The sequence below is a fragment of the Paenibacillus sp. J23TS9 genome, assembly GCF_018403225.1.
GTDB lineage: Bacteria > Bacillota > Bacilli > Paenibacillales > Paenibacillaceae > Paenibacillus_AQ.
Window position 1 is genome coordinate 173,014 of the sequence record NZ_BOSG01000005.1, and the last position, 57,344, is coordinate 230,357.

The 57,344-nt window shown below is 48.3% G+C and carries 56 protein-coding genes and 2 riboswitches (1 of these 58 running past the window's edge); of the genes, 40 read left to right on the plus strand and 16 right to left on the minus strand.

Annotated elements, in window-relative coordinates; all coding sequences use genetic code 11:
* From KJS65_RS24740 to KJS65_RS24755, 4 genes are all read left to right on the plus strand, one after another.
* On the plus strand, nt 1-1,075 hold the 3' portion of the coding sequence (locus KJS65_RS24740) for a peptidoglycan D,D-transpeptidase FtsI family protein (protein ID WP_374706217.1). The gene continues 1,004 nt to the left of window position 1, outside the view; the window shows 1,075 of its 2,079 coding nt (coding positions 1,005-2,079); its start codon lies beyond the left edge, outside the window; the stop codon is at nt 1,073-1,075.
* Nucleotides 1,076-1,300: 225 nt separating this feature from the next.
* Nucleotides 1,301-2,041 (plus strand): Cof-type HAD-IIB family hydrolase, encoded by a 741-nt coding sequence (locus KJS65_RS24745; protein ID WP_213652498.1) that lies wholly within the window; start codon nt 1,301-1,303, stop codon nt 2,039-2,041.
* A 56-nt stretch (nt 2,042-2,097) separates the two neighbouring features.
* The gene (locus tag KJS65_RS24750) at nt 2,098-2,583 is read left to right on the plus strand and encodes a DUF456 domain-containing protein (RefSeq protein ID WP_213652499.1); all 486 of its coding nucleotides are present in this window, start codon (nt 2,098-2,100) and stop codon (nt 2,581-2,583) included.
* A gap of 51 nt (nt 2,584-2,634) precedes the next feature.
* Nucleotides 2,635-4,275, plus strand: coding sequence for a putative polysaccharide biosynthesis protein (locus KJS65_RS24755; RefSeq protein WP_213652500.1), 1,641 nt, complete (start codon nt 2,635-2,637; stop codon nt 4,273-4,275).
* Nucleotides 4,276-4,304: 29 nt separating this feature from the next.
* On the opposite strand, the gene KJS65_RS24760 is transcribed toward KJS65_RS24755, so the two are convergent.
* Nucleotides 4,305-5,714 carry a DUF2515 family protein gene (locus KJS65_RS24760; protein ID WP_213652501.1) on the minus strand — a complete coding sequence of 470 codons (1,410 nt, stop codon included), beginning with the start codon at nt 5,712-5,714 and terminating at the stop codon, nt 4,305-4,307.
* Between the two features lie 130 nt (nt 5,715-5,844).
* Here KJS65_RS24760 and KJS65_RS24765 point away from each other — a divergent pair, with 130 nt between their 5' ends.
* The 7 genes from KJS65_RS24765 to KJS65_RS24795 all read left to right on the plus strand — a co-directional run bounded on the left by KJS65_RS24765 (nt 5,845) and on the right by KJS65_RS24795 (nt 12,456).
* A complete protein-coding gene (locus tag KJS65_RS24765) occupies nt 5,845-6,192 on the plus strand; it encodes a thioredoxin family protein (protein WP_213652502.1) in 348 nt (115 codons plus the stop codon).
* Between the two features lie 198 nt (nt 6,193-6,390).
* Complete coding sequence (locus KJS65_RS24770; protein WP_213652503.1) at nt 6,391-7,344, plus strand: COX15/CtaA family protein; 954 nt, start codon at nt 6,391-6,393, stop codon at nt 7,342-7,344.
* A gap of 337 nt (nt 7,345-7,681) precedes the next feature.
* Nucleotides 7,682-8,401 carry a Cthe_2314 family HEPN domain-containing protein gene (locus KJS65_RS24775; protein WP_213652504.1) on the plus strand — a complete coding sequence of 240 codons (720 nt, stop codon included), beginning with the start codon at nt 7,682-7,684 and terminating at the stop codon, nt 8,399-8,401.
* 89 nt (nt 8,402-8,490) lie between these two features.
* Nucleotides 8,491-8,627: riboswitch (SAM riboswitch) on the plus strand.
* Between the two features lie 144 nt (nt 8,628-8,771).
* Nucleotides 8,772-9,782, plus strand: coding sequence for a methionine ABC transporter ATP-binding protein (locus KJS65_RS24780; RefSeq protein ID WP_213652505.1), 1,011 nt, complete (start codon nt 8,772-8,774; stop codon nt 9,780-9,782).
* Nucleotides 9,782-10,450, plus strand: a complete 669-nt coding sequence (locus KJS65_RS24785; RefSeq protein ID WP_213652506.1) for a methionine ABC transporter permease — start codon at nt 9,782-9,784, stop codon at nt 10,448-10,450. The genes KJS65_RS24780 and KJS65_RS24785 overlap by 1 nt, the downstream gene beginning before the upstream one ends.
* A 144-nt stretch (nt 10,451-10,594) precedes the next feature.
* Complete coding sequence (locus tag KJS65_RS24790; RefSeq protein WP_213652507.1) at nt 10,595-11,434, plus strand: MetQ/NlpA family ABC transporter substrate-binding protein; 840 nt, start codon at nt 10,595-10,597, stop codon at nt 11,432-11,434.
* A 236-nt stretch (nt 11,435-11,670) separates the two neighbouring features.
* The gene (locus KJS65_RS24795; RefSeq protein WP_213652709.1) at nt 11,671-12,456 is read left to right on the plus strand and encodes an SDR family oxidoreductase; all 786 of its coding nucleotides are present in this window, start codon (nt 11,671-11,673) and stop codon (nt 12,454-12,456) included.
* Nucleotides 12,457-12,530: 74 nt separating this feature from the next.
* Here the strand turns inward: KJS65_RS24795 and KJS65_RS24800 are convergent, their stop codons facing one another.
* Nucleotides 12,531-12,776: a NifU family protein gene (locus tag KJS65_RS24800; RefSeq protein ID WP_094599257.1), complete on the minus strand. Its 246-nt coding sequence runs from the start codon at nt 12,774-12,776 to the stop codon at nt 12,531-12,533.
* Between the two features lie 136 nt (nt 12,777-12,912).
* On the opposite strand from KJS65_RS24800, the gene KJS65_RS24805 reads away from it, so the two are divergent.
* Complete coding sequence (locus KJS65_RS24805; RefSeq protein WP_136608451.1) at nt 12,913-13,197, plus strand: YuzB family protein; 285 nt, start codon at nt 12,913-12,915, stop codon at nt 13,195-13,197.
* Here KJS65_RS24805 and KJS65_RS24810 read toward each other — a convergent pair.
* Together KJS65_RS24810 and mqnE are read right to left on the minus strand one after the other, a co-directional pair.
* On the minus strand, nt 13,194-14,255 hold the full coding sequence (locus KJS65_RS24810; protein ID WP_213652508.1) for an NAD(P)/FAD-dependent oxidoreductase: 1,062 nt from the start codon (nt 14,253-14,255) through the stop codon (nt 13,194-13,196). The genes KJS65_RS24805 and KJS65_RS24810 overlap by 4 nt on opposite strands.
* Nucleotides 14,256-14,370: 115 nt before the next feature.
* Nucleotides 14,371-15,477, minus strand: a complete 1,107-nt coding sequence (gene mqnE / locus KJS65_RS24815; RefSeq protein WP_136608449.1) for an aminofutalosine synthase MqnE — start codon at nt 15,475-15,477, stop codon at nt 14,371-14,373.
* A 425-nt stretch (nt 15,478-15,902) separates the two neighbouring features.
* Here mqnE and KJS65_RS24820 point away from each other — a divergent pair, with 425 nt between their 5' ends.
* On the plus strand, nt 15,903-16,262 hold the full coding sequence (locus tag KJS65_RS24820; protein WP_136608448.1) for a HesB/IscA family protein: 360 nt from the start codon (nt 15,903-15,905) through the stop codon (nt 16,260-16,262).
* 86 nt (nt 16,263-16,348) lie between these two features.
* Here KJS65_RS24820 and KJS65_RS24825 read toward each other — a convergent pair whose 3' ends face one another.
* Nucleotides 16,349-16,561, minus strand: a complete 213-nt coding sequence (locus KJS65_RS24825) for a hypothetical protein (RefSeq protein WP_213652509.1) — start codon at nt 16,559-16,561, stop codon at nt 16,349-16,351.
* A 212-nt stretch (nt 16,562-16,773) separates the two neighbouring features.
* Here KJS65_RS24825 and KJS65_RS24830 point away from each other — a divergent pair, with 212 nt between their 5' ends.
* Both KJS65_RS24830 and sda read left to right on the plus strand, forming a co-directional pair.
* On the plus strand, nt 16,774-17,436 hold the full coding sequence (locus KJS65_RS24830) for a YheC/YheD family protein (RefSeq protein WP_213652510.1): 663 nt from the start codon (nt 16,774-16,776) through the stop codon (nt 17,434-17,436).
* A 288-nt stretch (nt 17,437-17,724) separates the two neighbouring features.
* Nucleotides 17,725-17,868, plus strand: a complete 144-nt coding sequence (gene sda / locus KJS65_RS24835) for a sporulation histidine kinase inhibitor Sda (protein WP_136608445.1) — start codon at nt 17,725-17,727, stop codon at nt 17,866-17,868.
* Nucleotides 17,869-18,074: 206 nt separating this feature from the next.
* On the opposite strand, the gene KJS65_RS24840 is transcribed toward sda, so the two are convergent.
* Complete coding sequence (locus tag KJS65_RS24840) at nt 18,075-19,076, minus strand: NAD(P)/FAD-dependent oxidoreductase (RefSeq protein WP_213652511.1); 1,002 nt, start codon at nt 19,074-19,076, stop codon at nt 18,075-18,077.
* Nucleotides 19,077-19,547: 471 nt separating this feature from the next.
* Here KJS65_RS24840 and KJS65_RS24845 point away from each other — a divergent pair, with 471 nt between their 5' ends.
* Entirely contained in the window at nt 19,548-20,741 is a 1,194-nt protein-coding gene (locus KJS65_RS24845) for an NAD(P)/FAD-dependent oxidoreductase (protein ID WP_213652710.1), read from the plus strand.
* 1 nt (nt 20,742) lies between these two features.
* A complete protein-coding gene (locus tag KJS65_RS24850) occupies nt 20,743-20,994 on the plus strand; it encodes a hypothetical protein (RefSeq protein WP_136608442.1) in 252 nt (83 codons plus the stop codon).
* A gap of 71 nt (nt 20,995-21,065) precedes the next feature.
* Here KJS65_RS24850 and hemQ read toward each other — a convergent pair whose 3' ends face one another.
* Nucleotides 21,066-21,815, minus strand: coding sequence for a hydrogen peroxide-dependent heme synthase (gene hemQ / locus KJS65_RS24855; RefSeq protein ID WP_136608441.1), 750 nt, complete (start codon nt 21,813-21,815; stop codon nt 21,066-21,068).
* 359 nt (nt 21,816-22,174) lie between these two features.
* Here hemQ and KJS65_RS24860 point away from each other — a divergent pair, with 359 nt between their 5' ends.
* The 4 genes from KJS65_RS24860 to dnaI all read left to right on the plus strand — a co-directional run bounded on the left by KJS65_RS24860 (nt 22,175) and on the right by dnaI (nt 26,814).
* Complete coding sequence (locus KJS65_RS24860) at nt 22,175-22,471, plus strand: YuiB family protein (RefSeq protein ID WP_136608440.1); 297 nt, start codon at nt 22,175-22,177, stop codon at nt 22,469-22,471.
* A gap of 102 nt (nt 22,472-22,573) precedes the next feature.
* On the plus strand, nt 22,574-24,217 hold the full coding sequence (locus KJS65_RS24865; RefSeq protein WP_213652512.1) for an alpha/beta hydrolase family protein: 1,644 nt from the start codon (nt 22,574-22,576) through the stop codon (nt 24,215-24,217).
* A 79-nt stretch (nt 24,218-24,296) separates the two neighbouring features.
* Complete coding sequence (locus KJS65_RS24870; protein WP_213652513.1) at nt 24,297-25,817, plus strand: replication initiation and membrane attachment family protein; 1,521 nt, start codon at nt 24,297-24,299, stop codon at nt 25,815-25,817.
* A gap of 40 nt (nt 25,818-25,857) precedes the next feature.
* Nucleotides 25,858-26,814, plus strand: coding sequence for a primosomal protein DnaI (dnaI, locus tag KJS65_RS24875; protein WP_213652514.1), 957 nt, complete (start codon nt 25,858-25,860; stop codon nt 26,812-26,814).
* A 93-nt stretch (nt 26,815-26,907) separates the two neighbouring features.
* On the opposite strand, the gene KJS65_RS24880 is transcribed toward dnaI, so the two are convergent.
* A complete protein-coding gene (locus tag KJS65_RS24880) occupies nt 26,908-27,066 on the minus strand; it encodes a YqzM family protein (protein ID WP_127605276.1) in 159 nt (52 codons plus the stop codon).
* 349 nt (nt 27,067-27,415) lie between these two features.
* Here KJS65_RS24880 and trxA point away from each other — a divergent pair, with 349 nt between their 5' ends.
* Nucleotides 27,416-27,733: a thioredoxin gene (trxA, locus tag KJS65_RS24885; RefSeq protein WP_136608436.1), complete on the plus strand. Its 318-nt coding sequence runs from the start codon at nt 27,416-27,418 to the stop codon at nt 27,731-27,733.
* Between the two features lie 153 nt (nt 27,734-27,886).
* Nucleotides 27,887-29,779 (plus strand): excinuclease ABC subunit UvrC, encoded by a 1,893-nt coding sequence (gene uvrC / locus KJS65_RS24890; protein WP_280531357.1) that lies wholly within the window; start codon nt 27,887-27,889, stop codon nt 29,777-29,779.
* On the opposite strand, the gene KJS65_RS24895 is transcribed toward uvrC, so the two are convergent.
* Nucleotides 29,748-31,442 carry a CPBP family intramembrane glutamic endopeptidase gene (locus tag KJS65_RS24895; RefSeq protein WP_213652515.1) on the minus strand — a complete coding sequence of 565 codons (1,695 nt, stop codon included), beginning with the start codon at nt 31,440-31,442 and terminating at the stop codon, nt 29,748-29,750. The two genes, uvrC and KJS65_RS24895, sit on opposite strands and share 32 nt — an antisense overlap.
* A gap of 262 nt (nt 31,443-31,704) precedes the next feature.
* Nucleotides 31,705-31,843: riboswitch (cyclic di-AMP (ydaO/yuaA leader) on the plus strand.
* 63 nt (nt 31,844-31,906) lie between these two features.
* On the opposite strand from KJS65_RS24895, the gene KJS65_RS24900 reads away from it, so the two are divergent.
* Genes KJS65_RS24900 through KJS65_RS24910 form a run of 3 tightly spaced genes read left to right on the plus strand, consistent with a single transcriptional unit; the run spans nt 31,907 to nt 35,239 of the window.
* Entirely contained in the window at nt 31,907-33,250 is a 1,344-nt protein-coding gene (locus tag KJS65_RS24900) for a TrkH family potassium uptake protein (protein WP_136608433.1), read from the plus strand.
* Between the two features lie 51 nt (nt 33,251-33,301).
* Complete coding sequence (locus tag KJS65_RS24905; protein WP_136608432.1) at nt 33,302-33,970, plus strand: potassium channel family protein; 669 nt, start codon at nt 33,302-33,304, stop codon at nt 33,968-33,970.
* Nucleotides 33,971-33,988: 18 nt separating this feature from the next.
* On the plus strand, nt 33,989-35,239 hold the full coding sequence (locus KJS65_RS24910) for a cation:proton antiporter (RefSeq protein WP_213652516.1): 1,251 nt from the start codon (nt 33,989-33,991) through the stop codon (nt 35,237-35,239).
* A gap of 109 nt (nt 35,240-35,348) precedes the next feature.
* Here KJS65_RS24910 and KJS65_RS24915 read toward each other — a convergent pair whose 3' ends face one another.
* A complete protein-coding gene (locus KJS65_RS24915; RefSeq protein ID WP_213652517.1) occupies nt 35,349-36,272 on the minus strand; it encodes a LysR family transcriptional regulator in 924 nt (307 codons plus the stop codon).
* Nucleotides 36,273-36,507: 235 nt separating this feature from the next.
* Here KJS65_RS24915 and KJS65_RS24920 point away from each other — a divergent pair, with 235 nt between their 5' ends.
* The 4 genes from KJS65_RS24920 to KJS65_RS24935 all read left to right on the plus strand — a co-directional run bounded on the left by KJS65_RS24920 (nt 36,508) and on the right by KJS65_RS24935 (nt 40,637).
* Complete coding sequence (locus tag KJS65_RS24920; protein ID WP_213652518.1) at nt 36,508-37,176, plus strand: succinate dehydrogenase cytochrome b558 subunit; 669 nt, start codon at nt 36,508-36,510, stop codon at nt 37,174-37,176.
* 15 nt (nt 37,177-37,191) lie between these two features.
* Nucleotides 37,192-38,937, plus strand: coding sequence for a succinate dehydrogenase flavoprotein subunit (gene sdhA / locus KJS65_RS24925; protein WP_136608428.1), 1,746 nt, complete (start codon nt 37,192-37,194; stop codon nt 38,935-38,937).
* A gap of 15 nt (nt 38,938-38,952) precedes the next feature.
* Nucleotides 38,953-39,717 (plus strand): succinate dehydrogenase iron-sulfur subunit, encoded by a 765-nt coding sequence (gene sdhB, locus KJS65_RS24930; protein ID WP_213652519.1) that lies wholly within the window; start codon nt 38,953-38,955, stop codon nt 39,715-39,717.
* A 278-nt stretch (nt 39,718-39,995) separates the two neighbouring features.
* On the plus strand, nt 39,996-40,637 hold the full coding sequence (locus tag KJS65_RS24935) for an ion channel (RefSeq protein WP_213652520.1): 642 nt from the start codon (nt 39,996-39,998) through the stop codon (nt 40,635-40,637).
* Nucleotides 40,638-40,662: 25 nt separating this feature from the next.
* Here KJS65_RS24935 and KJS65_RS24940 read toward each other — a convergent pair whose 3' ends face one another.
* A complete protein-coding gene (locus KJS65_RS24940; protein WP_213652521.1) occupies nt 40,663-42,042 on the minus strand; it encodes an aldehyde dehydrogenase in 1,380 nt (459 codons plus the stop codon).
* 62 nt (nt 42,043-42,104) lie between these two features.
* Here KJS65_RS24940 and KJS65_RS24945 point away from each other — a divergent pair, with 62 nt between their 5' ends.
* The 3 genes from KJS65_RS24945 to KJS65_RS24955 are packed head-to-tail and all read left to right on the plus strand — an operon-like array spanning nt 42,105 to nt 44,607.
* Nucleotides 42,105-42,971, plus strand: coding sequence for a metallophosphoesterase (locus KJS65_RS24945; RefSeq protein WP_213652522.1), 867 nt, complete (start codon nt 42,105-42,107; stop codon nt 42,969-42,971).
* Nucleotides 42,972-43,027: 56 nt separating this feature from the next.
* Nucleotides 43,028-43,618, plus strand: coding sequence for a GNAT family N-acetyltransferase (locus KJS65_RS24950; protein ID WP_213652523.1), 591 nt, complete (start codon nt 43,028-43,030; stop codon nt 43,616-43,618).
* A 20-nt stretch (nt 43,619-43,638) separates the two neighbouring features.
* A complete protein-coding gene (locus tag KJS65_RS24955; protein ID WP_213652524.1) occupies nt 43,639-44,607 on the plus strand; it encodes a DMT family transporter in 969 nt (322 codons plus the stop codon).
* A gap of 154 nt (nt 44,608-44,761) precedes the next feature.
* Here KJS65_RS24955 and KJS65_RS24960 read toward each other — a convergent pair whose 3' ends face one another.
* Nucleotides 44,762-45,571, minus strand: a complete 810-nt coding sequence (locus tag KJS65_RS24960) for a histidinol-phosphatase (RefSeq protein ID WP_213652525.1) — start codon at nt 45,569-45,571, stop codon at nt 44,762-44,764.
* A gap of 40 nt (nt 45,572-45,611) precedes the next feature.
* Complete coding sequence (locus KJS65_RS24965; protein ID WP_213652526.1) at nt 45,612-46,514, minus strand: LysR family transcriptional regulator; 903 nt, start codon at nt 46,512-46,514, stop codon at nt 45,612-45,614.
* 396 nt (nt 46,515-46,910) lie between these two features.
* Here KJS65_RS24965 and KJS65_RS24970 point away from each other — a divergent pair, with 396 nt between their 5' ends.
* The 5 genes from KJS65_RS24970 (at nt 46,911) to KJS65_RS24990 (ending at nt 51,869) form a co-directional block, all read left to right on the plus strand.
* Nucleotides 46,911-47,369 carry a chemotaxis protein CheX gene (locus KJS65_RS24970; RefSeq protein WP_213652527.1) on the plus strand — a complete coding sequence of 153 codons (459 nt, stop codon included), beginning with the start codon at nt 46,911-46,913 and terminating at the stop codon, nt 47,367-47,369.
* A gap of 171 nt (nt 47,370-47,540) precedes the next feature.
* Nucleotides 47,541-48,314, plus strand: coding sequence for an SDR family NAD(P)-dependent oxidoreductase (locus KJS65_RS24975; RefSeq protein ID WP_213652528.1), 774 nt, complete (start codon nt 47,541-47,543; stop codon nt 48,312-48,314).
* Nucleotides 48,315-48,449: 135 nt separating this feature from the next.
* Nucleotides 48,450-49,862 carry a DEAD/DEAH box helicase gene (locus tag KJS65_RS24980; protein ID WP_213652529.1) on the plus strand — a complete coding sequence of 471 codons (1,413 nt, stop codon included), beginning with the start codon at nt 48,450-48,452 and terminating at the stop codon, nt 49,860-49,862.
* Between the two features lie 37 nt (nt 49,863-49,899).
* Nucleotides 49,900-50,646: an ABC transporter ATP-binding protein gene (locus KJS65_RS24985; protein WP_213652530.1), complete on the plus strand. Its 747-nt coding sequence runs from the start codon at nt 49,900-49,902 to the stop codon at nt 50,644-50,646.
* Between the two features lie 2 nt (nt 50,647-50,648).
* Nucleotides 50,649-51,869 (plus strand): ABC transporter permease, encoded by a 1,221-nt coding sequence (locus KJS65_RS24990; RefSeq protein ID WP_213652531.1) that lies wholly within the window; start codon nt 50,649-50,651, stop codon nt 51,867-51,869.
* A gap of 113 nt (nt 51,870-51,982) precedes the next feature.
* Here the strand turns inward: KJS65_RS24990 and KJS65_RS29980 are convergent, their stop codons facing one another.
* From KJS65_RS29980 to KJS65_RS25000, 3 genes are all read right to left on the minus strand, one after another.
* Nucleotides 51,983-52,105 carry a YjcZ family sporulation protein gene (locus tag KJS65_RS29980; RefSeq protein ID WP_211147087.1) on the minus strand — a complete coding sequence of 41 codons (123 nt, stop codon included), beginning with the start codon at nt 52,103-52,105 and terminating at the stop codon, nt 51,983-51,985.
* Between the two features lie 118 nt (nt 52,106-52,223).
* Complete coding sequence (locus KJS65_RS24995) at nt 52,224-53,525, minus strand: aminotransferase class I/II-fold pyridoxal phosphate-dependent enzyme (RefSeq protein WP_213652532.1); 1,302 nt, start codon at nt 53,523-53,525, stop codon at nt 52,224-52,226.
* A 151-nt stretch (nt 53,526-53,676) separates the two neighbouring features.
* A complete protein-coding gene (locus tag KJS65_RS25000; RefSeq protein WP_213652533.1) occupies nt 53,677-54,336 on the minus strand; it encodes a pyridoxamine 5'-phosphate oxidase family protein in 660 nt (219 codons plus the stop codon).
* A gap of 211 nt (nt 54,337-54,547) precedes the next feature.
* Here KJS65_RS25000 and pdxR point away from each other — a divergent pair, with 211 nt between their 5' ends.
* Together pdxR and KJS65_RS25010 are read left to right on the plus strand one after the other, a co-directional pair.
* Entirely contained in the window at nt 54,548-55,999 is a 1,452-nt protein-coding gene (gene pdxR / locus KJS65_RS25005) for a MocR-like pyridoxine biosynthesis transcription factor PdxR (protein ID WP_213652534.1), read from the plus strand.
* Between the two features lie 100 nt (nt 56,000-56,099).
* A complete protein-coding gene (locus KJS65_RS25010) occupies nt 56,100-56,885 on the plus strand; it encodes an AraC family transcriptional regulator (RefSeq protein WP_213652535.1) in 786 nt (261 codons plus the stop codon).
* Nucleotides 56,886-57,344: the final 459 nt, after the last annotated feature.

Sequence of the window (57,344 nt, forward strand, 5' to 3'; positions counted from 1 at the left end):
TATCGTAGCCATGGCCAGCATGCCGGATTACGATACGAATGTATGGCAGACTGGCAGCGTAACACCGGATAACTGGAAAAAGATACAGAACATTTATATGAATGGAACCATCCGGTCGTTTAATCCGGGCAAAAAGGGTGACCATCCGGAGTCTGTTGTCCTGCTTGGTTCGACCCAAAAGCCGCTCAGCGTGCTGCTTGGTTTGAAGGAAGGTTTGATTACAACCAATACCTATTATCAGGATAAAGGCGCAGCTTATTTTGGTAAGGAAGGACATCAGACGCGTGTCCAAAACTCAGGAGGTCACGTATACGGAGGTATGGATCCGGCACGGGCGATCGAGAAATCCTCCAATGCGTTTATGGTCGATATGATCGGTAAAAGGCTTTACGATAAGTATAAAGACAAAAGCATCGGTGTTTGGGACGAATACATGACCCAGTTCGGGCTTGGCGTCCTGACAGGCAGCGGTCTTCCGGGTGAGTATAAGGGGCGCAAGGAGTACACGAACATTAAGCAGGCAGGCAGTACGCAATCTGCAATGGCCTATGCTTCTTTCGGCCAGCAGGGGAAATATACGACGCTTCAGCTGGCGCAATATACAGCGATGCTTGCTAATGAGGGTAAGCGGCTGAAACCGCAGCTGGTCACCAAGATTACCGATGAGAAGGGTAACATCGTTAAAACCTTTAAGCCGGAAGTCCTCAATACCGCGGATTTCCCCAAATCCTATTGGAATGAAATCCGGCGCGGAATGAAGAGTGAAGTATCAGCATTCGGAGATTTTCCTTATGCCTTTGCTCGGAAGACTGGTACATCGACGCAGCAGGTCGGTCATCAGCTCGTGGATAACGGCGTATTTATCGCCTACGCACCTCGGGATAATCCGGTGCTGGCTGTCGCCGTTATGATTCCGGAAGGCGGCTTTGGCTCGCAAAGTGCCGCGCCGATTGCCCGGAAAATATTTGATGCGTATGACAAAGTCTATGGACTGGACGGAGTTCCAAAAGGCAACCAGGACAATAACGCGAATGGAACCGATACGACGAATAATCAAACAACCAGCAATCATTAAAATTTACACTCTATCATATACAGATGAAATCAGGGGCAGGCTTCGGGGAGACACGAACCTGCTCCTGATCTTTTTTATTCGCAGGGATAGCAGGTCCTGTTCCTGTCCCGGAACGGATGGATGGTCATCGACTGAAAAACCCTTTTGTGGCTGTCCCCGGCTTTATGGTAAAATGTTCGTATGTGTGCATGAAACGTGAAAAAGAGAACGTACAGGGGGTACAGCATGAATAACCAATATAAACTGCTAGCACTGGATATGGATGGCACCCTGCTGACGAGTGAGCATATCATCTCGCCAGTAACATCGGAGTGGATACAGAAAGCCAAAGAAAAGGGAGTCCATGTATGTCTTTCGACCGGAAGAAGCTTTGGGAGTGCGCTGCCGTACGGTGAAGAATTGGGGCTGTTAACGCCGATGATCACCGTGAATGGCAGCGAGGTATGGAGAGCTCCGCATGATCTGCATCTGCGTTCTTTGATGGATACGAAGCTTATTTCTGCCATGCATGATATCGCTGTGGCGGAAGACTGCTGGTACTGGGCTTATTCTGTAGAGCGGGTGTATAACAAGGATGAGTGGGTAGACGATATTGAGGGAAAGGAATGGCTCAAATTCGGGTTTCATACGGAAGATGATGATGCACGCCATCGCATCCTGATGAAATTACAGGATATGGGCGGACTTGAAATTACGAATTCCTCCCCTCATAATCTCGAAGTGAACCCGCAAGGGATAAACAAGGCTGCCGGAATTCGCGAGGTATGCGGCTTGCTTGGACTAGATATGAGCGAAGTGATTGCGGTTGGGGACAGCATGAACGATCTGGCAGCGATTCAGGCAGCAGGGCTGGGCGTTGCCATGGGGAATGCACAGCAGGTTGTCCGAGATTCTGCAGATTTCGTTACGACAAGCAATGACGAAGATGGTATTGCGAAAGTCATTGAAAAATTTATTTTTATGTAGCATGAGCTGAAGAAAGTATCATCAGTCTCTATTTCTATCAAGAAGGGATCGAAGCTATGGCTATACTCGGATGGATTCTGATCATTGCCCTGTTTGCCGTTGGACTGGCCGGAGCAATATTTCCCGTGCTGCCGGGTGCGGTGGCGATATTTATTGCCTTTTTCGTCTATGGCTGGTTCTTTACATTTGGGCATTTCAATGTGTGGTTCTGGATCATTCAAGCGCTCATCATCATTGTGCTGTTTGTGGCGGATTATGCGGTAAGTGCCTGGGGAACGAAGAAGTTTGGAGGCTCCCGGCTGTCCGTTATTTTAAGCACCATCGGCGTTATTATCGGGCCTTTTGTGATTCCGGCTTTCGGCCTTATTATCGGTCCGTTTCTAGGGGCCTTTGTTGGTGAACTGATTGTCGGTTCCTCTGTGTCAAAATCCGTAAAAGTCGGCTTTGGTACATTGGTGGGACTGTTCAGCAGCATGGTGATGAAAATTATTTTGCAAATTGTAATGATTGTTGTGTTCTTTATTTGGATCGCTGTTTTTTAAAGTCATATGCTCCATGGGTTGTGCTCGCTGGGGGAAAGAAGGGAATAGGGTTTGGCTAAAAAAGAATCGTTTATCAAAGGTACACTTATTCTGGCTGCTGCAGCATTGGTGGCAAGGGTATTGGGGCTGGTACAGAGAGTGCCCCTGGATCACTTGTTTGATGATGTCGGCAAGGCTTCATTTTCCATTGCGAACAACGTGTATCTGATGCTGCTTACGGTAGCCACTGCCGGCATTCCGAGCACGCTCAGTAAAATGGTATCGGAACGTTATGCATTGAAGAGGCCGGGCGAGGCGCGTCAGGTATATCGTGCGGCGCTGCTGTTTGCCGTATTTGCCGGTGTTATTATTACCGTTTTACTGTACGTATTGGCGCCGTATTATGCTACATACGTATCCAAAGTACCTGAAGCGGCATTGGCGATCCGTGCTTTGGCACCTGCATTGCTCCTTTTTCCTGCAATCGCCATGATGCGTGGCTATTTTCAGGGAAGAAACAATATGGCTGCCGGCGGTATTTCGCAAATTGTCGAGCAGTTTGCGCGTGTAGGCACAGCTATTATTTTGGCATATATACTGCTGAAATCAGGTTATAGCGGAAGCTGGGTCGCAGCGGGCGCATCCTTTGGGGGCGTGCTCGGAAGCATCGGGGCATTTGCGATTATGCTGTACTATACGGTGAAAATCCGTAAGCAGGATAAGGCGGAGATGCTTCGTGAAGGCACTGTGAACCAGCTGCCGCTGATGAGAATTTATAAGGACATTTTCACACTGTCCATTCCGATTGTACTTTCATCCTTAACCGTTCCTGCGGTTAACTTTATCGACTCGTCTATCGTGAACCCGCTTCTGATCGGTCAGATCGGGGCGGCGAAGGCAACGGAGCTTCTCGGGATTCTCGGACAGCGGGCTCAAAGTATTGCCGGTATTCCGCCGATACTGGCCATTGCGCTCAGTACCTCGTTGATACCGGTTATATCGGCAGCATTTGCGCGTAAGGATCAGGAGCATTTGCAGCAGCAGATGACGCTGGCGCTCCGCATCTCTGTACTGACCGGGATGCCAATCGTAATCGCGCTGTGTACAGCGGCATATTCGATTAACGGACTTCTGTTCAGCAGTCTTGACGGTAGCTGGCTTATCATGCTGCTCACATTCGGAACGATCTTCCAGATCACGATGATGACAACAAACTCCATTCTTTTGGGGGTAAACAAGGCGAAGATTTCCATGGTGAATGTCATGGTTGGTATTGTGGTCAAGCTGGCGGGAAGCTACTTGCTTGCCCCATGGTTTGGCATCTATGGCATTATTGCCGCTACCGGACTCTGTTTCCTGGTCATCACGCTGCTCAATCTGCGAATGCTGAAGGTCATCGTGCCTTTTTCGATTCTTGGCAAACGCTGGACAGGCTTCTTGCTGACGGTGATCTTGACTGCCGCCGCAGGTTACGGACTGAACGAGGCAGGCATTCAGATGACGCATATCATGCCAGATCGTCTCGCTTTCTTCATCACCTGCATCATTGTCGGTGGTGCAGTCGTCATTCTCTATCTTGTGCTGATGATTATGCTCGGCGTGCTGCGTCAGCATGAGCTGGTGAGCTATCCCCGCAAGCTGCAAAAGCTGCTGCGGCCACTGATGCGCCTGCAGCCATCCCGCTTCAAGACTGGGGATTCGCAGGGCCAATAAAAATGATGTTCTGATGTTGCAGATCCTCATCAGGGTGCCTCATCAGAACATGTTGTTACCGCTCTTTCCGCATCATGGGTCAGAGCGGTTTTTTGAACGGCAAAACGGTGGGCATGCGTCATCTCGATGAAAACGGGCCTTTTTGGCCGGGTCACCTGATCAATGGCCGTTTTAGTCTTAAACCAGTCATAACGGGTAATGGGCTCGTAAGGCATGTCATGCCAGACTTCGTTTAATGGCGGGCTGTAAAACCGTTTTCCCCTCGGAAGCCATTCCGATTTGAGCAGCTCAGTGCTCTCCAGTGGAGAGTTCAGGGCTGCTTTTTTGTCGCTGGTGAACAGCTTGGGCCAATATTCCTGCCGGGAGCCCTGATGCGGGGTCTCCGCAGCAAAAGTCTGGACCCCAGTCAGCACCTCCTTGTACCCGAAGAGCATGGCATATAAAGCCTTTCCGAAGGCAATCCGTTCCTCCAGATTTGAGAAACGCTCCAGAATCAGGCCGACCATGCCGCGGCTGCTGTTGGGTCCGGCTTCACCTTTTTCAGGTCTTTCTTCCGCTTCTTCATATAGGGAAACAGCAGCATTCTGAACAACTCCGTCGGCAGCCGGATCTGAATGGTGTACGAGCATCGGAAAAATAATCTGATTCATTTGAAACCTGCTATGAAGTGTAAATACAGCGCTGCGCAGAATGTTTTTTTGAAAATAGCTGTTTTGAATGACTCTGCCCTCGATATAGTTCTGCTCGTTAATAATAAGACCGACGGCGAGGAGCGCGCTGTCGCGTTCGATCCAGAAACGTTCCCAGAACGGACGCATAAAAGCGGAGACGCGAAACTCGGGCAGAAGATGAAACAGGCTTCTTCCAAGCTTCCGGCTGTGTGTGTAGAGAAGCAGCTGCGGGTAGGCATCCAGAAAAATCAGGGCGTTGCTGCGCTCTAGCATCTGATACATATCCTCGCGAAGCTGGTCTGTGACCACATCCGACAGCAAACCGCCCTTGAGATCAGTCATATTCCAGCCCGCGTTACGGGACACCATATGGGCGAGGAACGACCAATGCAGCTCGGGAAATTCCCGGTAGCAGTCATAGTACGCTTCAGTTCGTGTAATATTGCTGCGATTGGCATCGAGAACAGACTCACGGATGCTCTGCACGATATCCCGGTCCTCTGGCGAGAGCGGAGCCGCAGCTTCTTCTTTGCCGAATGCACTATCACGTATACGGTTCCGGTCGCTAAGCAATTTGTCGAGTTGGTCGCGAATGCTATGGGCGGCTGTTTCCTTCCAGCCGAACGGCCTGCGTTCCTTGATCAGAAGCTGCGATGCTTTCCAGCAGGCATATTTTCCTTTGAGCGCTTCTGCAGCTGTCTGAGGCAGCGTTTTTGCGAGCCGGATAAACCCCTGGAATGTAGAATGTCCTTCCGCCTTCTCCGCCATGGACGGATCTTCCTTTCCGGTGTGAAATGATCTTAGTCACAGTATGGCTCAAAAATTTGACTTCCACTCTTTATTTTGATTCACTAAAGTAAGAATTGGACAAGAAATGTTCAGAAAGGACTGATCATAGATGCAAAAAATTACTTCTAAAGCCGAATTTCAAGTTGCGATTCAATCTCCACGATTAACCGTCGCTATTTTCAAAGCCGATTGGTGCGGAGATTGTAAATTCATGGATCCATTCATGCCGGATGTCGAAACGAAATTCGCCAACGACATGACGCTTGTGGAAGTGGATGTGGACAAAGTTGAAGATGTCAGTCAAGAACTGAACATCCTTGGTATTCCGAGCTTTGTGGCTTTCTCCGACGGACGTGAGCTTGTGCGCCTTGTCAATAAGCTGCGCAAATCACGGGAGGAAATTGAAGGCTTCCTGCAGCAGGCATTGGACGTGTACAGAACGATTCATAAATATTAAAAAGATGCACCGCGCTTGCCTCGGCAAGCGCGGTGTCATTGTCTTATTATGCAAACAGAATGCGTTTTCTTTGGATTTTGTCACAAAGTGGGTATATTCCATGATAACTTATCAGGTATAATAGATGAGATTGGTAAATATACGGAGCGCTTCAGTACAGATGGAGCGTTTTTAATTTGAGCTGCAGGTGAGAGAATCTTGAATACCAAACAATTGAAATGGCTCAGCTACCTGACCTTTTTTGTTATGTTTTTTGCGACTTTCGGCGGGACTGTCGTAACCAAAACGGACTCAGGTCTAGGCTGCGGCCATGAGTGGCCTTTGTGCCGGGGGCAATTTGTTCCCGCGCATACCATTGCTTCGTTAATTGAATATTCCCATCGTTTGGTCAGCGGTCTGGCAGGGTTAACTTCTGTAGCCGTTGTCGTGGCCTTCTGGCTATTCGCTAAAAACCGCAAGGATTTGCGAACGTACTCCGTTCTGACACTCATCTTTGTACTAGTACAAGCCCTTATGGGGGCAATGGCTGTTGTGTATGACCAATCCTCTGCGGTGCTTGCGCTGCATTTCGGTTTCTCCTTGATTGCTTTTGCCAGCTCTCTGATGCTGGCGCTTGGAGCCCGGAAAATGGATAAGGATAAGCACTCAACCTTCAGGGAGGAGCGTTCTCCGGTCAGTCTGGCTTTCCGGAACTATGTCTGGATAGTCACGATCTATTCGTATATGGTGGTGTATGTCGGGGCTTATGTAAGCCATACGAGCTCGGCGGGAGGCTGTTCAGGCTGGCCGCTATGCAACGGCAAGCTGGTACCGGAACTGACGGGCAGCGTAGCTATCGCATTCGTACACAGGCTGGCCGCACTGCTTTTGTTTATCGCGATCATTGTGTTGGCGTACTTTGCTTACAAACTGCATAAAGGCAGCCGTGAGCTTTGGAGCCTCGGAACTTCGGCGGCTGTTTTGTGCCTGCTGCAGGTATTCAGCGGCGCTGGAATTGTCTTTACACTGAGCAAGCCTGAATTGTATATCTTCGCGGCTCTGCTTCATAATTTGCTGATTTCTTCGTTGTTCGGCGTATTATGCTACTTGAGCGTACGCGTATGGCAGCTTGGAAGAGAGTCTGTTGAACCATTAGAAGCATCCATCAAGTAGTTTTAACGGAATAAGCAACATCGACAAAGTCCACGAAGCGTATTCGGGGACTTTGTTTGCAGCTTCAGGCATTTAGGACAACTCGAATGAATGGAGTTTACTTAAGGACATGCTATGAGCAGGCATATACTTGCAGCGCAGCCGCTGTTGCAAAAGAACCTATAGACTACAAGTTCTTATGAAACGTTATGGAAATTGTTTTAGAGAAGTTTAATCCGGAACCCGAGTTGTTTATATTGTAATATGACGAAATAAAGATATGTCGGGCCTACATAATCATCTGATATTTACAGATGAAATAGTTTTTGCGCAAATATAATGCAGGGAGAGAATGTCTATGCTGCGAACAATGCTTGGAGAAATGCCCCGTCAAAATAACGGGCTGCTTGAGGAAGCGATTGAAACGATGTTTCAAACGATCCAGCTGCTGCAAAGGGAGATGGAGAAAAACGATGATCCCAGTCATGATTTCCGCAAGCTGGAGATTTGGACGCGCGGCTTGGTCTCTTCACTGGATGAACTTGAACAAAGCTATTACGCAGCTTGCTATTTCCGCAAGTCGGTTAAAGCAGGATTCGTTGATGACATGAACATTCAAGAACAAAGTGAGTACGCCAGATACGTCTATTTTTATAAAAATGGTTTTATCCGCGTCTTTTCTATTCTGGATAAGCTTGGTACGGTTCTGAATGATATGTTTGATCTGCATACGTCAAAAGTAAAAGCGCATTATTCTTATTTTACGGTACTGAGACAGTTTGATTATCTCAAAAGTCATCAAAAGCTGGCCGAAGCACTCATCGGAATCAAAAATGACTACCGGAGCTCCCTGAATGTGCTGCGCAAGCGGCGCAATGCGGAGATCCACTATATGAATGCAGAAATGCAGGATGATTTGTGGCAGCGGCATCAGGGTTTGCATGATAAGGTTGAGCTGGAAGATCTGGATAAGCATCTGGATGATCTGAAACAAGGACTTGATATGATATGCAAATCTCTGATTGCCGCTTATAAGTATGCAAATGAGCTCTGGGCCAAAAAGGGCATGCAGGTATAAAGACGTTCAACAATTTTCCTTTTGACAAAGAAAGAAAAAGTTATTATACTGAAAATCATGAAAATGTAACTTTTAATTGCATACGTTTTTTCTTATCGAGAGAGGCGGAGGGACAGGCCCGATGAAGCCCGGCAACCGATTTGAGATGCGGCAACAGCCAATTCTGAAATGACATGGTGCTAATTCCTACAACTGCAGGTAGATCCTGCGGATTGGCAGATGAGAAAGGAAGCGACTTCGTATACGAAGAGCCCTTTTTGATTCCGTCAAGAGGGCTTTTTATTTTGTCTGTTACCGTCTTGGGACGATTGAAAGCGATAGATGCTATACAGGGTCTTGTTCAAAAGGCTCAGGGAAGGAGAGCTTCGGATTGATAGAGTTGAAACAGGTAACAAAGAAATACGGCAAAGGCGCGAAAACGACTGAAGCTTTATCCAGCCTTGATCTGTCCGTTCGAAAAGGGGAAATTTTCGGTGTCATCGGTCATTCCGGTGCCGGTAAAAGCACACTGATCCGCTGTATGAATCTGCTTGAACGGCCGACTTCTGGCGAGGTTTGGGTGGATGGAGTGGATTTGACGAAGCTCAGCAAGCAGCAGCTGCAAAGCAAGCGCAGAGGAATCGGAATGATCTTCCAGCATTTTAACCTGTTGAGCTCAGCGACTGTGTACGAAAATATTGCTTTTCCGCTTCGGCTGGCTCATATGGATAAGGAAAAGCTTGCAGCAAAGGTGAATGATCTGCTGCAGCTCGTCGGGCTGGAAGACCACAAGGATAAATATCCGGCGCAGCTGTCCGGTGGACAAAAGCAGAGGGTTGGTATCGCCCGCGCGCTAGCCAGTGATCCACAGGTGCTGCTATGTGACGAAGCAACCTCTGCGCTGGATCCGCAAACAACAGATTCGATTCTGAGATTGCTGCTGGATATTAATCAAAAATTCCACCTGACCATTGTCCTCATTACACATGAAATGCATGTCATCCAGAGCATATGCGACCGGGTGGCTGTCATTCATCAAGGAGGCATCGTGGAGCAGGGAGCCGTAACGGACGTGTTCCTGAAGCCGAAGCATCCGGTTACCCGGGAATTTATCCTGGGACAGGCGGGGGAATCAGCGCAGCTTGCGCTGGATGCTCCGCATGACGGTTCATCCCGCCTCTGCAAGCTTACCTTTCTGGGGCAGAAAACATATGACTCGATTCTGTCCAGGACAGCAAGGGAGACAGGAGTGGACTTCGCTATTTTGCAGGGAACCATCTCGAAAATTAAGGATATTCCATATGGTCAGTTGATTGTCCGTCTGGAAGGGGACCCGGAACAAATGGAGAAGACAATCCAGAGGGTTACTGCGGAAGGCCTTGATGTGGAGGTGCTTGACTGATGTGGGGACTGGATTTTTCATCATTGGACTGGAATGAGATTGGCGTTGCCAGTCTGGATACGCTCAAAATACTCGTCTCTTCGGCCATCTTCACCTTCCTTCTGGGCCTGCCGCTGGGCGTGGTGCTGTATCAGAGCTCGCGCTCAAGCAGCGGTTGGGTGCGCACCGTGTACACTGTCCTGTCTATAATCGTGAATATTCTTCGGTCCGTGCCGTTTATCATTTTGATCGTGGCGCTCATACCGATCACGGTATCGATCGTCGGCGTATCCTACGGGGTGCTCGGAACGATTCCGCCGCTCGTCATCGGGGCTGCCCCGTTTTTTGCGAGACTGGTGGAAACCTCGCTGCGCGAGGTGGATCGGGGTGTGCTGGAGGCGGCACAGTCGATGGGAGCATCCACCTGGCAGGTCATCATGAAGGTGCTGCTTCCGGAAGCAAGACCCGGACTGTTCGCCGGGATTACGATTACTATCGTTACGCTGGTCTCGTATACTGCAATGTCTGGCATGGTTGGCGGAGGCGGGCTTGGCGATTTGGCCATCCGCTATGGTTACTACCGTTACCAGAATGAAGTGATGATCATCTCCGTGTTGTTTATGATCATTCTCGTACAGCTGTTGCAGATGGCCGGCGACCGGCTCGTCAAGCATTTTACACGCAAATAGTAACAAAACTAAGGTAGTGTCATCCGATATTCGGATGTTATAGGAAATCTTCCGCATGCATGGTTTTTCACGCAAGAAAAACACATGCGGGAGGCTTTCCGCGAATAAATCATATTAAAAAGATAAACTTAAGGGGGATTTACAATGAAAAAAGGATTGTTTGCTTTGCTTAGCTTGGTTCTGGTGGTGGCACTGGCTGCATGCGGTAATAAAAATGCTGACGAAAAGCCTGCTGCCGGTGGAGACAAAGGTACGGAAGCTAAAACAGTAACATTGACGGTCGGAGCAACGGCTGTACCACATGCGGAAATTCTGAAGCATATCCAGCCCGCACTTGAAAAAGAAGGCGTGAAGCTTGAAATTAAAGAGTTCTCCGATTACGTACAGCCAAATGTACAGACATTCCAGAAGCAGCTTGATGCGAACTTCTTCCAGCATAAACCTTACCTGGATGATGAGAACAGCACCCGTAAAATGGATCTGGTGCCTGTAGTAGCCGTTCACGTGGAACCGCTGGGAGCTTACTCCAAAAAGCATAAATCGGTTGATGAGCTTCCCAATGGCGCTGTTGTCGGTATTCCGAACGACAAAACAAACGGCGGACGTGCGCTGAGCCTGCTTGCTCAAAATGGCCTTATCAAACTGAAAGAAGATAACATGATCCAAGCTACAGTTAGTGACATCATCGAAAATCCGAAAAACATTAAAATCAAAGAATCCGATGCTGCGATGCTGCCGCGTCAATTGTCCGAATTCGATCTGGCTGTAATCAACACGAACTATGCTCTTGATGCTGGCATTGACCCTCTAAAGGATGCATTGTTCATGGAAGGCAAGGATAACCCTTATGCCAACATCCTGGTTGCTCGTCCGGATAACAAGGATTCGGATGCCATTAAGAAGCTGGCTGCTGCCCTGACCTCTGACGATGTGAAAAAATTCATTGAAGATCAATACAAAGGCGCTGTTATTCCGGCGTTTTAAGCAACATGCATTATCACGTATGTTTATAAAAAGATCCGCGGGCGTTATTGCCCGTGGATCTTTTTTGCATGAAAGCAGGCAATACCTTGAAGCCAGAGGGGATGCAAGTTGTGGGGCTCAAATAAATCTTTTATACTAGAAAATGTGGGACTACATATGAATGAATGATTTTGGCATATAAATGGATTGGGGAATATACGGAAAATAAGGCATCCGGTTGGAGAGGAGGAATCATGTTGAAGGACAAAGTAGCTCTTATAACGGGAAGCGCGAAGGGTCTCGGGAAAACGACCGCGCTTACGCTGGCAGAGCAGGGCTGCGATATCGCACTCAATTATGTTCACAGTCAGGAGGAGGCGGAAGAGCTCAAGCAAAGGATCCAGGAGCTTGGAGTCCGCTGCATCGCTGTTCAGGCAGATATCTCCGATGCGGCCCAGATTGAAGAACTGGTACGACAGGTGGAATCCCGGCTCGGTAGTGCGGATATCGTAGTGAATAATGCGGGCCCTTTTATTCGTGAACGGAGATTATTCTCCGAATACACGAAGGAGGAAATTCTGTCGCTGATTCAGGGAAATCTGGTAGGCACGATGCTGCTGGATCATCTGGTGCTGCCTGCTATGCGTCATAAAAAGTGGGGGCGAATCATCCATTTCGGATACGGCCATGCAGCAGAAGCCAGAGCCTGGCCGCATCGAGCAGTCTATGCTGCTGCCAAAACAGGGCTTGTGTCTTTTACAAAAACATTGGCGGTGGAGGAGGCTCCTTTCGGTGTCACCGTTAACATGGTCTGTCCCGGCGATATCCGCGGGGACAACAAGGAAAAATCGATTGCCGAGGTTTCTGGCTTAGTGGATCGGGAGACGCCACGAGGAAGGCCTGGGAGCGGGGAAGATATCGCCAGGGTGATACGATATTTATGTCTGCATGAATCGGATTTTATTACGGGGAATATTATGGATATCTCGGGCGGTTTGGATCCCATCCGTCCATGGATTGAACCGGCGAACCCCAAATCATAGGAAACACCAAAAAAGAGACCTGCGCTTCATAACGAAGTGCAGGTCTCTTGTGTATTGCAGGTTATTGAATGGGATTAGAATACTTGGATAACATCGTTGATGCCTTCAACCTCTTCAACGAGGGCCCGTTCAATCCCGGCTTTGAGTGTAATAGTGGAGCTTGGGCAACTGCCGCAGGCACCCATCAATTTCAATTTCACGATGCCGTCTTCAACGTCAACCAGTTCCACGTCACCGCCATCGCGCTGAAGGAACGGACGAAGCTTATCCAGCACTTCTGCTACATCATCATACATGGTGCTTTGTGCGTTTTCGCTCATTAGTTTCAACTCCTTTCCTATAATGATTATTATATTACAAATGGAGATAAAATAAAATGGCTATATCTTCTCAGAGGCATCGTAAACATTGAAATTATCTGCAACCACCGCTAAACTAAGATTAGTCCTTCATTTTATGAATTCATATGAAGCAGGTGATTACCAAGTGAGACCCATCATCGAATTTTGCACGAACAACATGCATTTTGGTACCGATGAAGTCATGGACAATCTGGAAGAGAATCCGGATTATGATGTTATAGAATACGGCTGTTTAAGCAACTGCGGGCAATGCGCCATGATGCCATTTGCAATGGTAAACGGTGAAATTATCGATGCCGATAGTGCGGACGAGCTGTATCAGGCCATTATGGCAAAAATAAAAGAACTCGAGGCCTGGGACAGCCTCGAGCTGGATTAGCCGAAATGGCGTCTGGATAACCAGAGTACTCCGCTCTTCAAGAGACGGGGTACTCTTCCTTTTACGGAGGTTTTCCCCATCAGTCCGAAACCGGCTTTGCTGCCGAGTGAGCCGAGTGTGCCTTTCAGGCGGATCTTATGAAGTTTTGGTGTGTCGCCGCGCCAGAGAGCATGCAGAATTTCTGCCACCTGCTCGGCCTGTGCTCCCGCAGCCTGTGCGCTTGGAGCGAATGGGATGCTTGCACAGTCACCAACAACGTATAATTCAGGATGATCCGGAATTTGCGAATACGAGTTCACAAGAATCCGGCCTCCCGGATCTTTGGGTACCGGTAAATCCTGAACCACCTTCACAGGCTGGATTCCGCCAGTCCAAACGGTGGTGTCCGTATAAATGGGTTCATCCGCATTATACACGATGCCTTCCTCGACACGGGAAACGGAGATATGGGGTCTGGTGATGACATCATGATCCCGGAACCACTGTTCGACATATGCAGATACGGTTGACGGGAAAGCGGATAACACACGGCTGCCCCGGTCCAGAATGGTAATATTCAGATCGGGACGGCTCTCGCGAAGCTCAGCTGCCGTTTCAACACCGCTTAGACCGCCGCCGATAATATGGACCTGCCCATAAGGCTTGATATCATTCAGGCGATGATACGTCTCTCTGGTGCTGGAAAAGGTCTGAATGCTGTTTGTGTACTGCTCTGCGCCTGGAATTCCGTGATAGCGGTCCGTACAACCCAGTGCAATAACGAGATAATCATATTCGATGGGTTCGTCCTGCTCCATATGGATCAGGTTCTTTTCCAGATCAATGGAAGTCACTTCGCCATAACGTTTAGTCAGCTGGTTATGGACTGGAAACTGGATCCGCAAATCAAAATCCGAAGCCGTCCCCGCTGCAAGTGCGTAGTATTCCGTTTTTATGCCCTGAAATGGCATCCGGTCCACCAGCACCAGTTCAATATCAGGCGGCAGGTGGCTGCTGATCAGACCTTGAATCATGGCGAGACCGCCATAGCCTCCACCTAGAATGACAAATTTTCTCATTGGGTCCGTCTTTCCTTTCTTTACATCAGCTTTTAATGATTGCTTGTGATAAATTCCCAGTTGGAAATGAGTACCTTGTGCTGAATTCTGAATGTGGCGTGCCTAATCTCAGTGCTTACTCATATACTTTGATTTCATTGTAGAATGTATCCCGTTCAACCGGAATTCGTCCTGCGCCTTTGACAAGCCAGATCAGCTCATCACGTGTCAAACCTTCTGGTGTAAGGGCTCCAGCCGCGTGACTGATACGTTCCTTAAGAATCGTGCCGTGAACATCGGAAGCACCGAAGGAGAGGGAGACCTGGGTCAGCTGGGCACCGATGTTGATAAAGTACGCTTTGATGTGATCGAAATTATCAAGCATCAGACGGCTGATGGCAATGGTCTTCAAATCCTCGTATGCAGAGTTTCGGCGCATAATGCCCGCATTCTTGTTTCTTGGCTGCATGGAGAGTGGAATGAATACCAGGAAGCCGTTTGTTTCATCCTGAAGATCACGGATCTGCATCATATGGCGGATACGATCCTCATGCGATTCAATAGAGCCGTACAGCATGGTTGTATGAGTCTTCATGCCAAGCTTGTGAGCTGTTCTGTGAACGTCGAGATACTGCTCCACGTTCGCTTTGTCCACCTTCATTTTCTGGCGGTATTGGTCGGACAGAATCTCCGCACCACCACCAGTCAGCGACTTCAGACCTGCTTTTTGCAGCTCTTTAAGCACTTCCTCAGTGCTTAGTCCGCTGATCCGGGTGTAGAATTCGATTTCCGCTGCCGTATACGCCTTCAGTGTAACATCAGGGAAGCGGTCCGTCAGCGCCTGCAGCGAATCTACATAATATTGGAATGGCATATGATTATTATGCCCGCCGACAATATGGAATTCGCGTACACCCGGATGGATGTGCTGCTCAACGTATTCAACCATTTCCTGTCCGGTCAGGGTGTAGGAACCATCATCACCAAGGTCTTTTCTAAAGTTGCAGAATGCGCATCTTGCTTCGCAAACATTGGTGAAGTACAGGCTCATATTTTCAATGAAATAGACCTTTTTGCCGTTTTTGCGCAGATTGACTTCATTAGCCAGCTGCCCCAGAGTCAGCAAATCATCCGTTTCATAAAGAAATACACCGTCTTCGAGGTTTAGACGCTCCCCGTGGCGAACTTTTTCAGCGATTTCTTCCATTCTCTTGTTGGTATTAGATGTTACGATCATGGACATATCCATTCCTCCTGTACTTTTGATGGGATGCGGTTTAAGTAAAAAAACACAAAAAAAATCCGCGCGTCGGAAGGTGTCCGGCTTCATTCAATCAAGTCTAGAATAACGGCTTGTTAATGCGCTCCGAAAGAGCATAGGCCGGTTAAATATAGGCGGCAGGTCTGCATGCCTGTTGCTTAGAAAATTCAACACTTTTGTGAAAAAAGTTACAAAAAATTATGACAGACCATCGTCAAGCAGGTGACAAAATTCCGACAAATGCCTTTCCCTTATCACCCACCCTATTATAAACCGCACATTCGGGCTCCGCAATACGGTAGACAGGAAAAAAAAGGTCTGCACCTATGAGTATGACGGGCAGCAGTTACTTGAGAGGATAAGATTTGTGGAGTATACTGATGATAGTAACATAAGGAGGGTGACCTATGATTAACATTAGCGATTCCGCTTCCGATAAGCTTAAAGAAATGCTCACTGAGCAGGAGATTCCGAACATGTTCCTTCGTCTGGGTGTACAGGAGGGCGGCTGCAGCGGTTTTTCCTACGCCATGGGTTTTGACGATGAAGAATCGGAGAACGACGTATATATGGATGTAAACGATCTGAAGGTTGTTGTGGATAAGCAAAGCTTACCCCTCATCAACGGACTTGAGATTGATTTTGAGGATGCTGGCATGAGTGGCGGATTTACGATGAGTAATCCGAATGCTACGGCAACATGCGGCTGCGGAGCTTCTTTCCGTACAGCAGCTCAGGCTGGTAAGCCGGCGCCCGAAGAGTGCTGATCACTCCGGAACGCTAGCCATACTAAAAAGGCTCACACCGCTTCCCATGAAGCCGGATGTGAGCCTTTTGCTTTGTCCATATGCCATTAGGAAGCTGGAACAATGAAGGTATGGTTGACCATGAAGACGATCATAGCTGCTGCAAGCAGGGAAAACACGATGCAGCCGGTACCCAGTCCCTTGCGTTTATCTTTAATAAATTTAAATCCAATGGCGAAAATTCCAATCGTTACGGCAGCCAGCGATATAGACATGCCAACAATAGCGATCCAATACAATATTTTAAAAAATTCAGCCACGGTCAAGTTTCCTCCCTTTGTAACATTCAAATCCCATTATATCTGATAAAGTCATAGACGCCAATAGAACTATTATGTCAACATTCTGACCAATTTACTCCGCATTTACCCGTTTTTCGCAGCCGATACGCTGGTTATGTACAAACATACAGGAGATAACTTCGCCTTGCGAGTATGTTAAAAGCATATGAGTAAGAAAGGAGGCGGTAGCAGTGGGGGGAAGACAGCTGGCAAGCAAGTGGCTGAAAACGGAAGCGCTGCTGACAGATCCCGAAGTGGCCCCTTATATACCGCATACAAGAGGACTGAGTAAAGGAAATCTTCAGGAGATGCTTGAAGCCTATAGATTTGTTGTCGTCAAACCGATTGTTGGGGGTGGCGGATACGGCGTAATTAAAGTGACCCATTACGGATCACGTTACAGTATCACCCATTCTTTTAAAATGAGTCATTATGCATCCTTTCAGGATATGTATAACGCACTTTTGCGGGTTAAAGTTAAACGGAAATATCTGATTCAACAGGGAATTCATCTGGCACGGATTCAGGGCCGTCCGATTGATTACCGCGTGAAATATGTGAAGAACGGAGCACAGTGGGAATTCAGAGCGATGGTTGGGAGACTTGCCAGAAGCGGCCTCTTCGTAACGAATCTTAGCAAAGGAGGAAACCTGCTCAGCTGCAGAGAAGGGCTTCGCCGATCGCTTCCACATATCTCTTCGGCAGCCAAGCGAAATGAGATGCGTCATATCACGCGCAAATGCACCTCGATTCTTGAGAACCATTTTCCTGGAATAGGCGAGCTCGGATTTGATTACGGACTGGATTATAGTGGGAGAATATGGATTTTCGAAGTCAACACTAGACCCCAGTAAAATTAAAGATTCAGGGTGTTTAGTGAACCATAACCCGGGTAATAAATGGTAGATTCATTAACTTTTACAAGAGTTAGGAAAAAATATTTCTGCTTATCCAATGGTGAATCGTTCCTGTGTATAACTTTTATCCCCAAAATCCACTGCATTTTAATAGCTATTACGACACTTGCTAACAAATTATACACAGGATTTCCACAAGTGCCTGTGGATACTGCGAACGCTTGTTCCGCTCGGGAATGTTTGATATGATAGTTTTGAGGAAAAAAAGGGAAGGATGTGAAAGGAATGGCTATCTTGACGGATGAAATGCTTCTGGATTCTTATCATGCAGCGGTTGAATTAATGCTGGACCGGGATTTCATAACCCTGCTTTTGGCTGAGATTCATAAACGGAATCTTGAGGCTGTCCAGCCGAGCGTCGTTCACTAAGAAAATAATCCGCTACACATCCATCGTTATCATTTCCTTATGAAGGTTGCGATTAGGTTTCCCATCTGAAGGCGTCATGGAGGTGTAGAATCTATTATCGAGATACATAGAACCGACATTAAAAAATGAGGGTACCCTTTGTTGACTGCGAAGCTTCAGCAGCCTGAACAAGGATACCCTTTTTTGTGGTTCAATCTATGAATACATCATAACTTCATGTTGCTGCTGTGTCCCGGTGAGAGCTTTGCGTCCGGATCAATGTACACCTTTGCGTTGTTCACAGCGGTTGGCGCTTCGCCGAAGCCTACGGCAATCAGCTTAAGCTTGCCTGGATAGGTGGTAATATCGCCTGCGGCAAATATACCCGGAATATTGGTTTCCATTCTGGAATCCACGAGAATGGAATTCGATTCGATCTCGATGCCCCACTCGGCAATTGGACCAAGGGAAGAAACGAAGCCAAAGTTAACGATCACATCATCGACTTCAATGTCCTGTGTTTCTTTGGTCTTCACATGGGAGAGCGTTACTTTCGAAATCGTATTCTCGCCGTGCAGATTTGTAATTTCCGTTGGTGTAACGACGTTAACCTTGGAATTCATCAGGTTTTCGACACTGTGCTCATGAGCGCGGAACTTATCGCGGCGGTGAACCAGCGTTACCTGTTCGGCGATTGGCTCCAACATGAGGGCCCAGTCTACGGCTGAGTCGCCGCCGCCGGTAATCAGTACCTTTCTGCCTTTAAACTTGTTCAAATCGTTAACAAAATAATGCAGGTTCGATTTCTCGAATTTCTCTGCGCCTTCAACTTCGAGGCGGCGGGGCTGAAACGCGCCGACACCGGCCGTAATAATAATAGCTCTGGAATGGTATTCTCCCTTGTCTGTAGTCACGATGAAATGACGCTCATCCTGCTTCGTCAGAGAAGTCACCTTTTCTTCCAGGCGTACATTGGTCTGGAATAGTTCCATCTGCTTGGACAGATTGTCCACAAGCTCCTGGGCAGTCACTTTTGGAAAACCCGCTACATCATAAATGTATTTCTCCGGGTATAGGGCGGTAAGCTGCCCGCCGAGCTGGGGCATGCTCTCGATCAGCGTAGCAGACGCCTGACGCATGCCGCAGTAAAAGGAAGCAAACATGCCAGTGGGACCTCCCCCAATGATGAGCAGGTCGGATATTTCAACATCATTTGAGTGTGATGTCATTGTATATAAGCACCTCCAGCTTGATAATCAGAATTGATAACCTTTTTCATTATAATATATCCCGGCTCCAGCTGAAAAGTTTACTGGAAGCTCCATGTCAGAGAAGTCTTGAAAACAGGAGAGTGCAAAAACGGCTGCAACAGTTAAAATTTGCCCGTGAAATCCGGCTTTGGACGAGGAAACCAGGTCCAAATAAGACTTGATCTTTTGGCTGAAAGTAGCTATCATTTCAATTGTGCATTACCATCTTTTTGTCGAATTTCAGACATTTAAGCCCTGAAAATTTAACTTTTATAATTGACCGCTGATAAAAGTTTCCACAGCTGGCAGAATAGATGCGAATCCTATCTCATATCATGTTAGGATCGGGATGTACCCTGATTTTAAAAGTGTATATTTTCACAATAAGTTTTGTAATGTATCACAAAAAATATATAAATATATAAAGAAGGATTTGGAAGGAGCAAGATGATGAGCAACATTCCCAAGATCGTAATCCTTGGCGCGGGATACGCAGGTATTCTGACAGCACAGCGACTTCAAAAGGAATTGAATTATAATGAAGCAGATGTCACTTTAGTAAACCGTCATGATTACCATTATATTACGACGCATTTGCATATGCCTGCCGCAGGCACGGATAGCGTTGAAAATACACGTGTTCCTATTTCGAAGCTGATTGATGAATTTAAAATTGACCTGGTTAAATCCTCCGTTCAGGAAATCCGCCCTCATGAGAAAAAGGTCATTCTGGAGGACGGCACTCTTTCTTATGATTACCTTGTGATCTCCCTTGGAGGCGAATCCGAGAGCTTTGGTATCCCGGGCTTGGCTGACTATGCGATGACGATCCGCAGCATCAACTCGGTCCGTCTGATCCGCAAGCATATTGAATACCAGTTTGCTCTATATAAAAATGAGAGACATCCGCAGGAACGCCTGAACTTTGTCGTTGGCGGAGCCGGCTTTAGCGGTATTGAATTTGTGGCAGAGCTTGCGGATCGTATTCCGGAGCTGTGCAAAGAATATGATGTGGATCCGAACCTGGTTAATATTTATAACGTAGAGGCGGCGCCGTCTGCGCTTCCCGGTTTTGCGCCCGAGCTTGTGGAATATGCGATGGAAGTGCTTGAGCGAAAAGGGGTTACCTTCAAAATTGGTGTGGCGATTCAGGAGTGCACACCTGATGGTGTTCTGCTCGCTACTGGTGAAGAGATCAAAGCTGCTACAGTGGTATGGACCGGAGGAATCCGCGGCAATCACATGATTGAAGCTGCAGGCTTTGAAACGGCACGTGGACGTGTGAAGGTGGATGAATATTTGCATGCACCGGGTCATGATCATATCTATATCATTGGCGATAATGCCCTCGTCTTTAATCCGGAAGGCCGGCCGTATCCTCCGACCGCCCAAATTGCTATGCAGCAGGGCGTATGTTGTGCACATAACATTGTGGCTGCCATCCGCAACCAGCAGCCAAGAAAATTTGTGTACAGCAACAAAGGCACAGTTGCTTCCCTGGGTAAAGGCGAAGGCATTGCCGTCGTGGGCGACAAGCATATCAAGGGCTGGAAGGCTGCGCAGATGAAAAAACTTGTTGATATGCGCTATCTCTTCATTATTGGCGGTATTCCGCTGGTATTGAAAAAAGGGAAATTCCTGTAAGATGCGCCACTGCAGCGTTCAGGTACGCTCACTTTTGACGAGGGATGAGCTGGACCGTTATAATGCGTTGATGGAAGTTGGAGGGTATCTGGAAGACCAGAGCCGCTACGATCTGGTTTATGCGGTGCAGAAGGAAATTGATATTTTGATTCTGCCCGCCATTGAAAGATTGAAGGAGAAAAGCCGCGACCGCGACCGTGCAACAGCGGAGTTTCTCGAGTCCCTGAAGAACCAAGAGCAGGAAGAGGAATAACCTGACTGCTCAGGATAAGACTAAAAAAGGAGCCGCCCAGTGTATTGGGACAGCTCCTTTTTCTTTTTCTTTTAAACTTTCAGCATCTCTTCAAAGGAATCCGCGCTTAGCAGCGTGCCTACAAAGAAGCTTCCAAATTCGGCAAAACGCGCACTAACTTCGTCAAAACGCATTTCGTATACAAGCTTCTTGAACTGAAGCGCATCGTCAGCGAACAACGTAACGCCCCATTCCCAGTCGTCGAAGCCAACGGAGCCCGTAATGATCTGCTTCACTTTGCCTGCATAGGAGCGGCCGATCAGCCCGTGGCTGCGCATCATGTTGCGGCGCTCTTCCATATCGAGCATGTACCAGTTATCATTTTGGTCACGCTTTTTGTTCATCGGATAGAAGCAGATGTAGTTTGTTTTTGGAAGAATCGGTTTCAGACGCGCAATGACATGCGGATTTTCCATGGGGTCGCCGTCGCCCGAGCCTGCCAGATAGTTGCTGAGCTCCACCACGCTTACATAGGAGTAAGATTTGGTTGTGAAGCGGGCAAACAGGGTTTTATTGAATGCGGTTTCGACCGCGTTAAGTTCTTCCAGCGTTTCACGCAGATGCATGATGATAAAGTCGGCTTTTTGTCCCACGATGGTGTACACAGCGGTACTGCCTTGATTGGCCGATTCAACCTCTGACCATTCTTTCAAAAACTCCTGCAGCTCATCAAGCGCCATTGCGCGTTCTTCGTCGTCTGCAGATTTCCAGGCTGTCCAGTTGATGGAACGAAAATCATGAAGAGCGTACCAGCCTTCTAAAGTGGATGCTGCTTCGTTCATTTTATCGATCACTCCCAAATTTAGTTGCTATATAGAATAATCTAAAGTTATGCAGCTTCAGAACATTCTATCTCAAACACCTTCTATATATTGTATCTAACCGCAAGTGAAAGAGCAAATGAAGTCACAATCTATTCAATTATTGTTCGTTGCTTCGTGACAAATTTTCTAGTAAACTTACTACATAAATTGAACTAAAGAAAAAGCCTAGCATTTCCTATATTAGCAGGATAGATGATGATGGCGAAACAAGCTTTATTTCATTTTATATACTTGCCTGTATTTTCGAAAAATGTGAACGGTTACCGCCGCATACGGAAAAGAGCTGGCCAGAGAGAAGAAGAGGTGAACAGGTTCAGATGCAGTTTATTCCTGTGTTAGTGCTGATGGTTTTATTTTTTGTGATGATGTTCGGTATAGGCTTCATCTTAAATATGCTTATGAAGACGACATGGTTTCCTTCTTATTTATTTGTCGTTATTATTTTGCCGCTTGTGGTATATTCGCTGTGGGACCGCGGCGAAGTATCATTCCTCAGCCATTTGGAATCTTTCCGTGTCGTAGATTATTTGACGGGCGTAGCAGGTCTTGTGGGTGCTGTTTTCAGTGGATTGTCCATTCAGAAGCTGCGTCAGAGCGGATTTAAAATGTTTTAGGAAAGAACAATGGACAGCTCTCCGGAAGGAGGGCTGTTTTGCTTCATATAAATAGAAGGTAATATCTAATATGACAAGCTTGATATGGAAGGAGGAGGAGTATTGAAGGGGAGATCTTGTATCCTTATATTTCTGGTGATCATCATGATGGGCTTATTTTTTCCTGGAAAAAGCATAAAGGCTTCAGGAGATGCGAAGGTTATACCGGTGCGTGCCGCCGCGGAGGCGCTTGGGGGAAGTGTGCAATGGATCAAGGAGGAAAGGGCATTGAAAGTGAGGCTTGGCAGCCGGAAATGGGAGATTGTCCTCGGCAGCAGCTTGTCTGCTTTAAATGAAAAGGAATTTGTTCTTGTTCAACCGGCAGGCATGAATGCGGAAAATATGGTCTGCGTACCGCTGCAATCCTTCAATAGCGCCTTGGGAGTTCAAATGGAGTTCCGTGAAGGACAATGGATGCCGGGCAGAGAAGATACCACCGGCCTCGGCATGTATTGGATGAGGCTCATGCAATTAGGTGATTATGACAAGGCACGCAGTATGATGAATGCTTCATTGGCGGATCTATTTCCGGATGAGGCGCTTGAACATTACAAAGACAGTCTGGATGAAACTTATGGCTCTTGGATACTGCTCAAAGCTGATTTCCAGGATAATGATGTACATAAAAACGCCATTCTGATCTACCAGACGCCGCGTGGGCAAAGCTTCCGGATGGAGCTGCGTTTTGACGAAGACGGCAGATTGGATGATCTTGCCCTGCTGCGGAACACTTCCGATACATATACCTCTCCATCTTACGACCGTCCTGAACAATATGCAGAGGAAAAAGTAACGGTCGGAACGAAGAGCCTGCCGCTGCCGGGTACGCTGACCATTCCTGAGCAATCCGTTGGAAAACTTCCAGCCGTCGTTTTAGTTCACGGGTCAGGCCCGAGTGATGAAGATGAATCATCAGGAGGCGGTAAAATGTTCCGTGATATCGCAGTCGGACTCGCGAATGAGGGGATTGCTGTTCTGCGATATTCCAAGCGGACATATGAATATCCCATCCGCTCGTTAACGCCTTATTTTACGGTTCAGGAAGAAACGATTGAGGACAGCTTGTCTGCGGTCAAGCTTTTGCAGCAGGATGAGCGGATTGATTCCAGCCGGATATACGTGCTTGGGCATAGTCAGGGTGGCATGCTGGTTCCGGAAATTCTGGGAGAGGATCATGATGGTGCCATTGCCGGGGCGATGCTGTTGTCTGCTCCATCCGGTTCGCTGGAAGATCTGATGCTTCAGCAGTACAAGGGGATCCTGAAACGGGCCGTAGACAACAATGAGACAGGTGCCGAACTGGAGCGCAAACAGGCAAAGGTGGATACCTGGCAGAATGCTGTCGATATGCTTCATGATGATGAATATTCCAAGGAGCATTTACCCGCCTTATTTCCATTGCCGAGCGCTTACTGGTGGTATGATATCCGCCGCTACAGCGGTCCTATGATTGCACGGAACCAGCATGTTCCCCTTCTGATCCTTCAAGGCGAAAATGATGTGCAGGTTCCTTTATCGAGCTTGAAGGTATGGAAGCAGGCGCTTGACACAAGGACGGATGTGAAGTATAAATCTTATCCTGGGCTGAATCACATGTACGCCCTTTATGATCAGCCTTCGACAGGTGATGAGTACCGGATTGCCGCGAATGTTCCCGGGGCTGTGATCAAGGATTTGGCCGATTGGATTCATTTGGCGGTAAAATAATCGTCGAAATATATCGGAGCGGAGATTTCTTTTATGATAGAATAGAGAAAGTCTACGTTACGATGGGAGGAGCCAAAATATGCATATGAAGAGTCTGCTGCATTTTACTGAAAATCACAGGTATTGCGTATATCGCGATTTTTGCTTAAGCAGCCTGGACAGCAAAATGCTCAGCTCGATTTACCAGCCCATGGTCGGAGCCTTTGCTATCAGTTTATATCATCTGCTGTTTCAGCAGATTCCTATAGAAAAATTAGGGTATTCGCCGCTCGAGCAGCAGCGCCGCCTGTTTCTGACCCTGGGTCTGGAGCCCAGCGAGAAAGGCCGGAAATTTCTGATTGAACAAGCCTCGCTTCTGGAAGCGGTGGGTCTGCTACAAACCTGCCGCATGTATATGCCGGAGCATGAGGATTATATCTATGAATACGAACTCCAGCAGCCTTTGTCACCTGCCGAGTTTTTCAATACCCAGCATTTGACGCTGCTTCTCCGGGATAAAATCGGCAAGTTTGCCGTATTGGCGCTTCGCGAGGAACTGTGGGCCACAGAACCGGAGGAATATTCGGAATCAACAGCCGGCCACAAAGAGAATATTTCGCTTGCCTTTTATGATATTTTCGAGCTGAATACGCATGTCATCGATTATGAACTGGAGCAGGCACTTTCCGAAGTGTCCACCGCAAGGCAGCCTGGACTGCGCGTGTCAGGAGATGAGGACGAGCTGAATTATGCCGATATCATCCTGCGTTTTCCGAAGGATTCGGTCAATCGCATGCATGTCGAGAAGCTTCGCTTTAATCACGAGCAGATGGGCATCATCAATTATGTAGTAAACAAGTATGATCTTAGCGTACAGGACTTATGCCGGCTGCTGGATGAAGACGGGGTATTTGCCGCAGATGGCGGCATTGCCCTCGAAGAGCTTCAGCGCAAAGCGAATTTGCATTTCCGTCAGGACAAACGGCGGCAGGAGCAGCGTGAGGTCTATGCGGGTAAAGTGGTTTCTTTCCGGCAAAGCGAGGCGTCCTCGGAGGACCCTGCACCGCTGGAACATGCCGTTGAAATGGAATACTATGTGGATGTTCCGGTTCAGTTCCAGTCCAAGTGCGATGTCCACCAGTATAATATGATGCTGCGCAATGAGCCTTATACGAAGCTGCTGAAAACTTTTTTTCCGGGCTCCGTTCCGGATAACTTTTTTGATATTTTTGATAAAATCGACCACAGCTACAAGCTGCCGGGCGAAGTCATCAATGTACTCATCCATTATTTAATGTCACTTCTGACTTCAGGCGGCAACGAGCAGCGCATCAACCGCAATTTTGTGGAAGCTATTGCCTCCAATATGCTGCTGAAGCAGGTGAATAGTTACGAGAAAGCCGTTCAATATATACGTGATCAATCCAAGGTTAAAGGGAAACAGGCAGCCGCTTCCGGGGGAGGAAGAACCCGTACATACGGCAGCAAGCCCGTGAGAATGAAACCTGAAATTCCGATTGCACAGGAAAATCGGTCAATGGACGCAGTCAGTGAGGAAGAATTCGAGGAAATGCTGCGGATGGCGGCTGAAATGCAAGCGAGCAAGAAAAAGGGAATTTAATGCAATAAAGGCATGATGCTTGTGGAAGGAGGAACCGGGCTTGGAGTCATTAGGTCAGGTATTGAAGCAAATGAAGGGGCCATCATTTCTAAAAAGATCACAGGCTATATTCGATGAGCTGCTCAGTGATCCGATCGTAAAAGAGCTTCGCGAAGAGCATCCGGAGCTTGATGAAGCGAAACTGCGTACCAATCTGCCGCGTTTGTACCAATATGTGAATGACCGGCGCAATTGCGGCAATTGTCCGGGCCTTGAGAAATGCCCTAATGATTTTCAAGGGCATTACAGCAAGCTGGAGACGGCTGCGCTGAACGGACAGCTAGAATTAGTGGAGCGTAAGGCGCCTTGCTCCCTGCAGGTTGCGAAGCAGAACGAGGATCAGATCCGGAAGCGGATCCGCAGTTTCTATGTGGATGAGCGTGCACTGCAGGAAGGATATAATGAAGTGGAGATTATGGGTAAGGATCGGCATCGTGCTCCTGCCGTGAATCAGGTATTCCGGTATATCCGGGAAGTGAAGGAGCATGGACTTACGCCTAGAGGATTGTATTTGTTCGGTTCGTTCGGGACGGGCAAGACATTCCTCATGAGCTATATGCTGCATGAGCTTGCGATTGCAGGTTATACAGGAGTCATCGTATATATGCCTGAATTCATGGAAGATCTGAAATCCATGATTCAAGACAGCCAGAAGCTCAAAGATACCGTAGAAGTGATGAAAAACTGCGATCTGCTGATTTTTGATGATCTCGGTGCCGAGAATTTAAGTCCTTGGGTTCGCGATCATGTGCTTGGGGCTATCCTCAATTTCAGAATGAACCGTAAACCGACCTTCTACACTTCGAATTATGATTTTGGCGGACTGGAGAAGCATCTCAGCTTTACAAGCAAAGACGGCGAGGAAATGCACAAGGGGCAGCGGCTGATGGACCGGATTTCCCCATTTGTAGATATTGTACATCTCCATGGTGAGAACCAGCGGCGGAGCCGGGCGTAAACCTTATGCATCCAAAACTATAGAAAAAAGCCTGACCTTCTGCCGACAGGCGGAAAGGACAGGCTTTTTGTGTTGAGCTCTTTCGAGCTTTTGTTAGCCGGAGATAACAAACTTGATGATGACCATGACTGCGAAAATAAGGGTCATGAGCAAAGCCATGCCTCCAAAGCCATTCATCAGATCCATCAAGTCATTGCGCGGCTCTTCGTTCACGTGTTTCCTTGGATCGTTCGCGTGCACGTTTGCATCCATAATCACAATGCCTCCCTCAGGATGGTTTCACTTTATGTAAATGAACGTAGTCATTGACAGAGAAACCCGAGTTAACATTAGTATACCCAATTTCCAAAGAATTTGTAAAGAATATATGGTGAATACTTTATAGAGTTAAACGGCTTTTTCCGCTGCATCCGGTAGTTGATTCAGAGGCACGGATCGTTCCGGTTTAAGCTTGGCAAAATCCGTTTAATATTTAGTTAGGATTATACCCATCTGTAATTAAGGATTTCACATTTACAAAAAAAATGTGTTATACTTAAACTGTCCGCAAAGACATATCAGTTTGATTAAATTCAGCTTTCTTATAAGGAGGAAAAATATTATGGCTATTGTAAATGTAACTGACCAATCCTTTAATGCTGAAATTGAAGGCCAAGGTACAGTATTGGTTGACTTTTGGGCACCTTGGTGTGGTCCTTGTAAAATGATCGCTCCAATTCTGGATGACCTCTCCAATGAGATGGGTGATTCCGTGAAAATTGCCAAATTGAATGTGGATGAAAATCCGGAAACGGCTTCCCGTTTCGGTGTGATGAGTATTCCAACCCTGATCTTCTTCAAAGACGGCCAGCCGGTTGATAAAGTGGTAGGTCTGAATTCCAAAGAAAACCTGAAGAACATCATCTCCAAGCATCAATAATCAAGCATATTTCACGATCAACCATATCATGCGCCTCCGGATTTCCGGGGGCGCTTTGTTTGCGGTCCTATTTCAATCTTCCATCCTTATAAAAATGCACTTTGGATTTTAGCGAATTCCCCATATAATAAAAATACGGGAGGGGGAGAATGCATGAAAGACGAATTTAGCGATAAAACAATTAATGAACAAGATAAAGCGATGGAAAATATACGCAACAAGCTTGCACTGCTCCCGGATCTGCCCGGATGTTATTTGATGAAGAATACGGATGGGAAAATCATTTATGTCGGCAAGGCTAAAGTTCTCAAAAACCGTGTCCGTTCTTATTTTACAGGCAGTCATGACGGAAAAACGCAACGGCTCGTGGCGGATATCCGTGATTTTGAATATATCGTTACGGGCAGCAATATTGAGGCCCTTATTCTGGAATGCAACCTGATCAAGACGCATCAGCCAAGATACAATGTGCTGCTCAAAGACGACAAGACATTCCCATACATTAAAATCACAAACGAGACGCATCCACGGCTTGAGGTAACCAGACGCGTGCTGAAAGACAAGGCGAAATACTTTGGTCCCTATCCGAATGCTTACGCGGCACAGCAAACCAAAAAGCTGCTCGACCGCATGTATCCTCTTCGCAAATGTGGAGTGATGCCCAAAGAGGTTTGTCTTTACTTCCATATGGGACAATGCCTTGCTCCCTGTGAAAAGGAAGTGCAGCAATCGGAGTATGACCGGATTACTCATGAAATTACATCCTTCTTGAGTGGCGGCCATGAGGAAATTAAGAAGGAACTTCAGCGCAAGATGGAGGAAGCTGCGGAGGAGCTTTATTTCGAACGGGCCAAGGAGCTTCGTGACCAGATCATGAATATTGATGCGATCATGGAAAAGCAGAAGATTACGACCGCGGACGCCAGAGATCGCGATGTGCTCGGATTTGCCGTGGACAAAGGCTGGATGTGCGTACAAATTTTGTACATGCGGCAGGGGAAAATGGTACAGCGGCATGCTTCCGCCTTCCCATTCTATGGCGAGGCTTATAGTGACTTCATGACGTTTGTGACTCAGTATTACAGCGATAATCCTGCTCTTCCGCAGGAGATTCTGCTTCCGGAAACAGCCAAAGAGGCCGAATCTACATCAGAGTCTAAATTGGATGCGGAGGGTGCAGATATTTTGGATGCTGCGGGAGCAGCAGCTTCTCTTCAGGAATGGCTTGGCATTAAAGTATTGGTGCCCCAGCGTGGTATGAAGCGGCAAATGGTAGGCATGGCCATCGAAAACGCGAAGGTATCTCTCGATGAGAAGTTCAGGCTCATTGAGAGGGACGAGGAAAGAACCTTCAAAGCGGCATCCAATCTGGGACAATCGATTGGTATTGAGCATCTGCACCGGATTGAAGCATTCGATAATTCCAACATCCAAGGGACGAATCCTGTCTCGGCTATGGTCGTCTTTATTGACGGGAAGCCGGATAAGAAAGAGTATCGCAAATATAAAGTAAGGTCCGTTCAGGGACCGGATGATTACGGAACCATGCGGGAGGTCATCCGCCGCCGCTACGAACGTGTACTTAAAGAGAATTTGGAAATGCCGGATTTGATTGTGGTGGATGGAGGTAAAGGCCAAATCTCAGCAGCCGTCGATGTGCTTGAAAATGAGCTCGGCCTGTTTATACCGGTATGCGGTCTGGTAAAGGATGTAAAGCATAGAACGGCACAGTTGATGGTGGGGGATCCTGCCGAGCCGGTAAACCTGCCGCGGGATAGCCAGGAGTTTTATCTTTTGCAGCGGATTCAGGATGAGGTCCACCGCTTTGCCATCACGTTTCACCGCGAGCAGCGGGGCAAGTCGATGGTTGTTTCGAAGCTGGATTCCATTCCGGGCATCGGTGAGAAGCGGCGCAAGCTGCTCCTGAAGCATTTTGGATCTTTGAAAAAAATAAAAGAGGCCAGCATCGATGATTTCCGGCCTCTATCTATTGGAGATAAGCTTGCGAAGCAGATTATTGCAGCCCTTCAGGATGAGGAGTCATAATATATGGCTCCTTTTTCTTTTTGCGATTAAACAGATACACAATGTAAGCGACAATCGCTGGCATGATGATGGTAACAATACCCGCCAGGATATCCGGAATGTCGCCTAGAGCGAACAGGCTGAAGCTCATCAAGACACTGTCGAAGACAACATGGCTGAACATGACCGCGATATAGCCATGCTTCAGGAAGATGAAGCTGAACAGAAGGCCAATGACCGTAAGCTCGATCGGCCGCGTGATGACAGGATAGATCGGATACAGCGTATGTCCAAGCGCCCAGATCAGGGTTGGAATCAGGCAGGCGACAAAAGTATTCCGGACGAGCTTCTTCAGCATCGGAATACCAAACAAACGGTAAACAGCTTCTTCGGAAATGCCGGCCATCCAGGCCATAATCGGCAGAAGCCAAGGGTAGAGCATATTGTACGGCGACTGGCTGGCATCCGTAGTCGACCAGCTATGAATCGTTTTGTCGAGCACAATGTAGATAACGGATTGCACGCCCATCAGTATGAACGCCCAGAGATAACCGGTAAACATGCTGTGAAGCACATAAGGCCCGTAACCAGGCTCTTTAACCCGGGCCCAGGCATTGATGCCTGCTTTGCGCCAAAGCCCGTCTCCTCCGACCAGGGAGAAGTACAGAAGAGCGGACATGACGAGGTTGAAGACCGTTTGAACAATCATGCCGACGGTAAGTGCAAAACCGGAAAGCCCTTCTGCTTCAAACGCCGGCAGCATGTTGTAGCTGCTGAATGTGGCAACTGCAAAATAAAAGGCACTCAGGAATATCCCCCTCTTGAAAGAGGTATGATGCCGGGACAAAGCACTGTAAACAATGGCAAGCACGCCAAGTACGAACGTGAGGAGCCCGTATCCCAGCATGGTGAGCCACTTCGCCTTTGACGTTTCCTTTTCCACATAGGCTGTATGCGTTTCAGGGATGGAGAAAGCCGGCTGGAAGGAATGAATTGCTCCGTCTTCAAAAGCAAACTTCAACTGGAGATTCGAGCTCCCGATCGACTTGCTTGGATCCGTATAGAGGAGTCCTGCATCGCTGCCGCCAGTGGAAACCTCCAGTTTTCCGGTATCATATCCCAGCTTCTGAAGCCAAGGCTCTGCAAGCTGCTCTTTATCCTGAAGAGTCATATTGCCTTCAACAATCCTCAGTTTACTATCACGCATTTTCTTATTGGTCTCCGCCATCGCAACCGCATATTTCGAATATTGCGGTGTCACGGAAAACGCAATGACTTTGCCTGAATTCATATGTATGTCGACACTGGTATAGCCATTGTCTCCCTGCTCGGTCAAACGGACGCGGAAGACATCATAAGGATAGTTCTTTTCGTATGTTTTATTGTATTTATCCAGAAGCTTCTCCTTGGATAAATATCCGAATAACTCGGAACTGGACTGATAGGTAACGAGCGCTTCCTTACTCATGTCGATCTGAAGGTGAAGCGTATTTTGCGCGAATGCCACGGCGGCGCTTTGCGCCTGCTCCTTGCTGATGACCTTGGTGTCCTGCTGCTCGAGCGTATCTGATGCTGTGGAAGGCAGGACTTGGAACAGGACAAATAGAACAAGACCGATGACCGCGAACACTCCCAGCCGTTTATAATTGACTTTGAGCTGAAGTGGTTGTCCGACGGGATTCATGAAATGCCCCCTTTAACATGGTTATATTGTGGTTATATACATAGTATAAACGTAAACATAGCATACGATGTCCACTTAAAGCCAGTTTTCTCCCGTTTGAAGCATGAAAAAACGATGAAAATCAAGGAAAAGTTTTGTAAACCCGAGAAAATGGCAGACTTATATGAGAATTGTGATGTAATCTGGCTGTATTTCGGGGTTTTCATTCAAATAATGGCTTTGTGATGTAAAACAATAAGGATTATAATTTTGATGCAATTGAATAATATATACGCCGAATTTCCGTTCGAAAACGGGGGAACCATTATTTAGGGGTGAATTTCGTTGTAATGCAGCGAATAGGGCAACCTGTGCATGCCCGAATCCGTCAGCTAACCTCGTAGGCGTTATGCAGCAGGAGCCCAAACCGAAAGGCATTGGATTTCCGATGCTTTTTTTCTTTTGACTTTTTTAAAGAGGTGACTATGTTGACAGCTAAATTCAAATGGTTTCGATTGGCGCCCCCGCAAATTCTGGTTCTGGGGTTCGCTGGTATTATTCTGATCGGGGCCATACTTCTCACCTTGCCGATTTCGAATACAACGGGCAAGCCGCTTCGTTTTATTGACGCTTTATTCACTGCGACATCGGCAACATGTGTTACGGGATTGGTTGTCAAAGATACAGGTACTTTCTTCAGCACCTTCGGACAAGTTGTGATCATGCTGCTCATTCAGGTGGGCGGACTCGGCATCATGACGATGGCAACGTTATTCTCCCTGGCGCTGAAGCGCAAGATTTCACTGCGTGACCGCTTAATACTGCAGGAAGCGATGAACCAGAATACAATGGAAGGCATCGTGCGCCTGATTCGTAAGGTTCTGATTTTTTCACTCGCCATTGAAGGCTGCGGAGCGATTTTGTTTGCCATCCGCTGGTCATTTGATATGCCGCTTGGCAGGGCAATATACTTCGGGATTTTTCACGGTGTATCGATGTTCAACAATGCGGGTTTTGATCTGTTTGGACACTTTAACAGCCTCACGGGTTATGTATATGATCCACTCGTGAATATTGTTGTGATGTTCTTGATTGTATCAGGGGGGATCGGCTTCATCGTTTTGTCTGACCTGGTAGAGTATCACAATAAACGCAAGCTCTCACTGCATACAAAAGTCGTGCTGTCGATGACAGGAGCATTGATATTGGCCGGAGCAGTGGTAATTTTTGTTTTCGAATTCACGAATCCCAGAACGCTTGGATCTCTGAACTGGGGCGGCAAAATTCTCGCATCTTTCTTCCAGTCGGTCACCCCGCGTACAGCAGGCGCAAACACACTGGATTTGGCGAGTATGCGTCAAGCTTCCCAATTCTTCATGGTTATATTGATGTTTATCGGTGCTTCGCCGGGATCTACCGGAGGGGGGATCAAGACCACGACCTTCACCATTCTGGTTGGAGCGGTCATTGCGATGATCCGTGGCCGTGATGATATCGTGCTGTTCCGTTACCGCTTGGCACAGGAGCGTATTTTCAAAGCATTGACGATTACCTTCCTGGCTCTATTCCTGGTGGTAGGGGTGTCCATGGTGCTCTCTACGACGGAGGACAGTAACTTTTTGACCATTCTGTATGAAACGACCTCGGCGTTCGGCACGGTTGGACTATCCTTGGGGCTCACTCCCCACTTAACGCTGGTTGGCAAGATCCTGATCTGTCTCACGATGTTTGCCGGACGACTGGGACCACTTACACTCGCGTATGCACTGGGTCCTAAAAAGGGCAAAGAGTTATATCGTCATCCCGAAGGGAAAATTATTATCGGTTAGATGTGTTAGAGAAAATAGAAATTTGATTATATAAGGAGTATCAGTAGAGAAATGAAAACACAGCAGTTTGTCGTCATCGGTCTGGGGCGTTTTGGCTCGAGTCTTGCATTGGAGCTTATCGATCTGGGGTATGAGGTGCTTGGAATTGACAAGAATGAAGAAGTAGTCAGCAATATGAGCGAGTACCTGACGCATGCGGTCGTAGCCGATGCCACGGATGAGGAAGTATTGAAATCACTGGGCATCCGGAATTTTGACTGCGGGGTTGTAGCCATTGGCGATGATATTCAAATGAGCATTCTCGCCGCGATTTTGCTGAAGGACTTGGGTGTTCGCACAGTCGTTGCCAAAGCGATATCGATCCTTCATGGGCGCGCCTTAGCGAAGCTTGGCGTTGACCGGGTGATTTTTCCGGAAAGAGATATGGGAATTCGCGTGGCCCATCAGCTCGTCACACCGAACCTGCTGGATTACATCGAGTTATCCAAAGAGTACAGTATCGTGGAAATGACGGTGCCTGAAACGCTGAACGGCAAAACGCTGAGCGAGGTCAATACGCGTGCCAAATTCGGCTGCAGCATTGTTGCATTGCACCGCGACGGGAAAATTATTGTCGCTCCCACAGCGATGGATCAGCTACATGCAGGAGATATCATGGTCATTATCGGTGCAAATAGCAATATAGACCGCTTCGAGAGCGAAGCCGTAAATGTAAACTAGAGCGGGAAGTGGCCAATTGTGGAATCTTCAACTACAGAAATCATTCATCATATATTAATTCTTCTGCTCTTCATCATTACGGTGGGGATGCTGGCCGGAAGGCTGGCCTCCTGGCTGAAGCTGCCGGATGTTGCTGTATTTATTATCGCAGGTATGGTGCTCGGAAGAGGACTGCATCTGATTAATGCGGCGAGCAGCTCCCTGATCAACCAGCTGATATTGACGGTAGGCTCGGCACTGATTCTCTTCGACGGCGGTAGGAATTTGCGGCTCAGCGGACTGAAAAAGGTATGGATTACGCTTTCTCTGCTCAGTGTCCCCGGAGTGATTATCACGACAGCCGTCGTGGGTACAGCAGTTCATTTTTTATTTGGACTCGATTGGATATTCTCTTTGCTTGCGGCTGCCGTTATTGCATCAACGGATCCAGCTTCGATTATTCCGGTCTTTAAGCAGGTCAAGATTAAGGAGCGGGTAAGAGAGACCGTAGAGAGTGAGTCGGCATTCAATGATGCTACCGGCTCAATCCTTACCTTCGCTTTGCTTGCAGCAGTTACCGGCGGGAAATCGCTGCAGATCGGTAACATGGCCTGGGATTTTGTGAAAACGGCTGTAGGCGGTATTGTAGTCGGCGCCGTGGTAGCGATTATATTAACCTATTTGGTGGCGCATTTCCGTCTAGGCGTGCTTAAGGATTACACGACCATTGCTATGATCGTTGTTGCACTTTCTTCCTATTTAATAGGAGATATGCTTCACGTGAGCGGATTTATGGCAACCTTCGTAGCCGGACTGATCTGGGGCAATGCCGATACAATGGGCCTTTCCATGGATGATAAGCTGGAGGAAACGGGAACCTTTGCGGATAACACCAGCGTCATGATGCGAATGCTGATCTTTATCCTGCTGGGCAGCCAGGTTGATTTCCGCGCGTTGGGTGACTATTTCTGGCCGAGTCTGGCAGCGGTGCTGATTCTGATGTTTATTGCCCGCCCGCTGACCGTGCTGCTGTGTGCGCTTCCGGATCGTAAGGTGAAGTGGTCCTGGCGTGAGCTTCTTTTCATGATGTGGGTACGTGAAACCGGTGTGATTCCCGCGGCGCTCTCCGGCATGATTGTGGGGATGGGTGTAGCACATGCAGGCATGATATCTGCAGTCACGTTCATGGCCATTATGCTAACCATTCTGCTGCAGGCCAGCACTACCGGTTTCGTTGCCCGGAAGCTTGGACTTGAGATTAAATCTGGAGATAAAACGCGAGGCGTCTGATAATTCTTCAATTTATTGATTGTGATGGTTTGAATCGTACTCTCCTTATATATGAGCAATAAGCTGCTCCTCGCTGTAGAACAAACTACATTGAAGGGCAGCTCTTTTTCTAAAATGATGGAATATGAGTACCCTGCTGAACATATTGGCCAAATATAGATTTGGTTTCCTCTATCCAACGTTTGGCCCCAGCACTGAGTCCTCCGTTTTCCGAGTAGATCAGCGAGGTGGTGCGCCGGGTTTCTTTTAAAGCCGGGATATGAATCGTAACAAGACCATTATCATCCATCAGTTGACTGCGCAGATAAGATTTTGGCAGAAGGGCTGCCGCCTTGCACGCCGGGAGCAGCCGCACAATGGCCTCAAACGAATCCATCTCCATTCGGATATCTGGAACCACGCCTGCACGATGAAAAAGTTCATCGGTAAGTTTACGATACCAGGTTCCCGTTGAGAATATAATCATGGGGAGACTGTGCAGCATGTCCATGCTCACATCCCCCTGCTCGGTGAGTGGATGGTTTTCGGGAAGCACCAGCTCCAGATGATCGTCAAACAAAGCGGTGCAGCGCAGCCCGGGCTCCTCAATGGAAGAGGCCACAATCCCGGCGTCTAGCTTTTTATCGCGGACAGCGGATACGATTTCATGCGTTTTGCCCGTGATAAGCTTCAGCTCTGCTGTAGGATGCTTTTCCATGAAGGCGGTTACGAGCGGCGGCAGTGTCGTCTGCAGCGTTGTCAGACTTGCTCCCAGCGTAACGGAAATCTGGTCGTCACCTTTATACTTGGCAATCATCTGCATGAATTTAAGGTTCTGCTGCCGCTGTTCAAGTGCGAAGTTATAGGCAGTCTGTCCGAAAGCGGTGAGCTCAAGTCTTTTGCCGCGCCGGTTAAACAGGCTGACACCCAGCTCATCCTCCAGTTTGGAGATTTTGCGGGAAAGGGCAGGTTGGGACAGATTTAGCAGCTTGGATGCCTTATTCAGGCTGGATTGTTCAACAATCGTGGCGAATACGTCCAAATCCTCGAACATCGGGTTCACCTTCTCTATGTGGTTATTAAATAGATCACTGCAATTGTGCAACCGTATTGTCGCTTATGCATCTAAATTATAACGATTAATAATTATATTGCAATTCCATTATAAGAAAAAAAAGAGTAACATGAAATATGCCACAAGTTGTTCACACTTTAGATGTGGATGACCGTGAAATGTCGAAAAATGAAATATGAAAACGTTGTAATGTGAGAAAGGGGCACGTCAATCTATGAATGGTTATTATTCCAGAAAGCTGCATTCGCTTCTTGGAGTCATTCCGCTCGGCTTGTTTTTCATTGAACATGCGCTGACGAATTTTGGCGCATTCGAGGGAGGTCTCGCACGGTTTAATGCCGGCGTAAAGCTGCTTAATGACCTTCCACTGCTTTATGTACTTGAGTGGGTGTTGATCTACATCCCGCTGATTTACCATGGCGTGTTCGGTTTGTATATTGCCTATCAGGCGAAGCCGAATAACGGCCGCTTCCAGTATTCGCGCAACTGGCGCTATACGTTTCAGCGGATCACAGGTGTCATTACGTTTGTATACGTGATTTGGCATGTGTATGAAACTCGTGTTCAGATAGCGCTTGGTCATGTGACGCATGAAGAACTTGCAGGCACCATGCACAACATCATGATTCAGCCGGGACTGTTCACCTTGTACCTGATCGGCGTCATATCTGCATCGTTCCACTTTGCCAATGGTCTCTGGTCCTTCTTGGTAAGCTGGGGCATCACGGTGGGACCGCGCGCGCAGCGTGTATCTTCTTACATCTGCATGACGATGTTTGTGTTGGTGGCTCTGATGTTCGTGCTGTCCATGGTCGCATTCCGCAGAGCGGAATTCCAGGAAGCAACCGCATTGCTTGATACAGTGAAGTTAGTTCTTAGTTAAGGAGAGTGAGCGTGAATGGCAACAAATAATATCATTATCGTGGGCGGCGGTCTGGCTGGTCTGATGGCTACCATCAAATCAGCAGAAGCAGGCGTCCATGTTCACTTGTTTTCTTTGGTCCCTGTAAAAAGATCGCATTCCGTATGTGCGCAGGGTGGAATTAACGGAGCCGTTAACACCAAAGGTGAAGGCGACTCCCCGTGGATCCACTTTGACGATACCGTGTATGGCGGTGACTTCCTTGCCAACCAGCCTCCGGTAAAAGCAATGTGTGAAGCGGCACCAGGCATTATTCACCTGATGGACCGCATGGGCGTTATGTTCAACCGGACCCCGGAAGGTCTGCTTGACTTCCGTCGGTTTGGTGGCACCAAGCATCACCGTACGGCGTATGCGGGTGCAACGACAGGCCAACAGCTGCTGTATGCGCTGGATGAGCAGGTACGCCGCCATGAAGCGGAAGGACTTGTTACGAAGCATGAGCATTGGGAATTCCTGTCCGCTGTTATTGATGACGATGGCGTATGCCGCGGCATTTGTGCACAGGATCTGCGTACGATGGAAGTTCATACGTTTGCTGCGGATGCAGTTATTCTTGCAAGCGGAGGCCCTGGCATCGTATTCGGCAGAACGACCAACTCGGTCATCAATACCGGTACGGCAGCAAGTGCTGTATACCAACAGGGCGTTCATTACGCGAACGGCGAATTCATCCAGATTCATCCGACGGCTATTCCAGGGGATGATAAGCTGCGCCTCATGTCCGAATCCGCACGTGGTGAAGGCGGACGGATCTGGACGTACAAAGACGGCAAGCCTTGGTATTTCCTTGAAGAGAAATATCCGGCTTACGGCAACCTCGTTCCGCGGGATATCGCGACTCGCGAAATCCATGACGTGTGCGTGAACCAAGGACTTGGTGTAAACGGCGAGAACATGGTTTATCTCGATCTGTCGCATAAAGATCCGAAGGAACTGGATGTTAAGCTTGGCGGCATCATCGAAATCTACGAAAAATTCGTAGGCGATGATCCGCGTAAAATCCCGATGAAAATTTTCCCGGCCGTGCATTACTCCATGGGCGGCATGTGGGTTGATTACAACCAAATGACTAATATTCCTGGTCTGTTTGCAGCCGGCGAATGTGATTATCAATACCACGGTGCAAACCGTCTGGGGGCAAACTCACTTGTATCCGCCATTTATGGCGGTATGGTAGCCGGACCGAAAGCGGTCGAATATACCAGAGGACTTAAGAAATCCGCTGCTGACGTACCGTCGAGCGTTTTCGAAAGATATAAAAAGCAGCAGGATGACAAATACGAGAACATCCTCAAAATGGATGGTAATGAGAATGCGTACGGCCTGCATAAAGAGCTGGGCGAAATGATGAACGCTAACATGACGGTGGTTCGTTATAACGACAAGCTGGAGCAAACGATCGGCAAAATCAAAGACATGAAGCAGCGCTACAAGAATATCAACATTAACGATAAATCACGCTGGAACAATCCGGGTGCGTCCTTTACGCGCCAGCTGTGGAACATGCTTGAGCTTGCCGAAGCCATGACGCTTGGAGCGCTGCTGCGCAACGAGAGCCGCGGCGCGCATTATAAGCCGGAGTTCCCGGATCGTAACGATGAAGAATTCCTGAAAACCACCAAAGCGACTTGGACGCCGGATGGCCCGGAAATTTCCTATGAGCCGGTAGACGTTTCGTTGATCCCGCCGCGGATCCGCGACTATTCCAAAGAAAAGTAAGAAGGGGGATTTGACATGGCGGAACAAACTGCTTCTACCAAAAAAGTGAAGTTTATTATTACCCGTCAGGACAGCCCGGACGCTGCATCATATGTTGAGGAGTTCGAGCTTCCTTATCGCCCGGGTATGAACGTAATCAGTGCCTTGATGGAAATCCAGCGTAACCCGCAGAACAACAAGGGCGAAAAAGTAGCACCGGTGTGCTGGGAATCGAACTGTCTTGAGGAGGTCTGCGGTGCCTGCTCCATGGTCATCAACGGTAAACCCCGTCAGGCCTGCGCAGCGCTGATCGACAAGCTGGAACAGCCAATCCGCGTACAGCCGATGAGAACTTTCCCGGTTGTCCGTGACCTTGTGATTGACCGCAGCCGGATGTTTAACGCCCTGAAGCGCGTCAAAGCATGGATTCCTATCGACGGCACGTATGATCTCGGTCCTGGACCGCGTATGCCGGAGAAAAAACGCCAATGGGCCTATGAGCTTTCCAAGTGCATGACATGCGGCGTTTGTTTGGAAGCTTGCCCGAACGTGAATGACAAAACCGACTTTATCGGTCCTGCAGCGATTTCCCAGGTTCGTCTGTTCAATGCTCATCCAACGGGTGAAATGAATGCCGACGAGCGTCTGGATACTCTGATGGATGACGGTGGTATTGAGGGCTGCGGCAACTCGCAGAACTGCGTACGTTCTTGTCCAAAGGGGATTCCGCTGACGACTTCCATTGCGGAAATCAACAAGCAGTCCACCAAGCATCTGTTCAAAAAATGGCTTAGCGTCTAAACTGAAGCCTGTCAATGAAAGAGCCTCCTGCAACGCAGCGCCAAGCTGCAGAGCGGGGGCTCTTTTTTGTTGATATTTTCTAGCCCAACCTATTCTTATGACCCTTTATAATGATATAGGCTGCTGCTTTGTAAATGTAATTTGTTTCAGGCTGCGTTTAAAACTGTGCAGAGGGGTAATCAAAATTAAGGAATTCTATCACAAAAAAATATAAAAGATTACGGATCGGACAGGTCTATGACCAGCGATTCCTGTAATATGCGGGAGCGTGCTTAGTCATGTCATGGTGGATGTGGATTCTCAATGTGGCGGGTTTGATTGTGCTGATGTATATTTTCTACAGCCTGGAGAAAAAATGGACGAGCAAAGCGGTGCTGCTGGCGCCCATCATTATCTACGTGCTGGTATCTCTGGAGGATCTGTTCGGGTTGATTGATCTGATGACAATCGTGCCCGGGAATGGGGGAATGAGGGTGCTCATCCTTCTGTTCTGTCTGGTCTCCGTTATCTTTTATGTTCTGTATATATTTAACCGGATCGCTGAATCTGCGCTGAATAAAAAGAAGGTTTACATGAAGACACTGCTGATCCGCATCAGTACGGCTGCTCTGACCTGTGTCTTCTTTTTCACGATTATTTATACGTCTATTTACAAGCTGTTTGGACACCACACATTTGATGGCGAGAATATCGGCAATGATCTGCTCAGTCAGCTCATATCCTTTTTGTACTTCAGTGTGGCGACTTTCGTCACGGTCGGTTATGGTGATATCTCTCCCGTAGACAGTACGTCGAGGCTGGCGGTCATTATGGAAATTGCCTTCAGCTTTATTACGGTGGCTTACGCCCTGTCCATGCTGAGCGTGTTCCGCAGGATCTTCAGTCCAGGTCCCGATGACAAGCTGCCGGAAGAGATGTAGGTAAAATGCTGAGTGGGGCCTTATCTTAAGGCTTTAGAAGCTTGCGCAAATATTTCAAACCGTTCTTGGACGATGGATAGCGGAATGTAAAATCAAACATGTTGGTTTGCTTCAGGACGCTTTTGTAATGTGTGAAAGTGTCGAAGCTGCCCTGCCCATGATAAGCGCCCATGCCGCTCTCGCCGACACCGCCAAAAGGCAGGTAAGGGGTGGCGATATGCATAAGCGTATCGTTAATGCAGCCGCCGCCGTAGGAAACGCTGCCGACAACTGCTTCCTCGATCTCGGGCTCCCGTGTAAACAGATAGAGAGCAAGCGGCTTCGGACGATCATTGATCATGTCAATGGCCTCCTGGATGCGGTCATATTCAATAATTGGCAGAATAGGACCAAAGATCTCTTCCTGCATCACGGGCATATCCCATGTTACCTGATCCAGCATTGTAGGCTCAATGGTCAGATGGTCCGGTGCGGTTTTGCCGCCGCTGGCGACTGTTCCGTTTTGCAGAAACGAAGCAAGTCTTTGAAAATGCTTTTCAGATACAATACGTCCATAAGATGGATTCGATAAAGGATCAGGACCATAGAACTCCTTAATGGATTCCTGAATGTATGCAATCAGCTCGGTCTTCACGCTTCGGTGCACAAGCAAGTAGTCGGGGGCGATGCAGGTCTGCCCGGCATTGGTGAATTTTCCGAAAACGATGCGCTGGGCTGTAAGCTTCAGCGGGGCATCGGCGTGTACGATGCAGGGGCTTTTGCCACCAAGCTCCAAAGTCAGCGGGATCAGCTGCTTGGCGGCTGCCTGCATGACAATTTTGCCGACATTTACGCTGCCTGTGAAGAAGATATAGTCGACAGGCTGGGCCAGCAGCTCCTGACTGACCTCAGGACCGCCTTCCACCACAGCGATGTATTCCTCTTCATAGACGCTGCCCAGCATCTCCGACAGCAAGGCAGACATGGTGGGTGTCAGCTCCGACGGCTTCATGACCACGGTATTGCCGGCAGCGAGGGCGCCAATCAAGGGGGACACCGCCAACTGGAAAGGATAATTCCAGGGGGCTATAATGAGTGTTGTACCATAAGGCTCAGGTATAATCCGCCCTTTGCTTCCAAAATGCGTAAGCGCTGTCTTTGCCTTCCTGGGTGCCATCCAACTGCGTAAATGCTTGATCGTGAAGGATAATTCTTCATAGACAATACCGATTTCCGTAGAATAAGCTTCAAATTCGCTTTTATTCAAATCCTTCTTTAAAGCCTCGATGACCTGCTTCTCGTAAGCTACCAGCACATCTCTCAGCTTCTTCAGCTGACGCAGGCGAAATTCGTAAGGGCGGGTAGCGCCGCTTCTGTAAAAATGTTTTTGTTTCTGAATAAGGTTTGCCATGGTATCGTTATACATATAGCTTCATCCTTTTCCGTTCATTCGATTTCAATTTCTATTATACAGGGAGTTTCCAGTAAATGAAAAACAGCCCGAAGTCCGGCATGATGACGCGAAGGGCGTTTTTAAAGCGCGGCCGAGCGGCCATTTTTGGTGCCGGCATGCTGACCGGGGGGTACGCCTGGTTGTGGGAGCCGAGACAGCTTGAAGTAACACGTCTGACCCTCCGCTTTTCCAGGCTTCCCGCCGTATTTGACGGCCTCGTTATAGCTCAGTTTAGTGATCTTCATCTGGGCTTTCACTCACGCGAAAGCGATATTGTACAGCTGGCAGAGGCAGTGGAGGCCGAATCGCCGGATATGATCTGCTTTACCGGTGACGCCGTGGACTCCGGTACGGATGCCATGCCGGACTATATTCCGGTGCTTTCTTCTATGAAGGCAGATTTGGGGAAATATGCGATTCTTGGCAATCATGATTATCTGGTTCATCCGGATCGTGTCAACGATATGCTTCATACGGCAGGCTTTAAGGTGCTGAGAAACGAGCATGCCCTGGTGAACCACCAAGGGGAGAGCATTGCCGTGGTTGGTCTCGATGATCAGCTTATGGGTCAGCCCGATCCGGAGCAAGGGTTAAGGGGTGTCCCCGAGGGCTTGTTTACCCTGCTGATGATGCATGAGCCGGATTATGCCGACACCGCCGTCTTGTATCCATTTGATCTGCAGATTTCTGGACACAGCCATGGAGGTCAGGTACGGCTTCCGTTTCTGGGAGCGCTGCTTACGCCGCCGGGATCGAGACGTTATATAATGGGAAAATATGCGGTTGGAGACCGTTCCATGCCACTATATGTAAACCGCGGCATTGGAGAAACACATCTTCCTGTACGTTTCCTATGCAAACCGGAGCTCACCATATTTACGCTGAAAGCAATCAACTCTTAAATGGGTATAACACCCTGGGCATTGTTTACTTAGGAAAAAGAAGGAGAGGGATGGGGATGTTAGCGGAAAAATTTCAATTTTTGCCGATGCTTGAGGGGGAGCGTTTGTCGCTTAAGCAGATTGAGAAAAAGGATGCCCCGAGCGTCATAGCTATTCTCTCCGACCCGCTTGTGATGAAATATGTCACGCAGGGGACGTTCTTCAGCTTCTCAAGATCAAGACGCGTTGCAGCCGAACTGCTGAATACAAGACGACCGGATTCCATGCATTATGGCATTTGGCTGCCGGAGACGGAAAGTCCCGTAGGCGTGGTTTCCCTGCAAAACTTGCGGCTGGAGCGCCGCGAAGCCATGATCGGCTACATGGTGGACCACAGGTTCTGGCATCGGGGACTGGCTACCGAAGCCTTGGGCATCCTGCTAAGATATGCATTTAACGAGCTTCATCTGGAGCGTATTGAAGGCAGATGCCATGCCGTTAACTCAGCCTCGGAACATGTCATGCAAAAGAATGGAATGGTGCTGGAACGCACGCTGAATCAGAAGAGAATGTTTTTCGCAGCACCGCTCGAAATGAAAATTTACAGTCTTACGGATCAACAATATCAGGCCCGCATTGCAGGTGCTGAGCATGTTTGTAAGGATTGAAGGGAGATTAGGACAGCAAGGTGAAGGCAGAAACATGGTTTAGACATCCGGCAGGCATTTTAATCAGTTCCGCAGGAGCAACGCTGCTCTGGGGAAGCGCGCTGCCTGTTATTAAGATCAGCTATCGGCATTTTCAAATTGATTCCAAGAACGTATTCGGGGAATGGGTGTTTGCGGGCTACCGTTTTGCGCTTGCAGGCCTCATTCTGATGGTTTTAGCTACGCTGATGGGACAGACCCGTCGCAGTGGCAGACAGCCGCTCTCGCTGACTCGTATCGTGCGTCTGGGATTCATTCAGACCTTTATGCAGTATCTCGTGCTGTATGCGGGGCTGAGCTTCAGTTCGGGGATCGAGGGCTCGATTCTAGTCGGCTCGACCTCTCTGTTCCAGATTTTGTCGGCAAGGCTGATGGACAAGACGGAGGGGCTGAATCCTGCCAAGTGGTTTGGTCTGATGCTTGGATTCCTCGGCATCCTGGTCATGGGTTTCGCGCAGCAGGGGGTTCAGTTCCATTTTGGTTTCGGTGCGGTGCTTCTGCTGGCATCGGCTGTATTTGGCGGGTTCGGCAATGTACTTTTCCGTCAGGAAAGCGCTCATGAATCCGTTATTGCTCTGACCGGCAAGCAAATGTTCGCCGGCGGTTTGGGGCTTCTCCTGGTGGGTGCAGTACGGAGCGGCTTTACGCCTTTTCATTTTGATGCCAAGGGATGGCTGCTGCTCGGATATTTATCCCTGCTGTCCGCAGCGGGATTTGCTTTGTGGAACACGGTCATGAAATATAACGCTGTGGGTAAGGTGTCGCTATACTTGTTCCTGATCCCCGTCTTCGGAGTACTGCTGTCGTCGATCCTGCTTGATGAGAAGGTGTCTGCCTGGATTGGCCTGTCGCTGGTGTTGGTGGTTACCGGGATTATCATTGTGAATCGCTCCGGCCGTACTAGAAGGGTGAAAGAACCGGTTCAGCAAGAAGTTCAGAGGGGCTTGTAACGGGAAGGTAAGCTTTGTAACACAATTGAAATATTACTGTTATGCTTCTCTAACAGAGAGCGGGTACACTTATTGCATGACCCCCTTTTTGAAAATATAAATGATGTTTCGGACCCGCACGTGACGGGTCCATTTTTTTTGTCTATGTTACGTCTTACAGCGGTACATTGATCTTCTGTTTATTTTTATAATACACCCATTCTGTAAAACCGATAGATTTCAGCCGGTCAGCTACCTGGGCAAGCTCATCCGCCACACGTGCCGGCTTATGCGCATCGGAGCCAAAGGTAACATCCACGCCAAAATGACAAGCCCTCTCGAGAATGGCATCCGAAGGGTACCAGCCGCCGCTCAGCTTTGTTTTGCCTGAGGTATTGATTTCGATTGCTACACCCTGCTGAGCAATAACCTGCAGCGTTTCATCCAAGATATGCTCCGCCGGAATATCGGCAAAATCAGGGTAGTTTCCCTTCATGGCATCGATATGTCCCAGAATTTGAAACATGCCGCTTCGCGCCGAATCCTGAATGAGGCGGTAATAATCCTCTTTCACCTCGATATGCTGCTTCCCGCTCAGTCCTTTCCAGCGGTTCTTGTTGAAGATACTGATGCCTCCAACACTATGGACCGAGCCGATGATGTAGTCAAACGGATAAGCTGACAGTATCTCACGGTAGGTTTCCGCATGCCCCGGAAAATAGTCGGATTCAATGCCGAGGAGCACATCGATTTTCCCTTCGTATTCCTCTTTTAAGCGGAGCACCTCCGAGACATAATTGACAAGCTCGGATTTGCCCATGGCAATGCGGGGAAAGGCTTGCTCCTCTTTTTCTCCGAAGTAAGGGGTGTGATCTGAAATTCCAATCGCCTGCAGTCCGGCTGAAATGCCGGCTTCAATATAATCACGGATATTACCATCCGCGTGTCCGCAGCGGAAATGATGCGTATGAAGGTCAAATTTCATATATGCGACTCCTCTCCAATGTCATAGTTACGGGCGTTCATTATTCGGAGCTGATAAACTGGGTTTCAGGCATTCCTCTGACATCATCTAAAAATTGCTGCATGGCAGAATTGAGATATTTTCCGGATTTGTAGATCACCCCGACGGGATGACTGACCTCAAGCTCCCTCAATTGAATAATTTTCAGTGTGCCATGGCGGAGCTCACTTGCAACCGATTGCTTGGACATAATAGCAGCGCCAAGATCAATTTCAACCATTCGCTTGATTTCCTCGCTGCTGGACAGCTCCATGACAACGTTGGGCGTAATGCCGTGTGTTTTAAGTATTTCATCCGTAAAGCGCCTGCCAACCGTATCATGTGAAAGCAATATCAGGGGCGTATCCTGAAGTACTTCCATGGAAACCGCCGATTTGCTTGCTAGGGGATGACGCGGCGAGACAATGAGCTCGAACGTGTCATAATAAAGAACGGATGTCATCAGATTGGGATTACGCTCAATCAGGTAACCGATTCCAACATCTATTTGGCCGTTTTCCACGCTGGTATAAATCTGTGAGGAAGCCATGGACTGGATAGAGGTTTTAATGAGAGGGAACTGGTTTTGAAAATATGAGAGCACCCTAGGCAATATTTGAATGGCAATGGAAGTTGTTGTTCCAAGCGCGATATGTCCTTGAGGAATATGCTCCAGATCAGACAAACGCTGCTTAAGCTCTTCGACAACGGCCAAAATCCGCTCGGCATGCTCAAGGAATACTTCCCCCCGGTCTGTTAGCGTAACCGGTTGATTCCTGTCGACCAAAACGGTTTTGAACTCATCCTCCAGGCTCTTGATTTGGGCGGATACGGCAGGCTGGGTCAAATTAAGCAGTTCACCGGCTTTGCGGAAACTCATTGTCTTTGAGATGGTAATCAGTGTCTCCAGTTGACTGATGTTCATGCAGTTCCTCCTTAGACCTTATTTGATACCCTACAGCTGAGTTTCGACCATATGTATATCCTTTAATTATATGGGATTCAGAAAGTCACGGCAATGGAAGCAGGATGCTTGATTATGATTCAAAAAGGTACAAAATATTTTAAAAATAGATTCTACAAAATTCGCCATGGTATTCAAATTTATATCTAAAGGACCGATATACATATCAGGCTTTCATATTCTTTTTTCCTAAATAGGAAAAAAGAATCGATAATAAGGGTATTTATGCCCTGGTTCTAAAATCAAGTGTGAATTTTTGGTGATTTATTTAGGGGTTTAACGTATAATTGTTTCAAAGAGAAATGGGACTTTTGGAGCGTGTCCTGCAATCTACTGTGGAAGGGGTGTTTAACAGAAATGAAAGCGGAAGTTATCAATCCTTTTCTGGAATCTGCGCGGCTTGTGATCGAGCAGGTTATCCAGGTATCGCCTTCAACAGGAAGCCTGGGAATCAAGACTGTGGAGTTAATCCAGGACCATATATGGATACATATCGGAATGACCGGACAACTGAGCGGAAATATTATGTTCGGTATTCATGAGCATGTGGCATTGCGGATGGTGTCTGCCATGATGGGAGGATACGTGCTGACCGAGATGGATGAGATGGGGCAAAGTGCCATTTCTGAGCTCGGCAACATGATCAGCGGCAACGCAAGCACCATTTTATCCAATCAGGGAGTGAGTGTCGACATTACGCCACCTAGAGTGGTGAAAAGCGAGCAGGTCACTTCGTTTCTTCCGCAAAAGGCGCTCAGTATCCCTCTCTTAATGGATGGTATCGGAGAACTGGATATTCAAGTCATGATTTCATAACAAAAATCTTTTCGGAGTACTCTCATGGAAAAAAGATTCGTGCCTGGCGAATGTTTTTCTAGTGATATTAGGATGCGATTCCTCGATATTATACGTCTAATATCATAGAATAAGGGTATCAACGCGTGGAGTACATTTCGTACTGCATGTCTCTTGGGAGGAACTGAAATCATGTTGGAGAATAAAGTGGTTGTTATTACAGGAGCATCAAGCGGGATCGGCCTGTTGACGGCTCAGATGCTCAGCAGCGAGGGAGCTGTTCCGATTTTAGTTGCACGCTCACATCAGAAGCTGGTTGAAGCCTCAAACGGAATAACCGGGAAACACGGGATCAAAGTCATGGATGTGACCCGTGATGATCAGGTGAAGCAAACGTTTGAAGAGATCGTCCAGGACTACGGTAGAATTGATATCCTGCTGAACAACGCGGGTTATGGTAAATTCGAGAATGCAGTGGACATGCCCACTGAGGAATACGAGCGGATGATGGAAGTGAATTATATGGGAACCGTGCGCTGTACGAAGGCCGTGCTCCCCCATATGCTTGAACGCCAAAGCGGTCATATCGTGAATATCGCTTCCATGGCGGGCAAGATCGGTACGGCGAAATCCTCTGCCTACACAGCAACCAAGCATGCAGTGCTTGGTTTTAGTAATGCCCTGCGGCAGGAGCTGAGGGAGACGGGAATCACCTTGTCAACCGTCAATCCGGGACCGATTGATACGCCTTTTTTTGATATCGCAGATCCCTCGGGTGGTTATGTGAGCAATGTAAAATGGCTGATGATGAAGCCGGAGCATGTAGCGAGCAAAATTGTACAGTTGATGAAGACGGGCAAGGAAGAGTTGAATCTTCCATTAAAAGCCGCCGCCGCTATGCGGTTATATCAGCTGTTTCCACGCCTTTCGGATAAGCTTACTTACCGGATGATGAATAAAAAGTGACAGACCGGCTCCAAATGAGCCGGTTTTTTTCTTTTCTTGGGAAGCACTCGGAAAGGGTCACGGAATTAACTTTTGGTACCGCGGCTCTTTTATCATATAATAAATAGTAATGACTTATATAAAGGATGGAATTTAATGAACGAAACTTCATTTACAGCGCTGGGTATCGATCAATCTCTGGTCGACGGCCTGTCGGAATACGGAATTACGGAGCCAACTCCGGTACAAGCGGAGGCTGTTCCTGCAATACTAAAAGGAGCAGACGTGTTGGCCCGTTCGCAGACAGGGACAGGCAAGACGCTTGCCTATCTGCTGCCCATACTGCAAAGCATAGATGTTGAATTAAAATCGGCTCAAAAGCTTGTGATTGCACCAACCCAGGAACTTGCCATGCAGATCGTTAGAGAAAGCGAGAAATATGGTCAGATCAGAGGTATCCAGGTACTTGGACTGATTGGGGGAGCCGCACTTAAACGTCAAGTGGAGAAGCTGAAGCAGCATCCACAGCTTATCGTGGGAACGCCCGGAAGATTGCGGGAGCTTATTGAGGTCCGTAAGCTGAAAATGCATCATATCAACGCGATTGTCGTGGATGAAGTTGATCAGGTGTTCCAATTGGGTGGAGCGGGTGATGTGGACCGGATTCTCCGCAGCGCGCTCCGGGACCGGCAGCTGGTGTTTCTTTCGGCCACCGTCAGTCCGGAAACGGCTGGACTTGTGAAACGGGAAATGGAAAATCCGGTGGAAATCGGCATCGATCCGGACCAGTCCACTGCGAAGGGACTCGAACATATTTATTTTGCCGGAGAAGAGCGGGATAAGATGGAAAATCTGCGCCGCGTCATCCGTCACTTCAATCCGAAGAAGGTCATGGTTTTTGTCAATCAGACGGAAACTATTGGTGAAGTTCAGGCAAAGCTCAATTTTATGGGGCTCCCGGCCGAGGCGTTGTATGCGGATGCCGATAAGATGGTAAGAAGCCGTGTGTTAACCGGTTTCCGCAGCGGCAAGTTCAAGGTGATGGTTGCCAGTGATGTGGCTGCCCGGGGCCTCGATATTGAAGGACTCGAAATGGTCATCAACTATGATCCTGCGCTGGATTCCGAGCATTATGTACACCGTGCAGGACGTACCGGACGGATGGGACGCAGCGGCCTGGTGGTCTCGCTGGTGACGAACCGGCAAATTTTTATCATGAACAAGTTTGCTAAAGAGCTTGGCATTTCACTGGAGGAACGCAAACTTTTTGGTGGCAAGGTGCTGGAGCCAAGAGAAGTCTCTTCCAGTCAGGGGCAAGCCGTACGGCGGAAATCTGAAGACAAGGATACGACTGCCAAAGCAAAAATCTCGTCGGGAGTCGTTGACCAGGGTTCGGTGAAAAGCCGCCCGGACAAGGCGGAAAACCGTAAGGCACCCGTTCCGGCCAAAAAACAGAGCGAGCCCTTCCGCGGAGGGAAGCCGTCTGAGCGGCAAAGCCGCAGCGAGCGGGAGCGGGATCGGAAGAACAAAGGTGCTCCCAAATGGCTGAAGGACAAAAAGAACCCTTAAACAAAAAAGTGGATTGGCATTTCATGGAGGTGATGCAATGAGCGGCAATACTGTGCTGGATATACAGGGTTTAAGCGGCGGTTACAGCTTGAACCGGCCTGTACTGCATGATATTTCGTTTCAGGTGAAGCCCGGAGAAATGGTTGGACTCATTGGCCTGAACGGTGCAGGGAAAAGTACAACCATGAAGCATATTCTTGGACTGATGAATCCCCAGAAAGGGGATATCCGGGTTCAGGGAAAGAAGAGGGAAGAAGATTCGGAAACCTATCATGGGTCACTGGCCTTTGTACCGGAATCTCCGCTTTTATATGAAGAAATGACCGTGCGCGAGCATCTGGAGTTTACTGCAAGAGCTTACGGAGTCGGGCGCGGGGATTATGAAGAGCGGGCAGATAGATTGGCACGGATCTTCCGGATGCAGGACAAAATGGACAGTCTATCGACTCACTTGTCCAAAGGGATGCGGCAGAAGGTCATGATTATGTGCGCATTTGTGGCCCGCCCTTCGCTTTATATTATTGATGAGCCCTTTCTCGGGCTGGATCCGCTGGGAATACGCTCCCTGCTGGATTTCATGGTTGAGTTGAAGGAAGGGGGCTCCTCGATTTTGCTGAGCTCACATATTCTTTCGACGATTGAAAATTACTGCGACCGGTTTATCGTACTGCATCAGGGAAGCGTCATTGCGCAGGGAACTCTGCAGGATATCGCCGCGCAGGCGGGTACTAACGGGGCAGGACTGGAAGACATGTTCTATACCCTCGTGCAAGGCAGGGATTGACGATGGATTTAAGCCAATTAAGATCTGAGCGCCGCGGCCGTTTCTGGGGAAAAGAAGTACTGCCATATCTCGGTTATGTCATCCAGAGCGGGGTCGCGGTACTGCTTTTATTCCTGCTCATTGCATTTTCGGCATGGTATACTTCCCTGGTCCAGCATATTCCCGCTGGTCTTCCGATCCGCTGGATTATGCTGATTCTGTTCGTACCCCTGACGGTGAATAGCGGCTTCAGAACCTATCTTCAACCCGCAGATACCGTATTTCTGCTTCCGCAAGAATCCAAAATGAACAACTATTTTAATGCGAGCTGGATTAGTGGTGTGGTATACAAGCTGCTGGGGTTAGCTCTTGTATTTTTGATATCCTGGCCGCTCTACGTCCGGAGTGATGAGGATCCGAAGTCATTTTGGCCTTTTCTGATTATCCTGATCGCGCTTAAGGTTCTTGCCAGCTATGGCTGTTGGAAAGAGCTTCGAATGGTGTCACGGCGTGCTACGATGGCTTATCGGCTTCTTCGTTACGTAATACTTGCGCTTGCTGTTGCAGCCTGGCTTTGGCAGCCGGAGGGCAGAAGTCTGATCTTCATCGTGCTTCTTGCTGCTACATATATTGTGGCACTTCGTATCCCAGCCAAGCATTTGGTAGCATGGGACAGATTGATCGCCCAGGAAAAGACACAAAGTGGCCGCGTTCTGATGATGCTGGGCTGGTTTGTCAATGTACCGGGCAGACAGCAGCGCATTTATGCGAGAAAATGGCTGTCGTGGGCGGGAAACCGCATTCCATGGAAGCCTGAGGCTGCGTACAGGTATCTTCTGATGAAAAGCTTTGTGCGAAGCGACATTCTGGGCATCGTGCTGCGGGCAGGAATTCTTGGAGCGCTTCTTGTCTGGTGGACCCGGAGCGGCATGATGGGCAGTGGCATTTACTTGTTCTTCGTATTCCTGGCAGGAGTCCAAATATCATCACTTCTGCGATATCACAGCGAATCCTTCTGGCTTCACGTGTATCCGATCCCTCCGGGCAGCCGCCGTACGAACGCAGTCGGGCTCGCTTTCCAAATCCAGCTGCTGTTTGCGGTACTGACGTGGCTTCCTCTCCTTGGAGCGGGTTCTGATCGTTTGGGTCCCGTATTCCTCACGCTGGCTATCGGAGTCATTTTATGCTTATTGTTCCGTTTCTTTGCTGGGCGGAAAAAAACATCGGATGATGACGATGAATAGCGGGCAAGGCCCATATTAGATATGTAAACATGAAAAAAGCAGAAGACCGGGATTGCTCCCGGCCTTCTGCTTTTTTTGATTGTCAGCTGATTCTTGTTGATTAAGTGGAATAATTATACCCAGAAAGAACGAGTGATGATTACCAGGAGGATGAAGAGTACCAGAATTGCTCCAGTGTTACCAAACATTCCGTGTCCGCAACCGTATCCGTATCCGCCTCTTACTTCTTCGCTCATGTTCATTCCCCTTTGCAATGGATTGTTTTAGTTACATCGTATCTTATGTCTAGGGGGAAGACTGTGCTTGGGCAACTACCCGTTCCTCATCAAAAAAACAGATTTTTAAAATGTATGCTTATTTATTCTGCAAATCATGAATTCCCTTGTACACCAGGTCAAAGAGTTCTTCAAGATATTCTTCCTCAATGCAGGAGAAGGCGACGCGGAGATCATGCTCGCCAAGAGCGATGGTTCCGACGCCATATTGATGAAGGATATGCGTACGAAGCTCCTCAGCGGAAACATCCTTCAGCTTCAGGCACATGAAGTATCCCGAGTTGAACGGATAGTATTCCCATACATCCTTGTATTTGCCGCTGTCCAGCAGTGTTTTAACCTTATTGGCACGGCCTTTCATGATCTGGAATTTTTCTTCCTTCTGCGCATGGAACTCCGGTGACTTGAGCGCTTCAAGCACGAAGGTTTGAGAAGGATGGGCTCCGCTTGAAATGGTTGCACGGATGATGCCGAGCGTCTTTTGCTCAAGTGCATGCAGCACTTCCTTGCTGTCAGAGGCATAGGTGATGAACCCGACGCGGAAGCCCCAGACGAATTCTTCCTTGGTCGCGCCATCGACTTTGACAGCGAGTACGCGCGGATGGAGATCTGCCAGCTTGCCGAACAGAGATTCCTTCAAGGAGTCTTCAAAAAATAATCCGAAATAGGCGTCGTCGGTTACCACAACCACGTTAATGCCAGCTTCGGCGGCTTCCTTGACAGCAGCGACAATCTCATTGCCTTCCTTAAGACCCGGTGTATAGCCTGTAGGGTTATTCGGGAAGTTGAGGATCACTACCGCTTTTCCCTTGTCCTTTTGTGCGAGCAGTGCATCACGCAAACCTTGGCTGTTGAACGTCATTTCATCGGTAAAAAGTGGGTAGTTAACGATCTCGGCGTGACGGCGGATACCGAAGGTCAGCTCGTAGTTCTCCCAGTTTTTATCAGGATAAATGACAGCGTCCCCTTCATTGACGAAGAGGTCGGCAACCACACTCAGTCCATGTGTCAGCGCATTGGTCACAATTGGACTACTCAGTGATTTTTCACGCAGGGAAGGGTTCTCTTCTTTCATTTTGGTGAGCCATGCTGTCCGGAGCTCTGGCTTACCTGCAGGAGGAGCATACGGATACAAATCCTTCGGCTGGAAAGCAGATAGCTTACTTTGGATCACGTCCAGATGCATCGGGATACCGCCTTCGGTTGCAATGCCGATCGTGGCATTGTACTTCTTGGCATGTCCGGAGGCTTCAGCAGACTGGCTCAAAATGCCTTCCTTTGGAAAATAGATCTCTTTGCCCAGTGTGGACAGCATGTCATAGACATGCGGGTTGCTGGACTTAACGCCTTCGTTCAGTTGTTCAGCCAATGAATTTAACATTTCTTCCATCCTTCCAAGTCGGTTGTAATGTCAGGACTTTATACAAAATCCCCATGTAAGGTTTTCCGTTTGAACTGCCTAACATTATATCACCTGTATCAGGAACCGTCACTGAAAAAAGGAGCTTTTTGTCACTGAGCAAAAGGGAGGCTTAATAATCGTCATCAGCTGCCTGAGGTTCCTTGCCGGTTTTCTTTTTACGGCTGACTGGAATGCTGCTGCGGATATGCTCAGCGGTTTCAAGGTCACGCTGTGCGCCCCGGGATTCAAGCCCGCACAGTACTTGCTCCCGTTTATCTGTATTCAGATTTTGTCCGAATTTGAACTTGGCGCTGATGTGGTCTGCTGCAATCTTAACCACAGCCACATTGCGCAGTCTCGAGGCATATGCCGGATGGGATGCTTCAATGGGATCATAGCCGCCTTCCGGCTGCAGCTTCTTCATCAGCAGCGAAAAGGCCGCAGCCTTTTCCTCAAGATCCTGCACGATTTCTGCCCTTCCGCTAGCCGTTACACTCTTGAAGTAGGAGGTGGCTGGGCAGGCCAGGCTCGGATCAGTAAAATACGATGGAATGACCGCATATTCGTCGGCCACGCTGAAGCTTACATAAGGGCTCGCTTTTAAATGCTTCATCTTTTCGCCGATCCGGCTGCCATGGAAATAGAAGATTCCTTGATGGTATACGTAATTCAGCGGTGTAACCCGGGGATGTCCGTTTTCTCCCACAGTGCCGAGAAAGCCAAAGCTCATACCGGATAAAAACTCATCGATTTCCTGTTCTTCAGTGATGCTGAATTCCTCTCTTCTCATCCATGTTTCCCCCACTTTTATTTAATGCTTGCGATATTTGAGAAAACAACAGTTATCAAGATACCGCAGAAGCTTGTTGACAGCATAACGGAGACATTGACAAGGAAAAAGATCCAATTTAGATTAAAATTTATAGTCCAATCATGTTTTCGGTTTGTAAACATTCGTTAAATAGTTCAAGCAGATCCAGTAGAGGGAAGGGGCGACAGGGATGGAACTGAGCCTCCATATGCAATCGTATCTCAGTAAATACCGATACAAGTATCTTGCGCTGTATCATGCGCTAAGGGAAGCAATCCAAGACGGACGTTTGCCGGGAGGGATAAAGCTGCCTTCTACCCGGGAACTGGCAGATATGTACGGGTTATCCCGCGGAGCCGTGGCTCAGAGCTATGACATGCTAATGGCAGAAGGCTATGTACATACCGAGACAGGCAGGGGGACCTATGTGACCCATGCAGGTTATTCACCCCGTCCTAAGGCGGAAATAAAGGATACACCAGTAAAACTCTCCAGCTGGGGCGAGAGGCTGATTTCACTGCCACGGGGGCCGGCAGATCCAGCGATGCAGGCAGAAATCAGTTTTATCAATCAACCGCTGGATATGAGCCATTTTCCGTATGAGGAGTGGCGGAGCGCCCTTTCTTATGCCGGCGGACGAAAGGGGAGCGAATTGCAGCATAAAGCTCCGCCAGAAGGAGACTGTCAGCTGCGTGAAGCTATTGCCTCTCATTTACGTGTCACGCGTGGCATTATGGCTAGGGCCGAGCATATTGTTCTTTTCAGCGGGTCGATGCAGGGAATTGCGCTGCTGTTCCAGCTGCTGATGAATGAGGGGGATACAGCTGTCGTGGAGAATCCGGGATTCCATGGTATCCGCAGAGCCATTAAAGCATGCGGTGGAATAGCTATTCCTGCGGAAGTTGACCGTCAGGGGGTAAAGCCGCAGGAGTGGGATTCAGGTATTCTCTTTGTCACACCCAGCAGGCAGTATCCTACGGGAGCCGTGCTGAGCCTGGAACGCAGACGACAGCTTCTTGACTGGGCACAGCGGCATAATGCAGTCATTATTGAAGATGATTACGATAGCGAATTTCGCTTTGCTGGCAGACCGATCGAGCCGCTTAAGGCACTCGACACGCAGGAGCGGGTCATCTACATGGGTTCCTTTTCGCAAACGATGTTTACCGGGCTGAGGCTGGGTTATGCGGTGCTGCCGGAAGGGCTCGTAGGAGCCGCTGTTCGCGCCAAGTCTCTGTATGAACCAATGTCCCCGGGATTTCTGGAGCAGCGGGCTCTTGCCAGATTTATGGCCAAGGGAGGCTATATGCGGCATTTACGCCGTCTGACCCGGCTTTATGGAGCGAGACACGAGCACTTTTGTAATCTGATGAAAGAACAGGCTTCTCATCTCTTCGAACTCATACCTGGTGATGCGGGGCTGCATGTCTATGCGCATTGGCTCAGATCACCGGAGGAATACACCGCTTTCTGTATGGCAATAAATCAAAGAGGAATCAGCTTCCGGGATGCGCAGGTATACCGGCTGGATGAAGGGACTCCGGCGGCCTGCTTCGGATTTGCCCATCTGGAAGAGGATCAAATTACGGAAGGCATCAGCAGGCTAATCGCCGCGTGGCAGGATGTGCAAAATTTCGCGTGAAAGAGTATCATATACATATATTGTGTTAAAGTGTGCATGATCTTTGATACAATATGTGTACCTGTATTGAATTAGTTTATATATAAGGGGGAATGACGACATGCTGCATGCGTCGCCATCTTCTTTCCAAATACTGCCCTCTCTTGCAAAGATCGTTTGCGAGCCGGGGTGGAAATGGCAGAAGCGTGAAAAAGCGCTGGAAAACTATGATCTATTTTATGTATGGAGCGGTGAAGGGACAGTCATCCGTAATGACGAGTCCTTTGAGGTCGGCAAAGGCAGCTGTTTTTTGTTCAGACCGGGTGACCACACCAGTGCGATCCATAATCCGCAAAAGCCGTTGGTGCTTACATACAGCCATTTCAGAGTTTCCGAGCCGGTGAGCGAGATACCACTGCCTTACCGCCGCTTGACGGATACGGTTGATTTTGAATACATGCTCGCGAGGTACGTGAGGCTGTTTTTGGTCAACACGTTTGCTGCAGAAGAGGAAGGCCAGCTGATTTTGAAGCAGCTTATGATTCATCTGCTGCGGCATGACCGCGAGCAGCCGGAGGAAAAGAAGGCCAGCAATCAGCTGACCGAGGTGATTCACGAAATTGCAAATTACGTTCAGCAGCATCCCGGAAAACCTCATCGGGTTGAGGATCTTGCGGCGCGTGCGGGCCTCTCCCCAAGATATTTTTCCATCAAGTTCAAGGAACTGATTGGAATACCGGTGCAGTCCTATATTATAAGGACACGGATTGAGCGTGCACAGCATCTTCTGCTTCATGCGGGCATGAATGTAACAGAAGTAGCGGATGCGCTAGGCTACCGGGATATCTTCTTCTTCAGCAGACAGTTTAAGCAGTATACCGGCAAAAAGCCTTCCGAAATCCGCTAAACCTCCCGTTTTGTTTCGGCAATGTAAAGCCCGGGTAAATAGGGTGAAGTACATACGGCTGAAAGAAACGAAGGGAGGTACGCGCGAATGACGTACAGACGGAGAATACGCAGACGCGAATATACCATGGGCGGACGCAGCATGATTCGGAGCCGGATGCGCCGGTACAAGCCAAACGAGCCCGCGAATGATTTGTGGTTCTAAACATAGCATGAGCATAAAGAGCAGCACGGGAGCAGGGAGCCGTGTCTGCTTTTTATTTTTGGAAGAGAAGGATTATTACTGTAATATTACTAAAGCTTGAATATAAAATCCCTCAAATTTGTAAGAAGGCAAAACATGCACACTTATGGCACGATGGTAGATCGGCAAGCGCGGTGAGTTCTTGTCCAAGCCTAAAGACATGAACTTATGTCGCAAGCCAAAATGACATAAAAGCAGGGATTTTTGAGATGGATC

Excerpts from the sequence above, each read along its gene's own strand:
- KJS65_RS24745 (WP_213652498.1), top strand. The coding sequence starts at position 1,301 with ATGAATAACCAATATAAACTGCTAGCACTGGATATGGATGGCACCCTG.
- KJS65_RS24750 (WP_213652499.1), top strand. The coding sequence starts at position 2,098 with ATGGCTATACTCGGATGGATTCTGATCATTGCCCTGTTTGCCGTTGGA.
- KJS65_RS24760 (WP_213652501.1), bottom strand. The coding sequence starts at position 5,714 with ATGGCGGAGAAGGCGGAAGGACATTCTACATTCCAGGGGTTTATCCGG.
- KJS65_RS24765 (WP_213652502.1), top strand. The coding sequence starts at position 5,845 with ATGCAAAAAATTACTTCTAAAGCCGAATTTCAAGTTGCGATTCAATCT.
- KJS65_RS24775 (WP_213652504.1), top strand. The coding sequence starts at position 7,682 with ATGCTGCGAACAATGCTTGGAGAAATGCCCCGTCAAAATAACGGGCTG.
- KJS65_RS24785 (WP_213652506.1), top strand. The coding sequence starts at position 9,782 with ATGTGGGGACTGGATTTTTCATCATTGGACTGGAATGAGATTGGCGTT.
- KJS65_RS24790 (WP_213652507.1), top strand. The coding sequence starts at position 10,595 with ATGAAAAAAGGATTGTTTGCTTTGCTTAGCTTGGTTCTGGTGGTGGCA.
- KJS65_RS24800 (WP_094599257.1), bottom strand. The coding sequence starts at position 12,776 with ATGAGCGAAAACGCACAAAGCACCATGTATGATGATGTAGCAGAAGTG.
- KJS65_RS24805 (WP_136608451.1), top strand. The coding sequence starts at position 12,913 with ATGAATTCATATGAAGCAGGTGATTACCAAGTGAGACCCATCATCGAA.
- KJS65_RS24810 (WP_213652508.1), bottom strand. The coding sequence starts at position 14,255 with ATGAGAAAATTTGTCATTCTAGGTGGAGGCTATGGCGGTCTCGCCATG.
- mqnE (WP_136608449.1), bottom strand. The coding sequence starts at position 15,477 with ATGTCCATGATCGTAACATCTAATACCAACAAGAGAATGGAAGAAATC.
- KJS65_RS24820 (WP_136608448.1), top strand. The coding sequence starts at position 15,903 with ATGATTAACATTAGCGATTCCGCTTCCGATAAGCTTAAAGAAATGCTC.
- sda (WP_136608445.1), top strand. The coding sequence starts at position 17,725 with ATGGCTATCTTGACGGATGAAATGCTTCTGGATTCTTATCATGCAGCG.
- KJS65_RS24840 (WP_213652511.1), bottom strand. The coding sequence starts at position 19,076 with ATGACATCACACTCAAATGATGTTGAAATATCCGACCTGCTCATCATT.
- KJS65_RS24845 (WP_213652710.1), top strand. The coding sequence starts at position 19,548 with ATGAGCAACATTCCCAAGATCGTAATCCTTGGCGCGGGATACGCAGGT.
- KJS65_RS24850 (WP_136608442.1), top strand. The coding sequence starts at position 20,743 with ATGCGCCACTGCAGCGTTCAGGTACGCTCACTTTTGACGAGGGATGAG.
- hemQ (WP_136608441.1), bottom strand. The coding sequence starts at position 21,815 with ATGAACGAAGCAGCATCCACTTTAGAAGGCTGGTACGCTCTTCATGAT.
- KJS65_RS24860 (WP_136608440.1), top strand. The coding sequence starts at position 22,175 with ATGCAGTTTATTCCTGTGTTAGTGCTGATGGTTTTATTTTTTGTGATG.
- KJS65_RS24870 (WP_213652513.1), top strand. The coding sequence starts at position 24,297 with ATGCATATGAAGAGTCTGCTGCATTTTACTGAAAATCACAGGTATTGC.
- KJS65_RS24880 (WP_127605276.1), bottom strand. The coding sequence starts at position 27,066 with ATGGATGCAAACGTGCACGCGAACGATCCAAGGAAACACGTGAACGAA.
- trxA (WP_136608436.1), top strand. The coding sequence starts at position 27,416 with ATGGCTATTGTAAATGTAACTGACCAATCCTTTAATGCTGAAATTGAA.
- uvrC (WP_280531357.1), top strand. The coding sequence starts at position 27,887 with ATGAAAGACGAATTTAGCGATAAAACAATTAATGAACAAGATAAAGCG.
- KJS65_RS24895 (WP_213652515.1), bottom strand. The coding sequence starts at position 31,442 with ATGAATCCCGTCGGACAACCACTTCAGCTCAAAGTCAATTATAAACGG.
- KJS65_RS24900 (WP_136608433.1), top strand. The coding sequence starts at position 31,907 with ATGTTGACAGCTAAATTCAAATGGTTTCGATTGGCGCCCCCGCAAATT.
- KJS65_RS24905 (WP_136608432.1), top strand. The coding sequence starts at position 33,302 with ATGAAAACACAGCAGTTTGTCGTCATCGGTCTGGGGCGTTTTGGCTCG.
- KJS65_RS24915 (WP_213652517.1), bottom strand. The coding sequence starts at position 36,272 with ATGTTCGAGGATTTGGACGTATTCGCCACGATTGTTGAACAATCCAGC.
- KJS65_RS24920 (WP_213652518.1), top strand. The coding sequence starts at position 36,508 with ATGAATGGTTATTATTCCAGAAAGCTGCATTCGCTTCTTGGAGTCATT.
- sdhA (WP_136608428.1), top strand. The coding sequence starts at position 37,192 with ATGGCAACAAATAATATCATTATCGTGGGCGGCGGTCTGGCTGGTCTG.
- sdhB (WP_213652519.1), top strand. The coding sequence starts at position 38,953 with ATGGCGGAACAAACTGCTTCTACCAAAAAAGTGAAGTTTATTATTACC.
- KJS65_RS24935 (WP_213652520.1), top strand. The coding sequence starts at position 39,996 with ATGTCATGGTGGATGTGGATTCTCAATGTGGCGGGTTTGATTGTGCTG.
- KJS65_RS24940 (WP_213652521.1), bottom strand. The coding sequence starts at position 42,042 with ATGTATAACGATACCATGGCAAACCTTATTCAGAAACAAAAACATTTT.
- KJS65_RS24945 (WP_213652522.1), top strand. The coding sequence starts at position 42,105 with ATGAAAAACAGCCCGAAGTCCGGCATGATGACGCGAAGGGCGTTTTTA.
- KJS65_RS24950 (WP_213652523.1), top strand. The coding sequence starts at position 43,028 with ATGTTAGCGGAAAAATTTCAATTTTTGCCGATGCTTGAGGGGGAGCGT.
- KJS65_RS24960 (WP_213652525.1), bottom strand. The coding sequence starts at position 45,571 with ATGAAATTTGACCTTCATACGCATCATTTCCGCTGCGGACACGCGGAT.
- KJS65_RS24965 (WP_213652526.1), bottom strand. The coding sequence starts at position 46,514 with ATGAACATCAGTCAACTGGAGACACTGATTACCATCTCAAAGACAATG.
- KJS65_RS24970 (WP_213652527.1), top strand. The coding sequence starts at position 46,911 with ATGAAAGCGGAAGTTATCAATCCTTTTCTGGAATCTGCGCGGCTTGTG.
- KJS65_RS24975 (WP_213652528.1), top strand. The coding sequence starts at position 47,541 with ATGTTGGAGAATAAAGTGGTTGTTATTACAGGAGCATCAAGCGGGATC.
- KJS65_RS24980 (WP_213652529.1), top strand. The coding sequence starts at position 48,450 with ATGAACGAAACTTCATTTACAGCGCTGGGTATCGATCAATCTCTGGTC.
- KJS65_RS24985 (WP_213652530.1), top strand. The coding sequence starts at position 49,900 with ATGAGCGGCAATACTGTGCTGGATATACAGGGTTTAAGCGGCGGTTAC.
- KJS65_RS24990 (WP_213652531.1), top strand. The coding sequence starts at position 50,649 with ATGGATTTAAGCCAATTAAGATCTGAGCGCCGCGGCCGTTTCTGGGGA.
- KJS65_RS29980 (WP_211147087.1), bottom strand. The coding sequence starts at position 52,105 with ATGAGCGAAGAAGTAAGAGGCGGATACGGATACGGTTGCGGACACGGA.
- KJS65_RS24995 (WP_213652532.1), bottom strand. The coding sequence starts at position 53,525 with ATGTTAAATTCATTGGCTGAACAACTGAACGAAGGCGTTAAGTCCAGC.
- KJS65_RS25000 (WP_213652533.1), bottom strand. The coding sequence starts at position 54,336 with ATGAGAAGAGAGGAATTCAGCATCACTGAAGAACAGGAAATCGATGAG.
- pdxR (WP_213652534.1), top strand. The coding sequence starts at position 54,548 with ATGGAACTGAGCCTCCATATGCAATCGTATCTCAGTAAATACCGATAC.
- KJS65_RS25010 (WP_213652535.1), top strand. The coding sequence starts at position 56,100 with ATGCTGCATGCGTCGCCATCTTCTTTCCAAATACTGCCCTCTCTTGCA.